General features: G+C 46.9%; 62 protein-coding genes (2 of these 62 cut by a window edge). 31 read left to right on the forward strand and 31 right to left on the reverse strand.

What is annotated here, in order from left to right; translation table 11 throughout:
- The 3 genes from P0M28_RS09925 to P0M28_RS09935 all read right to left on the reverse strand — a co-directional run.
- Positions 1-999 carry the 5' portion of an ISKra4 family transposase gene (locus P0M28_RS09925; RefSeq protein ID WP_302204760.1) on the reverse strand. It extends 462 nt beyond the left edge of the window, so 999 of the gene's 1461 nt are visible here — the first part of the coding sequence; it begins with the start codon at positions 997-999; its stop codon lies off the left edge, out of view.
- An 85-nt stretch (positions 1000-1084) separates the two neighbouring features.
- Positions 1085-1216 carry a hypothetical protein gene (locus P0M28_RS09930; protein ID WP_302209747.1) on the reverse strand — a complete coding sequence of 44 codons (132 nt, stop codon included), beginning with the start codon at positions 1214-1216 and terminating at the stop codon, positions 1085-1087.
- A 76-nt stretch (positions 1217-1292) separates the two neighbouring features.
- Positions 1293-2324 (reverse strand): acyl-CoA reductase, encoded by a 1032-nt coding sequence (locus P0M28_RS09935; protein WP_302209749.1) that lies wholly within the window; start codon positions 2322-2324, stop codon positions 1293-1295.
- Between the two features lie 176 nt (positions 2325-2500).
- Between P0M28_RS09935 and P0M28_RS09940 the strand changes: the two genes are divergently transcribed.
- A complete protein-coding gene (locus P0M28_RS09940; RefSeq protein ID WP_302209750.1) occupies positions 2501-2845 on the forward strand; it encodes a 4Fe-4S dicluster domain-containing protein in 345 nt (114 codons plus the stop codon).
- An 85-nt stretch (positions 2846-2930) separates the two neighbouring features.
- Here the strand turns inward: P0M28_RS09940 and P0M28_RS09945 are convergent, their stop codons facing one another.
- The gene (locus P0M28_RS09945) at positions 2931-4184 is read right to left on the reverse strand and encodes a PDZ domain-containing protein (protein ID WP_302209752.1); all 1254 of its coding nucleotides are present in this window, start codon (positions 4182-4184) and stop codon (positions 2931-2933) included.
- 276 nt (positions 4185-4460) lie between these two features.
- On the opposite strand from P0M28_RS09945, the gene P0M28_RS09950 reads away from it, so the two are divergent.
- From P0M28_RS09950 to P0M28_RS09960, 3 genes are all read left to right on the forward strand, one after another.
- Positions 4461-5045, forward strand: a complete 585-nt coding sequence (locus P0M28_RS09950) for a HupE/UreJ family protein (RefSeq protein WP_302209754.1) — start codon at positions 4461-4463, stop codon at positions 5043-5045.
- Between the two features lie 127 nt (positions 5046-5172).
- Positions 5173-5799 (forward strand): chloramphenicol acetyltransferase, encoded by a 627-nt coding sequence (locus tag P0M28_RS09955; protein ID WP_302209756.1) that lies wholly within the window; start codon positions 5173-5175, stop codon positions 5797-5799.
- Position 5800: 1 nt separating this feature from the next.
- A complete protein-coding gene (locus P0M28_RS09960) occupies positions 5801-6322 on the forward strand; it encodes an NUDIX domain-containing protein (RefSeq protein ID WP_302209758.1) in 522 nt (173 codons plus the stop codon).
- 2 nt (positions 6323-6324) lie between these two features.
- Here P0M28_RS09960 and P0M28_RS09965 read toward each other — a convergent pair whose 3' ends face one another.
- The 6 genes from P0M28_RS09965 to P0M28_RS09990 all read right to left on the reverse strand — a co-directional run bounded on the left by P0M28_RS09965 (position 6325) and on the right by P0M28_RS09990 (position 13013).
- A complete protein-coding gene (locus P0M28_RS09965; protein ID WP_302209759.1) occupies positions 6325-6798 on the reverse strand; it encodes a DUF2062 domain-containing protein in 474 nt (157 codons plus the stop codon).
- A gap of 56 nt (positions 6799-6854) precedes the next feature.
- Complete coding sequence (locus P0M28_RS09970; RefSeq protein ID WP_302209761.1) at positions 6855-8255, reverse strand: TrkH family potassium uptake protein; 1401 nt, start codon at positions 8253-8255, stop codon at positions 6855-6857.
- Entirely contained in the window at positions 8255-9241 is a 987-nt protein-coding gene (locus tag P0M28_RS09975) for a bifunctional heptose 7-phosphate kinase/heptose 1-phosphate adenyltransferase (protein WP_302209762.1), read from the reverse strand. The genes P0M28_RS09970 and P0M28_RS09975 overlap by 1 nt, the downstream gene beginning before the upstream one ends.
- 127 nt (positions 9242-9368) lie before the next feature.
- On the reverse strand, positions 9369-10580 hold the full coding sequence (locus P0M28_RS09980) for a pyridoxal phosphate-dependent aminotransferase (RefSeq protein WP_302209763.1): 1212 nt from the start codon (positions 10578-10580) through the stop codon (positions 9369-9371).
- A 610-nt stretch (positions 10581-11190) separates the two neighbouring features.
- Positions 11191-11688, reverse strand: a complete 498-nt coding sequence (locus P0M28_RS09985; RefSeq protein WP_302209765.1) for a T9SS type A sorting domain-containing protein — start codon at positions 11686-11688, stop codon at positions 11191-11193.
- A gap of 92 nt (positions 11689-11780) precedes the next feature.
- Entirely contained in the window at positions 11781-13013 is a 1233-nt protein-coding gene (locus tag P0M28_RS09990; RefSeq protein WP_302209766.1) for a hypothetical protein, read from the reverse strand.
- Between P0M28_RS09990 and P0M28_RS09995 the strand changes: the two genes are divergently transcribed.
- Entirely contained in the window at positions 13012-13134 is a 123-nt protein-coding gene (locus tag P0M28_RS09995) for a hypothetical protein (protein ID WP_302209767.1), read from the forward strand. The two genes, P0M28_RS09990 and P0M28_RS09995, sit on opposite strands and share 2 nt — an antisense overlap.
- A gap of 180 nt (positions 13135-13314) precedes the next feature.
- On the opposite strand, the gene P0M28_RS10000 is transcribed toward P0M28_RS09995, so the two are convergent.
- Both P0M28_RS10000 and P0M28_RS10005 read right to left on the reverse strand, forming a co-directional pair.
- Positions 13315-13620 carry a hypothetical protein gene (locus P0M28_RS10000; RefSeq protein ID WP_302209769.1) on the reverse strand — a complete coding sequence of 102 codons (306 nt, stop codon included), beginning with the start codon at positions 13618-13620 and terminating at the stop codon, positions 13315-13317.
- 330 nt (positions 13621-13950) lie between these two features.
- The gene (locus tag P0M28_RS10005; protein ID WP_302209771.1) at positions 13951-14343 is read right to left on the reverse strand and encodes a hypothetical protein; all 393 of its coding nucleotides are present in this window, start codon (positions 14341-14343) and stop codon (positions 13951-13953) included.
- An 11-nt stretch (positions 14344-14354) separates the two neighbouring features.
- Between P0M28_RS10005 and P0M28_RS10010 the strand changes: the two genes are divergently transcribed.
- Together P0M28_RS10010 and P0M28_RS10015 are read left to right on the forward strand one after the other, a co-directional pair.
- Positions 14355-14543: a hypothetical protein gene (locus P0M28_RS10010; RefSeq protein ID WP_302209772.1), complete on the forward strand. Its 189-nt coding sequence runs from the start codon at positions 14355-14357 to the stop codon at positions 14541-14543.
- 61 nt (positions 14544-14604) lie between these two features.
- Positions 14605-14730, forward strand: coding sequence for a hypothetical protein (locus P0M28_RS10015; protein ID WP_302209773.1), 126 nt, complete (start codon positions 14605-14607; stop codon positions 14728-14730).
- 296 nt (positions 14731-15026) lie between these two features.
- On the opposite strand, the gene P0M28_RS10020 is transcribed toward P0M28_RS10015, so the two are convergent.
- The 4 genes from P0M28_RS10020 to P0M28_RS10035 all read right to left on the reverse strand — a co-directional run bounded on the left by P0M28_RS10020 (position 15027) and on the right by P0M28_RS10035 (position 16966).
- Complete coding sequence (locus P0M28_RS10020; RefSeq protein ID WP_302209774.1) at positions 15027-15332, reverse strand: type II toxin-antitoxin system RelE/ParE family toxin; 306 nt, start codon at positions 15330-15332, stop codon at positions 15027-15029.
- Positions 15311-15547 carry a hypothetical protein gene (locus P0M28_RS10025; protein ID WP_302209776.1) on the reverse strand — a complete coding sequence of 79 codons (237 nt, stop codon included), beginning with the start codon at positions 15545-15547 and terminating at the stop codon, positions 15311-15313. The genes P0M28_RS10020 and P0M28_RS10025 overlap by 22 nt, the downstream gene beginning before the upstream one ends.
- 124 nt (positions 15548-15671) lie before the next feature.
- Positions 15672-15872 carry a hypothetical protein gene (locus tag P0M28_RS10030; protein WP_302209778.1) on the reverse strand — a complete coding sequence of 67 codons (201 nt, stop codon included), beginning with the start codon at positions 15870-15872 and terminating at the stop codon, positions 15672-15674.
- A gap of 407 nt (positions 15873-16279) precedes the next feature.
- Positions 16280-16966 carry an RHS repeat-associated core domain-containing protein gene (locus P0M28_RS10035; RefSeq protein WP_302209779.1) on the reverse strand — a complete coding sequence of 229 codons (687 nt, stop codon included), beginning with the start codon at positions 16964-16966 and terminating at the stop codon, positions 16280-16282.
- A gap of 381 nt (positions 16967-17347) precedes the next feature.
- Here P0M28_RS10035 and P0M28_RS10040 point away from each other — a divergent pair, with 381 nt between their 5' ends.
- Complete coding sequence (locus P0M28_RS10040) at positions 17348-17647, forward strand: hypothetical protein (protein WP_302209780.1); 300 nt, start codon at positions 17348-17350, stop codon at positions 17645-17647.
- A 190-nt stretch (positions 17648-17837) separates the two neighbouring features.
- On the opposite strand, the gene P0M28_RS10045 is transcribed toward P0M28_RS10040, so the two are convergent.
- The 4 genes from P0M28_RS10045 to P0M28_RS10060 form a co-directional block, all read right to left on the reverse strand.
- Positions 17838-18830 (reverse strand): tyrosine-type recombinase/integrase, encoded by a 993-nt coding sequence (locus P0M28_RS10045; RefSeq protein WP_302209782.1) that lies wholly within the window; start codon positions 18828-18830, stop codon positions 17838-17840.
- Positions 18811-19743: a tyrosine-type recombinase/integrase gene (locus tag P0M28_RS10050; RefSeq protein ID WP_302209783.1), complete on the reverse strand. Its 933-nt coding sequence runs from the start codon at positions 19741-19743 to the stop codon at positions 18811-18813. The genes P0M28_RS10045 and P0M28_RS10050 overlap by 20 nt, the downstream gene beginning before the upstream one ends.
- A 134-nt stretch (positions 19744-19877) precedes the next feature.
- Entirely contained in the window at positions 19878-22604 is a 2727-nt protein-coding gene (locus P0M28_RS10055) for an MTBMA_p00010-related P-loop-containing protein (protein ID WP_302209785.1), read from the reverse strand.
- A gap of 13 nt (positions 22605-22617) precedes the next feature.
- Entirely contained in the window at positions 22618-22857 is a 240-nt protein-coding gene (locus tag P0M28_RS10060; protein WP_302209787.1) for a hypothetical protein, read from the reverse strand.
- 167 nt (positions 22858-23024) lie between these two features.
- Between P0M28_RS10060 and P0M28_RS10065 the strand changes: the two genes are divergently transcribed.
- From P0M28_RS10065 to P0M28_RS10075, 3 genes are read left to right on the forward strand one after another with little or no spacing between them, the layout of a single operon-like run.
- Positions 23025-23366: a helix-turn-helix domain-containing protein gene (locus tag P0M28_RS10065; RefSeq protein WP_302209788.1), complete on the forward strand. Its 342-nt coding sequence runs from the start codon at positions 23025-23027 to the stop codon at positions 23364-23366.
- On the forward strand, positions 23366-23578 hold the full coding sequence (locus tag P0M28_RS10070; protein WP_302209789.1) for a hypothetical protein: 213 nt from the start codon (positions 23366-23368) through the stop codon (positions 23576-23578). The genes P0M28_RS10065 and P0M28_RS10070 overlap by 1 nt, the downstream gene beginning before the upstream one ends.
- Positions 23568-23900 (forward strand): type II toxin-antitoxin system RelE/ParE family toxin, encoded by a 333-nt coding sequence (locus P0M28_RS10075; protein WP_302209790.1) that lies wholly within the window; start codon positions 23568-23570, stop codon positions 23898-23900. The genes P0M28_RS10070 and P0M28_RS10075 overlap by 11 nt, the downstream gene beginning before the upstream one ends.
- Before the next feature lie 318 nt (positions 23901-24218).
- Here P0M28_RS10075 and P0M28_RS10080 read toward each other — a convergent pair whose 3' ends face one another.
- On the reverse strand, positions 24219-24935 hold the full coding sequence (locus P0M28_RS10080; RefSeq protein ID WP_302209792.1) for an RHS repeat-associated core domain-containing protein: 717 nt from the start codon (positions 24933-24935) through the stop codon (positions 24219-24221).
- A 381-nt stretch (positions 24936-25316) separates the two neighbouring features.
- On the opposite strand from P0M28_RS10080, the gene P0M28_RS10085 reads away from it, so the two are divergent.
- Positions 25317-25616, forward strand: coding sequence for a hypothetical protein (locus P0M28_RS10085; RefSeq protein WP_302209780.1), 300 nt, complete (start codon positions 25317-25319; stop codon positions 25614-25616).
- Between the two features lie 190 nt (positions 25617-25806).
- On the opposite strand, the gene P0M28_RS10090 is transcribed toward P0M28_RS10085, so the two are convergent.
- The 4 genes from P0M28_RS10090 to P0M28_RS10105 form a co-directional block, all read right to left on the reverse strand.
- On the reverse strand, positions 25807-26799 hold the full coding sequence (locus P0M28_RS10090) for a tyrosine-type recombinase/integrase (RefSeq protein WP_302209782.1): 993 nt from the start codon (positions 26797-26799) through the stop codon (positions 25807-25809).
- A complete protein-coding gene (locus P0M28_RS10095) occupies positions 26780-27712 on the reverse strand; it encodes a tyrosine-type recombinase/integrase (RefSeq protein WP_302209783.1) in 933 nt (310 codons plus the stop codon). The genes P0M28_RS10090 and P0M28_RS10095 overlap by 20 nt, the downstream gene beginning before the upstream one ends.
- A gap of 134 nt (positions 27713-27846) precedes the next feature.
- Positions 27847-30573, reverse strand: a complete 2727-nt coding sequence (locus P0M28_RS10100) for an MTBMA_p00010-related P-loop-containing protein (protein WP_302209785.1) — start codon at positions 30571-30573, stop codon at positions 27847-27849.
- A 13-nt stretch (positions 30574-30586) separates the two neighbouring features.
- Positions 30587-30826 carry a hypothetical protein gene (locus P0M28_RS10105; RefSeq protein WP_302209787.1) on the reverse strand — a complete coding sequence of 80 codons (240 nt, stop codon included), beginning with the start codon at positions 30824-30826 and terminating at the stop codon, positions 30587-30589.
- 167 nt (positions 30827-30993) lie between these two features.
- Here P0M28_RS10105 and P0M28_RS10110 point away from each other — a divergent pair, with 167 nt between their 5' ends.
- The 3 genes from P0M28_RS10110 to P0M28_RS10120 are packed head-to-tail and all read left to right on the forward strand — an operon-like array spanning position 30994 to position 31869.
- Positions 30994-31335, forward strand: coding sequence for a helix-turn-helix domain-containing protein (locus tag P0M28_RS10110; protein WP_302209788.1), 342 nt, complete (start codon positions 30994-30996; stop codon positions 31333-31335).
- A complete protein-coding gene (locus tag P0M28_RS10115; RefSeq protein WP_302209789.1) occupies positions 31335-31547 on the forward strand; it encodes a hypothetical protein in 213 nt (70 codons plus the stop codon). The genes P0M28_RS10110 and P0M28_RS10115 overlap by 1 nt, the downstream gene beginning before the upstream one ends.
- Positions 31537-31869: a type II toxin-antitoxin system RelE/ParE family toxin gene (locus P0M28_RS10120; RefSeq protein WP_302209790.1), complete on the forward strand. Its 333-nt coding sequence runs from the start codon at positions 31537-31539 to the stop codon at positions 31867-31869. Before P0M28_RS10115 ends, P0M28_RS10120 begins: the two co-directional genes overlap by 11 nt.
- A 318-nt stretch (positions 31870-32187) precedes the next feature.
- Here P0M28_RS10120 and P0M28_RS10125 read toward each other — a convergent pair whose 3' ends face one another.
- Complete coding sequence (locus P0M28_RS10125; protein ID WP_302209793.1) at positions 32188-36789, reverse strand: RHS repeat domain-containing protein; 4602 nt, start codon at positions 36787-36789, stop codon at positions 32188-32190.
- Positions 36790-37077: 288 nt separating this feature from the next.
- Complete coding sequence (locus tag P0M28_RS10130; RefSeq protein ID WP_302205892.1) at positions 37078-37932, reverse strand: helix-turn-helix domain-containing protein; 855 nt, start codon at positions 37930-37932, stop codon at positions 37078-37080.
- 86 nt (positions 37933-38018) lie between these two features.
- On the opposite strand from P0M28_RS10130, the gene P0M28_RS10135 reads away from it, so the two are divergent.
- From P0M28_RS10135 to P0M28_RS10210, 16 genes are all read left to right on the forward strand, one after another.
- Positions 38019-38234: a hypothetical protein gene (locus P0M28_RS10135; RefSeq protein WP_302205894.1), complete on the forward strand. Its 216-nt coding sequence runs from the start codon at positions 38019-38021 to the stop codon at positions 38232-38234.
- A gap of 3 nt (positions 38235-38237) precedes the next feature.
- Complete coding sequence (locus P0M28_RS10140; protein WP_302205896.1) at positions 38238-40316, forward strand: DDE-type integrase/transposase/recombinase; 2079 nt, start codon at positions 38238-38240, stop codon at positions 40314-40316.
- Between the two features lie 63 nt (positions 40317-40379).
- A complete protein-coding gene (locus P0M28_RS10145; protein WP_302205898.1) occupies positions 40380-41246 on the forward strand; it encodes an AAA family ATPase in 867 nt (288 codons plus the stop codon).
- Positions 41247-41256: 10 nt separating this feature from the next.
- Positions 41257-41649, forward strand: a complete 393-nt coding sequence (locus tag P0M28_RS10150) for a hypothetical protein (protein ID WP_302205899.1) — start codon at positions 41257-41259, stop codon at positions 41647-41649.
- Between the two features lie 3 nt (positions 41650-41652).
- Positions 41653-42042: a hypothetical protein gene (locus tag P0M28_RS10155; RefSeq protein WP_302205901.1), complete on the forward strand. Its 390-nt coding sequence runs from the start codon at positions 41653-41655 to the stop codon at positions 42040-42042.
- 53 nt (positions 42043-42095) lie between these two features.
- Positions 42096-42584 carry a hypothetical protein gene (locus tag P0M28_RS10160; protein WP_302205903.1) on the forward strand — a complete coding sequence of 163 codons (489 nt, stop codon included), beginning with the start codon at positions 42096-42098 and terminating at the stop codon, positions 42582-42584.
- Positions 42585-42663: 79 nt separating this feature from the next.
- Positions 42664-43029: a terminase gpP N-terminus-related DNA-binding protein gene (locus P0M28_RS10165; RefSeq protein ID WP_302205905.1), complete on the forward strand. Its 366-nt coding sequence runs from the start codon at positions 42664-42666 to the stop codon at positions 43027-43029.
- 166 nt (positions 43030-43195) lie between these two features.
- Positions 43196-43450, forward strand: coding sequence for a hypothetical protein (locus tag P0M28_RS10170; RefSeq protein WP_302205907.1), 255 nt, complete (start codon positions 43196-43198; stop codon positions 43448-43450).
- A 167-nt stretch (positions 43451-43617) separates the two neighbouring features.
- Positions 43618-44466 (forward strand): Clp protease ClpP, encoded by an 849-nt coding sequence (locus tag P0M28_RS10175; protein ID WP_302205909.1) that lies wholly within the window; start codon positions 43618-43620, stop codon positions 44464-44466.
- 133 nt (positions 44467-44599) lie between these two features.
- On the forward strand, positions 44600-44893 hold the full coding sequence (locus tag P0M28_RS10180; protein WP_302205911.1) for a hypothetical protein: 294 nt from the start codon (positions 44600-44602) through the stop codon (positions 44891-44893).
- A 33-nt stretch (positions 44894-44926) separates the two neighbouring features.
- A complete protein-coding gene (locus P0M28_RS10185) occupies positions 44927-45292 on the forward strand; it encodes a hypothetical protein (protein WP_302205912.1) in 366 nt (121 codons plus the stop codon).
- Positions 45276-45662, forward strand: coding sequence for a hypothetical protein (locus P0M28_RS10190; protein WP_302205914.1), 387 nt, complete (start codon positions 45276-45278; stop codon positions 45660-45662). Before P0M28_RS10185 ends, P0M28_RS10190 begins: the two co-directional genes overlap by 17 nt.
- A gap of 24 nt (positions 45663-45686) precedes the next feature.
- Positions 45687-46325, forward strand: a complete 639-nt coding sequence (locus P0M28_RS10195) for a hypothetical protein (RefSeq protein WP_302205915.1) — start codon at positions 45687-45689, stop codon at positions 46323-46325.
- Positions 46326-46345: 20 nt separating this feature from the next.
- Entirely contained in the window at positions 46346-46672 is a 327-nt protein-coding gene (locus P0M28_RS10200; RefSeq protein WP_302205916.1) for a hypothetical protein, read from the forward strand.
- 36 nt (positions 46673-46708) lie between these two features.
- Positions 46709-48751 carry a tape measure protein gene (locus tag P0M28_RS10205; protein WP_302205918.1) on the forward strand — a complete coding sequence of 681 codons (2043 nt, stop codon included), beginning with the start codon at positions 46709-46711 and terminating at the stop codon, positions 48749-48751.
- Positions 48752-48763: 12 nt separating this feature from the next.
- Complete coding sequence (locus P0M28_RS10210; RefSeq protein ID WP_302205920.1) at positions 48764-49294, forward strand: hypothetical protein; 531 nt, start codon at positions 48764-48766, stop codon at positions 49292-49294.
- A gap of 261 nt (positions 49295-49555) precedes the next feature.
- On the opposite strand, the gene P0M28_RS10215 is transcribed toward P0M28_RS10210, so the two are convergent.
- The 4 genes from P0M28_RS10215 to P0M28_RS10230 form a co-directional block, all read right to left on the reverse strand.
- Entirely contained in the window at positions 49556-50143 is a 588-nt protein-coding gene (locus P0M28_RS10215) for a P63C domain-containing protein (protein WP_302205922.1), read from the reverse strand.
- The gene (locus P0M28_RS10220) at positions 50130-51335 is read right to left on the reverse strand and encodes an ImmA/IrrE family metallo-endopeptidase (protein WP_302205924.1); all 1206 of its coding nucleotides are present in this window, start codon (positions 51333-51335) and stop codon (positions 50130-50132) included. Before P0M28_RS10220 ends, P0M28_RS10215 begins: the two co-directional genes overlap by 14 nt.
- Before the next feature lie 1033 nt (positions 51336-52368).
- Positions 52369-53436: a hypothetical protein gene (locus P0M28_RS10225; RefSeq protein WP_302209795.1), complete on the reverse strand. Its 1068-nt coding sequence runs from the start codon at positions 53434-53436 to the stop codon at positions 52369-52371.
- An 8-nt stretch (positions 53437-53444) separates the two neighbouring features.
- Positions 53445-56439: the 3' portion of a hypothetical protein gene (locus tag P0M28_RS10230; protein WP_302209797.1), read on the reverse strand. It continues 2567 nt past the right edge of the window; only the last 2995 of its 5562 coding nucleotides appear in the window; its start codon lies off the right edge, out of view — the gene reads right to left on this strand; its stop codon occupies positions 53445-53447.

Raw genomic sequence — 56439 nt, forward strand, 5'->3', positions numbered from 1 at the left:
ATCCAGTACGTAGGCCTCTACCCGATGGGTAACTTTCTTTTCTTCTACCACTTGCCGAACTGCTTTTTCTAAGGCTCGGTCACCGTCTATCAAAACGATGATCGGCTTTTTTGCACTAGCATCGCGCCGAAGTAGGTTTTCCACCCCGTAGCGGATGGCCCCTACCTTGTCTGAGAGAAAGGCTCGTAGATGCTTGTGCTCGTGCCAGGTATGCCCTCCATCGGGCTTCTGCGGCTCATGGGTAGGGCAAAACAAGCTCTCTAAGAGTTCTTGAGCCTGCCGGGGCCGCGGGGTAAACGAACTGCTCAGGCTTACTGTGGCTTCTTTTTTGACCCCCTTCTTCTGTCCTTTGCTCAGACGAACCGCCGTACTTTCCTCAGCTCGCTGAGTTTCGCTGCGACGAATGGGCACCCCCTTACCGTCAAAGCCTACGCTCAAATGAGTACCATCTTCTATGTTTTCCCAGGCTTGTTGCTCATAAAAGTCTTTTACTTGCTCGCAAAGCCTGTAACTACACCGTTGGCTTTGCATACCCCTTAGGGGATGACCTAAGATGCGCTCCAACTGCTCAGCACTTTGGGCAAAGTCCATCTCGGTGGCCCCATACCCTAACCAATCATCCAATACGTAAGAATAGTTGCTCTTGGGTAAGCCCAACGCTTCGTCCAGCCGGTAATAGCTCTTACCAGTGGTTGAGTAATACTTGGGGCGGGCAATGGATAACGGGCCAAAAATGCTTCGGTAAGGCCGACTACGCAGCCCGGTGTTCTTCATCTTTTCCCCTGCACGATCAACGGGAACCCCCTGAACAGCGACTACCTGTTGTATACTCAAAATGTAGTATTCTAACAGTTGAAAACCTAACTGCAATAAACTGGTAAACAAAGACCGCTCTACCTGATGAATTCTCATTCCTTCTTTACTTCGGGCATCCATTTGGGCTATTATCTGATCTAAGTGTTGTCTTATCTGGTTGATTTTTGCTTCCTTTACTTCCATAGCGAGTTTTTTTGATGGTGGTTGAAGACCTCAAAATTAAGGGAATCTCTGCATTCCCACTCGCTTTTCCTCTGCACCCAATTCGTTATACACTCAAATCAATTTTTCGTTCTTGATAGTAGAGTGAACCTAAACCGGTGGTTAGTTTACTGATAACTCGCTGGTGCTCTTTGGGTGCATTGATGCCCATGTCTATGAGTTGTTCGGGAAAAATCATAGTCTTCTTAATAGTGTATCGAATCTTACGATGCTAGAAGCCAGGGATTAGAGGTTGCTAAATTCTGACTTCCAATCTAACCTTCTGTCACGCTTTGCACAAACTTTAGCGTATTCACCCCGTCAGCGTAGTCCCAGAGTTTGGGTTGCTGGGCTTGGCCGAACGGAACATAATTCTTTTGGTTAGGGTAAATTGATTCCTGAGCTACTACGCACTGAGTTTTTTCTTCGTTTGCTAGCAGCTTTTGTGTTAGCTCATTCTGGTTTTGATAGGGTTCGTAGTACACTACCGAGATGGGCGAGACCAATTGGTCGCTCTGGCGAAATAGCGCAAATCCGGTATCAAGAAATGGTTCGCGGTTTACCAGATAGATGGACTTATTGTAGTCGTAGTTGTTGTTGTATTTGTGGTGATGAGCAACGGTTTGATAAGCTTCTAAAGTTCGGAAAAGTGATTCAAAATTATATTCTTCCGGCACAAAAATTTTGGAAACGTTACGGCAGCCTAGCCCAAAGTAGCGGAAAATATCTTCGCCCAACGCGTTTAATTCTTTCTCAGTTTCATGGCCACTTAATACGGCTACCCCCGTCCGGTTTTTCCGAATAATGTGCGGGTACTTAGCAAAGTAGTATTCAAAATAGCGGGAGGTATTATCGCCCCCAGTGGCAATAATGGCATCAGCCGTATTGAGTTTATCTACTACGGTGATAAGTGAGGCTAACTGAGGTTCTAACTCAGTAATAATATTGATGATGTAGCGCATCAAAAATGAGTCTTGCGAGCTGAGCTTAATCATCGCATGTTGACCGCTAATGAGTACCGTAAGCAAATCGTGAAACCCTACCCAAGGAATATTTCCTGCCATCACAAGACCGATTTTCTTTACTGAACTGGGTTGGGTTGGAAGGTCAGTTACCCACTGGCGTAACTTTTCCTCACTGAGATAGCGTTGCAACCCTTCTTTTGCTAAGAGAACATTTTCTTCGGTAAACCAAGCGTTGTCAGACCGTGCTCGTTGCACTAACTCATTTTGTTCATTTTTATCTAGGTTCTTTAGCACAGTTCCTACTGCGGCAAACACACGGATCCGGTCGTCTAAGTTTAGCATTACACTACTTTTTATGGATTCTTTTGGGGATAAAACCAAAGTTTTGTTTCTTCGTTACAAAAATACAATTAAGACTTATTGTTTAATAATCGTTAAAAAATTAGTCTGCTAAAAACGGAGAAATGTAGCGTTAGTAGGCTAGACCCTGAAGAAACCCTGTAAACGAGAAGTGAGCTATGGCAATCATAATAACCGACGAATGCATTAACTGCGGTGCCTGCGAGCCGGAATGCCCCAATACGGCTATCTACGAAGGCGGAGTAGAATGGAGCTGGGCCGATGGCACTGATTTGAAAGAAATTGAATTAGAAGACGGAACGGTTGTAGATGGTACTGAATCCCAGGAACCCGTCTCCGATGAGTTTTACTATATTGTAACCGGAAAATGTACCGAGTGTATGGGGTTTCATGAAGAACCTCAGTGTGCGGCGGTATGTCCGGTAGACTGTTGTGTAGAAGACCCCGACGCCCGCGAGAGCGAAGAAGAGCTGCTTGGCAAGCAAGCGTGGATGCACAATTAGGGAAACCGGAAGCAGGAGTCCAGAGACTGGATATTTATGGTTATCTACATCTTTCGGTCTCCAGACTCCGGTTTACGATTTCCATCTATAGGATTCTCTCCAACCGAAATTTCTTCTTGAATAGGATGCCATTGCGGTAGATTCTTATACGAATCCTTTTGCCCGGACGACGACTGACAATTGTGCTAAATAGCCCGAGGCTGAGTTCGGGGAATCGAAGTCCGTTTACCGAAAGAATCATATCACCTTCCTGAATACCAGCACGTTGAGCGGGTGAATCTTTTATCACTTTACTTACCAAGAATGTTTCTAGCAGGGGGCCTACAGTAATCAGCTCTATTCCACTCATGTTATAGTCAAAGGGACGACGGTAGTGGCGGTTCTTCTGAAGATACATCATCTCGTTAGCGTAATCAAAAATTACCCGAAACCGCTTCAGTGCCGAGCCACCTATGTTTCCGTTATGGTTGGTACGGTTACGAGTAGCCTGCATAAAAGCACCCTCTTCCGGAAAAGAAGAAATTACCCCTTCTAGTGCGTAATCGTCAATCCCCAACTCAGATACTCGGGCCATATGACCAAAAATATCCCCGCTTAATCCTCTGCCCAAGTAACCTGATAAATGCGGGTTAGGAACACTGATAGAATCATTACTTTCCATGTTAAGCATCAGCGCGTGGCTTGCCCCGGTATCAATCATCAGCTTAGCAGTGATTGTGGTAGAATCATTCACGGATAAGCGCACTCCGTCAACATACGGTTTAGTATCTTCTACAGTAATCGGTATTTTAGTAAGTCGGCGCGAGGGCTTAAATAATTCTGGCTTGTGGAGCACCACCACTTGCTTGGTATAATCGATCTCAACCACAAACCGGCTGAAAATCTCGTAGCCTAATATGCCGTGTACCCGGGTACCCAAATAGCTATCTAGGCGAAGGTAGTCTTCTTTAAGCACCAGCATGGCATTACCCTCAGCAGCTACTCCTTCCGGTAAGGTAAACGAAATACCATTGCTCACGTAAGCACTTACCTCGCCCTCATTGCCAGCACCCATTAAGCTAATCATTCGGTCGTTTACGGTGGGGATTCCTTCTACGTACATACCATCCGTTAAAATAGCAGTGCGAACCCCAGTATCTAAAATAAATTTTAGTTCTTCACCGTCGTTGATCTGTACCGGAATGATAATTAGATTGCTCTGAAGCTCAAAGGGGATAGACACCCGCTTAGCCCGGTTATTAGTCATCTTAAAACCACGATGAAATACTTGACTCGCCCCTGATGTAGCGAAGAATAAAACCCCAGTAGCGATACATGCAGCACGAACGAAACTACTCATACGTTCTCCTTTTACCTCGTATACGTTAATCCACCTAAACTACATTGGCAAGGAATGCTTGCATGGTAATAGTAAGTAAGAAATAGCGAGTTGGCAAGCCGATAGTTTAAAAATGACATAGAATATAAGACATTTTCTGCTTAGCTTCTAATAGACAGGGCGAAAAACTAGTTGTAATTTACACTTTTTCGATTTACACAGCCTATCTAACTCTTGTTGGGAATTAGTTAACAAAAAAAGAGTTTTTTTCATTTCTTTACAGATTAATTTTTCCTCATGTCTACTTTTTCGCTGTATTTCAATTTGGGGCTAACCCATATTCTGGATATTCTGGGCTACGATCATATTTTGTTTGTGGTGGTTTTATGTGCTTTGTACATGCTACGCGACTGGCGAAAAGTGCTAATTCTGATTACTGCTTTTACCATTGGGCACTCAATCACGTTAGCGCTGGCAACACTCAATATTATTCAGGTGAATGTGGCTCTTATTGAGTTTCTTATTCCGGTAACAATTTTCATCACTGCCGTCAGTAATATTCTTCGAGGCCAAAGAAGTTCCTCTCCACAAAAAGTTCAGCTCAACTATGCCTACGCCCTTTTTTTTGGGCTAATTCACGGAATGGGGTTCTCTAACTACCTCCGTAGCTTGCTCGGAAAAGAAGAAGATATAACGGTCCCGCTGCTAGCTTTTAATCTAGGCTTGGAATTAGGGCAGGTTATTATTGTTGCCATTGTATTAGTAACTGCTTCTGTTTTTGTTAGTATTTTAAGTGTAGCTCGTCGCGACTGGAAACTAGTAATTTCATCGGCAGTAGCCGGGATAGCCCTGACCTTGATGATGGGTGCCAAATTTTGGTAATGAGGTTAGGAGCAAGAAGTCGGAAGCGCGAAGTTAAAGGGCGCACCCAACTTCAGCTAAGTTAATGGTGATACACACAAAGTCGGTAGTCTCTGACATAATATTTTCAGAATAAGCTTTAATTGATATGCCTTATCAACTTAACCTAGCTACTTGGGAGCGCAAAGATCATTTTGACTTCTTCCGCACGTTTGACGAGCCTTTCTTCGGGGTTTGCGTAGAGGTAGACTGCACAATTGCTTACCGCCGGGCCAAAGAGTTAGGTGCTTCTTTTTTTCTATACTATTTACACCAATCCATTGTCGCTGTCAATCAAACTGAACCATTTCGCTATCGCATTGAAGGAGAGGATGTAATTATTCATGAGCAAGTAGGAGCTTCGGCTACCATTAACCGAGAAAATGGAACCTTTGGCTTCAGTTATATTCCCTATGCGGAAAATTTTCGAGAGTTTGAACAAGGGGCGCAAGCGGAAATTGACCGAGTGCGCAGCACCACAGGTTTGGTGCCTGCTACGGCAGCCGAAAGCGTTATTCACTATTCTTCCTTACCCTGGATCAAGTTTACCTCCCTATCGCACGCGCGCAGTTTTAGCCACGCCGATAGCATTCCGAAAATTTCGTTCGGCAAAATGACTGAAGCTAACGGGAAAAGAACAATGCCAGTTTCAGTACACGCCCACCACGCATTAATGGATGGGTTTCACGTAGGGCAGCATCTGGAACAGTTTCAAAAACTTCTTAATCAATTATAGTATGGAAGCATTACCAGAAGGAATTAAGAAAGCAGCCGTGCTTTGTGTACTGAAACATCAGGCGAAGGGTCGGCTCCCAGAACTGCTGCTGCTCAAAAGACTAAAAGAACCTAACCAACACCTTTATACTCCGGTAGGTGGCAAGCTTGATCCCTACGAAAGCCCCCTCTCCGCTGCTATTCGGGAAACAAAAGAAGAAGCTGGCGTTGAGGTTCCAACCATGAAGTACTGCGGAACTTTGGTGGAAAGCTCACCCACTAAGTACAACTGGATTAATTTCGTATACGTGGCTGATATTGAACGAGTATCCCCTTCAATCTGCAACGAAGGAGAACTGCGGTGGATTTCCCTTGAAGAGGTGACAAATATACCCACACCTAAAACGGATTGGTTCATATATCAGTTTATCTTTCAGAACCGTAAGTTCGCTTTCCACGCCGATTTTGACGATCAAATCAACCTAGTCAGAATGACTGATATGCTAACGGAAGAAGTGGTTTATCGATCAGCCGTGAATGACTGATCTTAAATGGCCTCTCCAGAGTTCGATAGAAAACGACGAGAGATGAGCAGGCTAATTTGGTACAATAAAGCTCCTAACGGAATTGCCACCAGCAACCAAACCGCAATGCCCGCTAAGTTGGTTACCCAAATTTGCTGAAAAAGTCCCCAACCTGTGGTTTCTAGCATACTCATAATCTCGGAAGGCGAGAATGGTAGCGGTGCTAGTTGAAATAGTAGCTCACCCATGCGAAGGAAAGGTACAAAAAGCAACAGTTGCAGCGGCAGAGCTAGGTAAAGCAGGGCTAACACCAGCGGTACATTCAACTTCCAATGCATAGCAATGACTGTTGCTAGCGGAGTAGTAAACCCAAACACAGGTACAATACCCATGGGAACAGATAGCGCAATAGCCAGCGAAAGCTCGCGAGGCGTGGCTCCCCGGCTAAGGACTTCCCGCACTTGGCGGATGGATTTAGTGGAAATATACTGGTTCAACAAGCTAAAAATTATACAATAGAATTAATTGCAAATCCTGTACCAGTATCAACGGCTTAGCCCACCATCAGTTCTTCTTCGGGTAACTTATAATTTTGGGGAATGGCTCGAGCACTTAGCGCAATGGCAAAAGTCAGTGTACCCACTCGGCCTAAGAACATGGTAGCGATAATAACAGCTTTGCCTACCTCAGAGAGAGAGGCAGTAATACCTCGGCTCAGTCCTACCGTTCCGAAGGCGGAAACCTGCTCAAAGGTAATATCGATTAGTGGCAGTTGCGGTTCACTAATACTCAGAATGAATACTCCAATTAAGTTAATCACTATGCCGTAGAAAAAAATAGAGAGCGCCTTAAAAACCACGCCGTTGGAGATGTGCCGATTGCCAATTGTAATTTGGGAACTGCCTCGGCTGGTAGAAATAACCGAAGCAATCAGTAAAAAAAACGTAGAGGTTTTAATGCCCCCGGCTGTAGAACCGGAAGAACCGCCAATAAACATTAAAAACATGAGCAGCACGGTAGTTGGAATGGTAATTTGACTAATATCTACCGTATTGAACCCCGCAGTGCGAGCCGTAGCCGACTGAAAAAAACTGCCAATTAAGGATTCAGTCAGATTCATACCTGATAGGGTGTTTGATTTTTCTAACCAATAAAAGCTTATGGTTCCCACTACTAGCAGTAGCAAAGTGGTATTAACCGCTACTTTAGTGCTGAGGTGCCAATCAATCCAGGGTTTTTCCAGGCGTTGCCGTAGTTGTTGAGGAGAGAAAATATTATTGAGGGTGGCAAAACCCAGCGAGCCCAGTACAATGGTTACCGAAACAACCGCGTGAAGCACGTACATATCGCGAATCACCGGCTCGTAAAAACCCTGACTAAACAAACTGAACCCAGCATTACAAAAAGCCGAAGCTGCGTGGAATAAAGAGAAGAATATTCGCTCACTCCAGCTAGAAAACGGGTAACTACCCCACGTGTACAGAAGTGCTACAAAGGTTCCGGTTTCGATAAGAACGGTAAAGAGAACAATGCGTTTGAGTAAAGCGCGGGCACTGCCTAACGTCTCTCCGTCTAGGTAGTCGGGAAGTATCTTCGCATGATGAATGCGTAGTTTACTGTTCAGCAAGAAAGTAAAAAAAGCTGCGAACACTAATATGCTTAGTCCACCAATCTGAAACAAACCCAGAATTACTAATTGCCCTTGAGTAGTTAAATCAGTAGCAGTATCTATTACGGATAACCCAGTTACACAACTAGCGCTAGTCGCCATAAAGAGGGCGTCAAGGAATGATAGCCCACTTGGCAGTGTAGACATAGCCGGAAGCATTAGCAGCCCGGTACCGATGACGATAAGTAGCAAGAAGGTTGCCACCAACCAGACGACTATGGTATTTACTCTCAATGCGTGCTTACCATTGAAAGCAGAAGATCTGGAAAAAGGGTTGAGCGACATTACAGGGCTAGGTGTTCGGTTGCTTCCTCAAGCAAGCGCACAGCATCAATAGGAACTACTCCAGTGTATTCGCAGACAATTCCTCCCCCCAAATTAGCCAGTGAAGCCATGAGTGGGCTGGGTAGCTGTAGAGCTAAACACAAAGCAGCAATGCTAATCACCGTATCACCAGCTCCTGATACATCCGAGATTTCGCGAATGTGGGCAGGAATAAAGATAGATTCCTGCGTATCGTCTACAAATACCCCTTTTTCCGACAGAGTAATGAGTGTAACCTTATGTTGCAATCGCTGGCGCAATACGGTAGACGCTTCCCGAATGGTCGGCTGTAATTCATACTCCTCCTGGTGTAGCGCAATAGTCTCTTGAAGTAACCCTTCTTTCAGTTCCTTCAGGTTTGGCTTGAACAAAGTTGCGTGACGGTAGTGTAGAAAGTTACGTCGTTTGGGGTCAACTGTGGTAGGAATATTATACTGATCAGCCTGCTGCTGTACCCACTGAATTAGCGATTCGTTTAGCACCCCTTTATCATAGTCCTGAAAGATAATCACATCGGTTTGGGGCAGTAGGGGCTGAATAGCCTTTTGTAGCATCTCCTGTTCGGGAGCCGATAGCACTTGGTTGTGCTCAGCATCAATCCGCAACATTTGTTGTCCGCCACCAATAATCCGCTCTTTTACCGTAGTTGGGCGAGATTGGCTACGCACAATACCTTCGGTGCCGATTTGGTGCTTTTCTAATAATTGGGTGAAAGCCTCTCCGGAGGCATCCTCACCAATAACAGCACATAGTACGGGGGTTGCTCCTAATGACTGTACGTTAAGCGCAACATTGGCTGCCCCACCCAAGCGACTTTCTCGTTTTTTTACATTGAGAATTGGCACGGGAGCTTCCGGGGAAATGCGATGAACACTACCCCAAACGTAAGCATCCAGCATTACATCACCGACAATGAGCACCTTCAGACGACGAAAATCCTCAAACAATTCAGAAAAGGATGAATAATTTGGTATCACTGGGGGGAGGACGGAAAACGGAAAAAGAAGAACGGGTAGGAACAAGTTTTCTGCCTGCCTCTTTTCGTCCTCCGTTTTCCCTTCTCCTTATTCCGTATTAATTAAGTTGAGATAATGCTTCTTTTATTCGTCCGATGGCTTCTTTCAGTTGCTCATCTGAGGCAGCAAATGACATACGAATACAGTTGGGGGCGCCGAAGGCTTCCCCAGTTACCAGCGATACGTGGGCTTTATTAAGAATATACATGCAGAGATCGCTAGCATTCTCGATAGTAGTTTCACCATCAGACTTGCCGAAGTACGCACTAATATCAGGGAAGAGATAAAAGGCTCCGGTAGGCACGTAGGTTTCTACTCCGGGAACATCTTGCAGCAATTCCAGTACCAAATCGCGCCGCCGTTGGTAAGCCGCTTTCATTTCTTGGGTTGAAGACATATCACCGGTTAAGGCGGCAATGGCAGCCCGTTGGGTAATGCTGTTGGGGCCGGAGGTAAACTGCCCTTGAATTTTCCCACAGGCTTTCGCGATCCACTCGGGAGCGGCAATGTAGCCCAGTCGCCAACCCGTCATGGCGTAGCCTTTAGAAAATCCGTTGATCGTAACCGTATTATCGTACATGCCCGGCAGAGCGGCAATACTCACGTGTTCATTCTGAAAATTGATAAACTCATAAATCTCATCGGCCACCACGTAAATGTTAGGGTGCTGACGAAGTACATCAGCCATAGCTTCCATCTCTTCCCGCGTGAACACCGATCCGGTAGGGTTGCTGGGCGAAGAGAAAATAACTGCTTTGGTTCGGGAGGTAATGGCTTCCTTCAACTGCTCGGTAGTAGCTTTAAAATTATTTTCTAGCGTTCCCACAATTGGTACGGGCACTCCTTCGGCTACTTTAATAATTTCGGCGTAGCTCACCCAATACGGGGCGTATACAATCACTTCATCGCCCGGGTTGAGCAAGCACATAAATACGTTGGCGATAGACTGTTTGGCTCCGGTAGAAACTACAATCTGATTAGGGCTGTACGTTAAGTTATTATCCCGCTGAAGCTTATCGGCTATGGCTTGTCGCAAATCCAGATAACCGGGTACTGGCGAGTAACCGAAGTATTTACCCTCATCAATGGCAGCCTTGGCCGCTTCTTGAATGTGCTGAGGAGTCTTAAAATCGGGTTCACCTAAGCTAAGACTGATTACATTAATGCCTTTGGCTTTATACTCTCGGGCTTTCTGAGCCATGGCAATGGTCGCCGATTCGGCTAACTTTTGAATACGTTCTGACAAGGGTTGTGCTACGGCCTGTTCCATAATAGATGATTACTTCATTAATAAACGGGGGCAAAAATACTGATTCTTAAAGTAAGTTACTAACTGCTTGCTATGAAGTCCAGAGCAAATGCATCTAAATTTATGCTATCTTCGGTTGGGGCCTACCCTGCACGGTGGTGCTTCCCATTGTACAACTGACATCGATACTTTACGAAGTTTGTATTTTCAGCAGGTTCTGCCCGATTTCTCTGATAGCCGCATAGTTTTGGGGCATGCTGTCCTAAAAATTTGGGAAAGTAAAAAGTGCCCAGAAACAAAAAAAAACCTCTAAAAAGGGTTTGAAAGAATGTAAAAAAACTTGTGGAACTAGTTGAGAATTAAATCTAACAAGGACTCGAGTCTTAATTCAGCATCTGTATGAACACCTGTTAGAGGATACCCTTTAGTTAGCCGTATAGCTAAAATCTATATATCACTACCTAGTACTCTGTCAAGTTTGAAATTGAAGGTAAACGATGTCCTCAGTGCCTTGGTCAGGGACGATGAGTTGCGAGCGAGCGGGTTGCGGGTTATCTGCGATGCGTAACTCGCAACCCGCTCACCCGCAACTCGCTATACCCTTAAAATCAAACTTGACAAAGCACTAGGCCTATCTGATCACAACTCGCTGACTGCGTCCATCATTAAATCTTAATAAGTAGTTACCAGATTTAATGTTTTTAGTATAGATTATATTTTGACCATATTGTAAGCTACGCTCGATTACCTTTTGCCCCATCATATCATAAAGTGTGACTTTATTTTTCTTAGCCTTTGAGGAAAGGTCGACATACAACTTACCATAATTTGGATTCGGATAGACTAATATTTTTTCCTCCTCCAGTGGCTGTACGGAAGTCACTCCATCTACAAAAAAGTTAGCTGCAGAAGTACAGCCAACTGCATCAGTCACAGTAATACTGAAATCTCCTGGTGCAGGATCACTAATAAATGCTGTAGTAGCATTGTTACTCCATTCATAATTGTAAGGTGCTATTCCACCGGTGACACTTAGGGAAATACTTCCATTTGGTGTATGATCGGTTGATGAACTAGTTTGAGCCGCTATTGCTAAAGGTTCAGGATTAAGTAAGCTGTCTTCTACCATAGCTGAACATCCGTCAGAATCTTTCACTGTAATGAAGTACTTACCAGCCTTTAAGTCTGCAAAATTAGCTGTTTCTTGAAAGTTGGTGTTATCTATACTGTACTGGTACGGAGGCTGCCCCCCTCGATTGACACAGTGAGACTTCCATTGGATGCCCCATTGCAAGTAATATCAACCCTTTCTACTATGTTTGCCGTAAGCCCAGAACAATTTACTTCAGCTTGTTGGTGTGCTGCCGTAACCGTTAGATATTGAGAGACATCGGTAGCAGACTGGTACGTGTCGTCTCCAGGCTGAATGGCAGTGATTGTAGTAGTACCTACCCCAACAATCGTTACTATATTGCTTGAGATAGTCGCTATTGTTTCATCTGAAGAAGTGTAGGCCACAGCTAAGCCAGAGCTGGCGGTGGCGGTGGCGGTTAGTTCAAATGTATTCGTATTATCAGCCAATGATCTATCAGGTAACGAATTAAAAGTGATTTGCTGAGCGGTTTTCATTGGGGCATCACTTGATAGTGCCCACTCGAAATCATCTGACGAATACACATCGTCCCATAGTATATAGATAGTATTACCCTCTGTCAGGCTCAATGTCAACTCTGATTGAAAATCCGAAAAATCATCATTGTAGTCAATGAGCGTTTCGTTACAATCTGAGTAAACGTACAGGTATGTATCAACAGTCGTAGTACCAACCGATGAAATAGTGTAATTGGCGGAAGCTGGCACTGTATACTCATACCAATAGGGGGCAGCTGGGGTAGTATTCATTCCTATTACGGCCGTTGAGGCCAATGCACAGTTGTCACCTGATGATAATGGAACTACTTTTACATTCCAGTTGAAATCGCCACTCTTTGCTGTATTCCATTGTATAAAAACGGTCTCTCCATTATTAAAGATAGTAGAAGAAGTACTATCGTAGCCATTTGCTACTTCAGATAATCCATCACAGGTACCTCTGTATATTCTTACATAGTAGGAAGTTTCAGAGCTAACTTCTAACTTTCCCTCACTTGGCAAGGTATACGCATACCAATAAGTAGGACTTGTTGTAGTAGGAAGCGCATTAGCTCCCGTGGTTGCCGTAGTGGCTAAGGAACGGTTATCACCCGCTTCAAGGGGAGTTATCAATATATCCCAGTCAAAACTACCTACTCCATTTGTTTCCCACTCAATAAATACTTCATCACCGCTGGCAAGAGTAGTAACAACTGCGCTTCCATCATCATTATCTTCAAAGTGGAGATCATTACAGGTATTACTGTACACGCTAACAGATGAAGTAGTAGAACTTATCTGTAGTTTACCTTCACTGGGCATGGTATATTTATACCAATACTTCGTATTAAGTGTTGCGGGTAAGGAATTAGTGCCAGAAACTGCCGTAGTGGCCAATGAGCAATCGTCGCCGGCGGTTAACGGGCTTTCTGATAAATCCTAATCAAAATTACCACCATCGTAAATAGCCATTTGATAAAGACTTTATCACCACTACTGAGGGTAGTTACTGTTGCATTACCGCTATTTCCAAACTCCTGATACTGTAAATTCTCACAGCTACCATTATAGACTTCTAAAGAGTTGGTTGAACTAGCGTTAATCAATAACCTCCCATCAGTAGTCATGGTGTACTCGTACCAGTAATAGCCAGCAGTAGTAGCGGAAGCGTATTAGTTCCAGAAATAACCGTGGCAGCTAACGGGCAATTGTCCCCCGTTGCTAATGAGCTTAATGACATGTTCCAATCAAAATCTCCCCCCTCAGAAATATGCCACTTAATGAACACCTCATCACCACCACTAAGTGAGATTACAGTAGAGTTACCGTAACCATAGTGTTCATACTGCAGATAAGTACAATCACCACTATATACTTCTAAAAACTCTGACGAAGAGGACGTAATCTCCAGCCTGCTATCGCTCGGCATCGTATAGCGATACCAGTAGTGATCATTGGTAGTAGTTGGGAGAGAGTTGTTGCCGACAGTAGCATTGACGGCTTCCGAACACGTGGACTATCCTAGCGAAACAAGCGAAAAGGATAAAAAGATAGCTACGAGTAGATATTTTTTCATTATCACTAATTTTTTAATATTCATTATTTTACAACTATCACAAACTTAAAAACAATTAAATTATTGAAAAAGTAGACGTAACTTTATCCTTTATTTTACATCTTGAATAAATGGGAAATAGCGGCTTGAACTGGCGGTAAAAGCTATACTAAGCACATACAAATTCTTGCTTAATTGGCCACCCTATAGGGTATTCGGCTCGTGAAAGCTGATGCTGAACTCCTCTTCGCGGGCATTCTGATAACTCACTTCAAAGCCTTCGGTCAAAGTCATGCTGGCTCCCTCTACTAACACATACGATTTAGTTTCGTAGCTGCTCTTCACCTGATCGTCATCGTAGTAAACTAAATGCTCGTTCAACGCGATGGGGTCAGGACGGAAAAAGCCCAACCGACTGCTGCCGTAGATCAGTACTTCTACGGGTTCGGGGGAGGTACCCGCTTGGCTCTCATCGTGTTCGTAGATACTCAATAGATTACCACTGGCATCGCGGATGTAGTAGGTGCTTTGGTTTTGCTGCATATCCTGTTTCTTCACCCGGTAGCCTCGGTCTACTTCAATATCCGCGCCGTTCACCAGCGTACTCTTTGAGACTTACACCGATTTCTTTTAACGAACTAGTGCAGAAACTAGGACTGGAAAAAGTGAAAGAGGAGTCCGTAGACACCGAACAGCAAGTGTTGGAGGGCATTGCTCAGGGCTTGCGCGAAGTGAAGCAGATAGAAGAGGGCAAGCGAAAAGGAACCCCGCTCAACGACTTCTTGGATGAGCTATAGCGTTGTTGCCACTGATCGCTTCTAGAAGGAAGCAAAGAAGCTGACTAGAAAGTACCGCTCATTGAGAGGGGAACTGGAAGCACTCGGTGAAGAACTGTCTGACAGCCCTACCACCGGCACTCCGTTCGGTCATGATCTGTACAAACTACGCCTGGCCATTGCTTCCATTGGAAGTCGCACCTTCTGAAAACCACACCTACTTTCGTACTAATTATCAATGACTTGCTGTCCACTTTTGTGCAGGTATTTATTCGCCAAAGCACCCTTTTCCAGAGAAAGAAACAAGCCGGATGTTCTCTGTGCGGTTGTGGTTTCCTGCGCTTTTATCGGTCAACGGTTTGATAAAACATTAGGGGGGGTAGTAGGCGGTCATCGCGCGATTATCCAAAGCGTGTCGATGGCTCGATTCAAAACCGTAAACTTGATCGCACTTTGGACGTTCTAGCTCTCGCTTCCTGTGGGCTGAAAGGCAGGTAGGGTTCGTTAATAGTACAGTGGTTTCTGTCGGACGTGCCGGATACGTAAGACCCTGATCTGCTTTTGATCGTAGCGATACGAAACGCGGTAGTCGTCGGTCTCGAAGGCGCGGTAGTGTCCCGGATTGTTTCGTTTATACTTATCTTTGGCGTACCGTTCCGGCATGGTAACGGCTTGTTGTAAGCGATTGAGTACGGCTGCTTCTACCTCCTCGGCTTTCGTATAAGAAGCTGCTGACAACCTCTCTAACTCGTCGGCAAAACGATCTAAGGCCGAGGTATTCCAAACAATCAACCTTCGTTCTTCTTCCATCGGCTTAGTCGTTCCATCGCTTGTTTATGGGTATAAAACTCACCCCGGTCAATCTCGGCTTCTGCTTCTTCTAGCTCTCGATTGTACTGCTCAATGTCGATAGAAGCTTCCTCAGTAAACTGGTTGATCGTGGCTTCTACCTCTGCTACTTCTTCTTCGCCAAGCCTCATGAGCTTTTCTATAATCGCATACTTTCTGGCAATAATCGTTTCCATAACCATGTGATTTACTTTACGATAAAGGTAACAATTTTTTACTACACACGGTTTCGTCCTCAGCGAATTCGCCTTGGAAGCCAAAAGCAGCCTCAAACATGAACTAGTGCATTAGACTGTGACTCTACTCACTTGACCACATCCTTGAGCCATAGGCAATCAGTAAGACAATGGCTGAGAAAGCAATGATGGCCACTACTGAGTTCCAAAAAGTATCTTCCTTGATCTGAGAAAAGCTTTTCTTACCCCCACTCATTATCCAACGTATAAACGCGCCAGGATAACTCAAAAGGTAGGTAACGAATATTTCAAATAGGACTTCCATATTCCAAAAGCCTACCAGATTTATGTCTGTTGATTAGACAATATAACTATCAAAATTACAACTGGTAATAGTACCAAAAGTCCTATCGTGGCATTCAAATACACTTCATCAGCTAGAACCTCTTTAAAAGGTTTCTTTCGTCCTGTAAACATCCAAACGAACAAATGCGCCCGGAAAAGTTAGTACAAAGTATATTACTGATTCAATGATTACTCCCAAAAACGAATATCATTAGAATTAGTATCAAAAGAAAAACAACTGCTAAAAATGCATTGAGTAAGGGCTTATCGTCCATCAATTCTTTAAGAGGTTTTCCCCAATTAAAAACCCATCTAATTGAAGCTCCAATAGAGTTTAAAACAATTAAGTAGATAATTTCAAAAAATAAAGTGACTAAAAACTCCATACTATTCGTGATAACCTATTGAGTAATCGATAGATTTCTTAATGACAGTTCCTGCCGTTTGTTTAACAGCAAATCCACCAACTACATTAGTTACGGTTGATGATGAGCCTATAACTGCTGAACCGGGTAAGCCTACAGAAATAACTGTTACAACAGTTCCCACTGTTCTATGAACTGTTTCTTTATAATCTAGATGATCTTTTTGACGCCAATTCCAAGCTTCATCGAACGTGTAAGGAAGTACTCCGTTCTCAAAACCTTCACCTCCCAGGATTTCTCTATCGAAGTTGTGCCAAATAGGTCTTCCAACTCCTTGACCTACATAAGCAATATTATTTACGAAATCTCTTCCCACTCCCGATGCTATATCAAAGGCCAAGTCTGTATACGATGGACTAACAGACACAGAACTTAGAAGTTGATCCGATAGACCAAAAAAGTCTAGTGCGCTATTAATCTCGGCCAGGGAAGCATTATCATCGGCAATCCAGGTATGACCATCTATTACTCCTGACTCTCCTTCAAAATAGTGAAGCTCACCAGTCTGATCATTCGTGTACCAATCAAACCCGCCATCCGGATCAATCCTGTTCATCGGACTATTGCCCATCCCCAAATAAGGCGACCAATGCTGTCCACATGGGTCGGTAGATAGCCACCGCCCGACAACCGCATCATATTGTCTCAACTCAAAACTTATACACTTACCGACCTGTTTTGGCTTGTCTACTCAACTTGTTGGCACTGCCTGTCAGCCACCTGCAAAGAACGTCTCCTGCGCTAAGATAAGATTTTTCTCATTGTCGTGGCACTTCCGATGTTTTCCGATGAAAGAAAGAAGTGGTTGGGATTTGATCGATAGCTAAACACAGAGCTTCCGCAGCACCCAGACACAAGTCCGCCCTCTGGACGCACGAGCTTACGCACGCAGGTCAAGCGGTATTCCGGCCTTGGTCGTCAGCAAAAAGTCACGCTAAGCCTGTGCCGCCCTTGTTCTGAGGTATTGATGATTAAGGAGAGAAACAAGCACGGCTCAGCCCTTCGGGTGCTGCGCAGCTTGTCATGCCTTTTGCTTTTCCTCGGTCGGCCTTCATGGCAGCTACTCCTGTCCGGTCGGCCACTTCGCGATGCTTCAGTCACCACCCGTCCAGCTGCTGCCGGTGTTTGTGCTCGCCTGCGGGCTCGTTCGGACCGCGGTCGCCGTTGCGCTGCGCTTCACTCTGCCGCTCACGGCCAGGACGCTACGCTGCCTCCTGTCCGGCCTCTCTCGCACTCGCAGTCGGCTTCGCGAGAGGCGGCTACCGCCTTGTTAACCTGCTTTACCGGCGCACTAGCAAAGAGAACTAACCAAGTGAATGCAAGGGTGTAACTTTTGGAACGTAAAGCCACCGCACGTAGAGGCCAAGTATTGACTTGGGGGATGCTTACCGCCCCCCAAGCCCCCAGGAGGCAGGGGCTAGAACATCCAAAGCGCCATCAAGTTTGTGGCTTCGTATCAAGCTACCGGCGCGCTTTGGATAACCTGCCCCCGCACTATTTGGGCAGGAATGAACTTACCCTTACTGGAGGGGATGATGCAGAGAGACTACTTCCTGTAACTCTTCCAGGTTGGCCGACTGGTAGCGTTGGGTGCTAGTGATGCTGTTGTGTCCGGCCAGGTACTGCACCCGTCGGATATCGTACTGTTTGACCCATTCGGTGATCACACTGGCCCGAAGCTGCTTGGCATGTTTGACCGAAGGGTTGAGCTTGCTCAGATCAACCATCAGGGGTTTTAGACTGGCTTTGATGGAAGCCGAACCGTTCAGGGAAAAGAACAACTGCTGTTGGATGGCTTCATAGTCTATTTTGGCCGGTTTGCGGGTAGGACGATAGAAGTACCTGTCCGAACTGATGTCGTCTAGTATCTGCGGACGGCCCACCGTCAGGTACTCTTGCAGAGGCAGTATCTGGGAAGCCTGTAGCTTCAAGACTCTTCCTTTCAGCCCTCCTTGCCCAGTGATGCGTTTGCTCTCCGGCACTTGCAGGGTAGCGGAGGCGAGGTTGACGTGTTCGGTGCGTAGCAAGCTGAGTTCTTGCGTGGTCACCGCCTGATACACTAGCAGGCCGACCATGATCTTATTGCGGGCACTGCGCAGGTTGACCACCGGGTAGCGTTCGTACAGCTGGTCCAGTTCGTCACGACTGAGCAGATCGCTGGGCACCGCTTGTACTACCCCTCGCAGGATCAGTCCGGAAGCGGGGTTCTTCTTGACCTGTTTCTTTCTAGCCAGCATCGTATAGTAGTGACGTATGGCGACGAGCATCATATTGATCTGCCGGGCACTGCGGCCACTGTCCTGTAGGTGGTGAATATAGCTTAGTAAGTCCGGATAACGTACTTCCCTAGCCGGTAGATTGTCCCGTTCAGCCCAGGCCAAAAAGTAGCCGGTGTAGTTGCCGTACATGCGGATGCTATCCGGGGCGTAGTGCTTCTTGCCCAGGTAGTCGGTGAGCTGCTCTAAGGCTTGCCGGATTGTGGCACTGTCGTACTCATAGACTCTTTTCCTCATCGCTAATGTTGGGTTGGATATGGGTGTAGATTTGGGTGGCTTCCAAGCTTCGGTGTCCTAGAAAACGGGCAATATGTTCCAGCTTCATACCGCTTTCAAACAGGTGGGTAGCGATGCTATGGCGCAACGCGTGTAATCCCATCGGGGGCAAACGAGCGACTTGGCACCAGTGGTGTAAGCGCCGTCCGGCCGAGACCGCGCACAAGGGTTTACCGCGCTGCCAACCCAGTAGTAAGCCGTGGTGGGACTGATGGCGTAGCAGCCGAGGACGCGATAGCTGCAAGTACTGCTGTAGGTCATGAACGACTCCGCTGGCCATCGGCACGTAGCGTTCGGTATAGTTCTTCCCGGCCCGTACGTGCAGCAGCCCTCGTTCCAGCAGAACATCGTTGATGTGCAGTTGTAGGGCTTCGTTGCGCCGAAGGCCGCAGCCGTAGCAGAGCGAGAGAATGGCCCGGTCCCGCAGGGCCAGCAACTGATGGCCCAATACGCCGGGGTCTTCTACCTGGTCGGCCGCATCGTAGAGACGTTGCACCTGGGCTTTGGACAAGATCAGCCGTTCGGGTTTACTACGGTAACCCCGGAAGGGAAAGGAGACTTCCAGGCTGCCTTGCCCGGTGTCGCGAAGATAGCGAGAGAGTTGCACCAAGGCGTTACGATACTTACGCAGGGTGTTCAAGCTCAGGCTCCCGCCGCGCGTTTTGTTGGGGCGCTGGGCGCAGTAGCGGAAGAACTGCCGAACGGTCTGACTATCGACCTGGGATAGCTGCGTGAGGTTGTTTTCTTGCAACCAGACCAAGAACTCTTGGGTATGGCGCAAGCTGGCCGCTTGGTTCACTTGCGCATAGTTCATGGCCTGCAACCATTCGGCAAAGCCTAACAAGCGTTGGTGATAGTGTTGGTTTAAAGGCATCGTTCAGAGGTTGATTACGAACAAAGATGAAAATGGGTCCCTAGGCATTTTTTGGTTTCGCTGACCCACTGGGGGTAAGCACTTGTTTTTCAAGTAGTTGAGTGGGTCAGTAACGCTACTGACCCACCCCTGACCTACTGACCCACTGACTCGTTGATCTTCAGCAGGATCGCGGCCAACTGTTCATCAATAGCACTTTTGAGCCCTTCGTATTCCTTTGGGGCTACGATCTGGTACTCAAAACCCTTGTGCCGACTGCCACCCACGATCTTGACCTGCCCGTAGCTGACTAGCTCCCGCAGGTACCGCTTGAGATTGTTAGGATTGAGTCGCAAGTGCTTCCGGACATGGCGGGCGTAGAACGTCTCGCGGTTCTGTTCTTTCGTGTAAGCGGTCAACTGTTCTAAAAAGCTACGGCTCGCCTGGGTGAGCTCGTCGCTCTTAGCGAACAACACTTCGCGTAGCAAGCGGAAGGCGGCGGCCACATCGTCCGGAGCGGTTTGGAGGTAGGGCGTACCGGTCGCATCCTGTTTGACTTCTCGTTGGTACTGGTGCAGGAAGGTGACCGTTTCAATGAAGCTCAAGAGCAAGAGCATCGTACGACGCGGTTTGAATACCTGCGGCGGTAGCTGAATCAACTCGGCGTAGGGGTTGACGATCTTGATCGGACGTAGCAAGCGTTGTACGTTCTGTAGCTGATGGATCAGGGTGTGTTGTTCCCCGGCGTTCACCAGTCCGGCACTGAGCTTTCGTTGGTAGGCCATGATCTGGCCGTCTTGGGTATCGCTTTGGTCTACGTAGAGTAGCAAACACCGATTGGCGTTGTCTTCGTAGAGCTTCTCGCGGGTAGTACAACCGCTCACCGACACCGGCCCCTCGACGCGTAGGCTCACGGTCTTGAGGTTGCCCTTGTTGTCTTTCAGGGTGACCGTCTTGCTGATGCGCTTTTTACTCTGGAGTTCGCGAAGTGGATAGAGCACTCCTTCCGCCCCGTCCAGGTCTTCTATCAGGATCAGTTTGCCCTTCAACTCTTCGCGCTGGAAGTAGTAGAAGGCGTTCTCGGACAGCGTGGTGATCTCCAGCCGTTCTTCTTCGGGCATCAGCGCACTCACTTTCTCTTGCAGGTAGGTTTTGCCCGTCCCGCTCTGGCCCAAACACATCAGGTGCAAGGGGCTTTCCCGCTTGCGGCTGGTGTAGACCAGGTAGGCAATCAAGGCGTTGGTCTCTTCCCCGATCAGCCCCGTGGCCCGAATGTCGGAGGACAGGCGCGTGAGCAGCTGCGGGGATTGTAGGTAGTCCAACGCTGCTTGCTTTTCGGCCCCGCTCAGGGTGGGCTTTTCTTCGGCCTTCGGTTGCAAGGCTTCCAGTCGCCGGTGACGATAGCGTTCCAGTGAGGCCGTCAGCTCGGAGAGGGTGTACATCGCTTCCCGGCTGCTGACTTCCAAACGTTCGGCTACCTGGATGACCAGTTGCTGCACCTGCCCCGAATGGTACAAGTCCAGCGAATGCCGTACCGGTAGATGTCTTTTGCCCGGAGTAGCTTGGGCGGGCTCTACCTTGACGGTCACCCGCAAGCGGTCCAGGCCCGCAATCTTAATGCCCCCCAGCACGGTAACCTGTAGCCAGGGGCTGGTAAAAAACAACAGCTCGGTATTCTCGGTGTGCAACCGGTACTCCGAAGACGGACTGGTTTCTTCCGAGGGCGGTTGGGTGGCTGCCGAGTCGTCTGTCAACGGTGGGGCAACCGGACTTGCTTCCGGTGTCTTTTCCGATGAAAGAAAAAGCGTAGGACTACCGATCGCTTGTCGTTCGTTCAATAGGTGTTCCAAGATCACCGGCGTATGTCCCTGGAGCAAGCTGTTCACGTCTTCGCCCTCGGGAGTAGCCACGGCGGTAAGTTTGACATCCGGACGAAGGGCTTGCAACTGGTCGGCGTACTTAGCCACGGCTTTGCGTCCGGCTTCGTCCCCATCCAGAAAGAAGATGATCTCTTGTAGATTGGCTAAGCCTTGGATCGCCTGTTCGTGTTCTTTCGTAAAACCGTTGGTGCCGTACAATGCTAGCATGCCGTATACCTGACTGAGGCTTTTGTCCTGCAGTAGCGTAGCGGCATCCAGTAGGCTTTCGGTCAGGACCAGCCGTTCGGTCTCGGGCTTGGGGTAGTGCGGGTACAAGCCCTGTTGCCCCTGGGGTAAGTAGAAGTGACGCGGGTAGCTGTCGTCCTGCAAACTACGGGCGTAGATGTCTACGACCTTGCCCGCCGCGTTCTTCATGGGAAGCATCAAACAACTGCGTAGCTTGGGGACGATCTTGCCTTTGCGCTCCTGCATCAGCCCGAGCTTCACGGCACTCTGTTTCAAGGGGTCGTTCCAGCTTCTACCGAAGTCAGCACTGATAAAGCCGATACCCAGGTACTCGTAGTTCAGCTGCCGGTCTTGGGCGTACTGTTGGGCTTTCAGGCTGCGGGTCATACCTTGCAAGCAGCTTTGGTAGAACTTGGTCAAGACCGCCGTGCGGGACAACGCTTTCCCTTCGTGGGGAATACCGGCGTTCTTTCTTTCATCGGAAGTATCGGAAGGTGGTTGAGTAGGTTCGATCATCTGTTGGGCTTTTAGAATCGCTCGGTGTTGGGTGAGTTGCTCGTGCTCTTGGATCAGATCAATCACATCGAGCTTCTTGCCGTGTAGTCTACAGGCCGTAGAAAAGCAGTAGGCCGTATTGGTTTTGGGGTAGATTTGCATACTGGGCGTTTTGTCCGCATGGAACGGACAGCACAGCATGTTGCTTTGGTTGACCTTCAGGCCGTAGTGCGAAAGCACCGTTTGGATCGATAGACGGGCTTTGATTTCAGCAATCTCCATCGTACTACTTTCCTTATCCTTTTTGCTTGAGTAAATCAGCCACGGGAAGCATCTGGCGGTTTACCTCTCCCAAGCGGTGTTGTAACTTACCTAGCTCGTCCATGATCTCGGCTTGGTGGAAAGATTGGTAGCCGCCATCGGCAATCTTCTCGCGCAGCAAATGGAGCATGGCGAGCGGTTGACTAAGATTTAAACTCTCGCTGAACAGGCGGCCCAGATGGCGTTCTAACTGGCGTTGGTCTTCGGGATGCATAGGCTTTTTGATTGGTGATAAAAAGTTATTTAGCTCGTATCCGGTTCAAAACTACTCTATTAAAGCTTACGAACAAACTTTTTCAACTTTTTTAGCTCACATTAGGTTCGTATATTTGGTCTTATACCGTAAAACAGGGTTCTTATAGCCCTTTTAAGTGTTATCTTATGAATACCTTTGGAAAGAAAATAGCTGCCCTACGAAAAGATAGAAAGATGAGCCAGGGTGACTTGGCTAAGTTGCTTCATACTTCCGTTTCGGTCATCGGTCGCTACGAACGCGATGAGATGAAGCCCAGTATTGAAGCGGCTCAGAAGATTGCGGGCTTTCTGGATACCACTGTAGGGTACTTGTTGGGGGAAACCGAAGATGCTGAACTGTTCAAGAACCCCTCTATGCTACAGCGATTGCAGGAACTCAACAACCTGCCTGAGAAAGACAAGGACTATATCCTCTACGCCCTGGACGGTCTTTTGCAGAACGTGAAAGCCAAACAAGCCTTTGCCTGATGAAACAGATTACGCTCAACATTCCGGACAGCCAGTACGCTTTCTTCACCGAACTGGTACAGAAACTAGGATTGGAAAAAGTGAAAGAAGAGTCGGTAGACACCGAACAGCAAGTGTTGCAGGGCATTGCCCAGGGCTTACGCGAAGTGAAGCAGATAGAAGAGGGCAAAAGAAAAGGAACCCCGCTCAACGACTTCTTGGATGAGCTATAACGTTATTGCCACGGATTACTTCCAGAAGGAAGCCAAGAAGCTTATCCGGAAGTACCGCTCATTGAGAGGAGAGCTGAAGGCACTCGGTGAAGAGCTGGCCGACAACCCCACTACCGGCACCTCACTGGGTCATGATCTCTACAAAGTACGGCTGGCTATTGCTTCCAAAGGCAAGGGTAAGTCCGGTGGGGCTAGGGTCATCACTTGCGTGAAGGTAGTACAGGAAAAGGTCTACCTGGTCTCCATCTACGACAAAAGCCAGCTAGAAAACCTTTCTAAACAACAGATCGAGCAACTGCTCCAGAAAGAGGGACTCGGGTGAGGGAGCCAATCTTAAAGAAGAAAACCAGTAAACTTAAACATGACTACCTCTATAAACATCTTCTCATGGGTACTTTAGCCAAAAAAAAGCTTAAGAACGAAGACGATAGCTATAGTAATAATCATTCCTAAAAGTATGTTAGAGATGCCGTACTCGAAGTTACTTCCAAAATCATCGCTGTTCCTCCCTTTCCAAACTCTGCTAAAACTTGCTACATCTTTACCTTTAATCTTTCTTTTGAAAGCAATGTACAACCATCTGAAAAAGACTCCTATAAATTCAAATACTACTGACCCGATAAATGCTCCGTCCATGATCTTATCTTTTTTCGTTCGATTCATCTGAACCAATCCATTCCTGCCCTTTATCAACTAGACTTTGAAACCCTTTAGTGATTTTCAATACCGTCCCATGCGTTTTCTCAAGCATTTGTTTGTTATATGTCTTGATTATCCAACCCCGAACTTTTGGTTGTAATCTAGCTACGAAAGTGCCTTTGAAATAGCTACTAAACTGAGATGCTGTAACTTTTGGAATTTTACTCAGTCTAGTGTACGGTAGAGCTGTTGAGGCTGCTCCAGCAAATGCTTCCGCCCCTTCTTCTCCGACAACTAGCTGACCATCAATATGTGTGGGTTTTCGCCACGGTGTGAAGAACTGTGCAGTGACCCAAGGTCCATCAATCGTATTGTATGACCAAGAAGCAATTATATTATCAGACATTCCCCATCTTTGGGATAGACCTGGTTCCCAAGCTGATAGATAGGAGCCACCTTCACCATAGGTACCGACGTTAAAGGTAGTTACGTCACCACTTTGAGTGTTGAAGCCCCACTCCCCGCCTGACTGATAGACATCGCTTACACTTACCCCAGCGGTGAAGAAGGCTCGCACCTTCGCCCCAAACTTGGTGTATCCCCCATCCGGGTCAATCCCACTAATTGGATTATTCCCCATCCCGACGTACGGAGAAGCAAACTGCCGGTAAGGATCCACGCTTAGCCACCGCCCGACAACCGCATCATATTGTCTCAACTCAAAACTTATACACTTACCGACCTGTTTTGGCTTGTCTACTCAACTTGTTGGCACTGCCTGTCAGCCACCTGCAAAGAACGTCTCCTGCGCTAAGATAAGATTTTTCTCATTGTCGTGGCACTTCCGATGTTTTCCGATGAAAGAAAGAAGTGGTTGGGATTTGATCGATAGCTAAACACAGAGCTTCCGCAGCACCCAGACACAAGTCCGCCCTCTGGACGCACGAGCTTACGCACGCAGGTCAAGCGGTATTCCGGCCTTGGTCGTCAGCAAAAAGTCACGCTAAGCCTGTGCCGCCCTTGTTCTGAGGTATTGATGATTAAGGAGAGAAACAAGCACGGCTCAGCCCTTCGGGTGCTGCGCAGCTTGTCATGCCTTTTGCTTTTCCTCGGTCGGCCTTCATGGCAGCTACTCCTGTCCGGTCGGCCACTTCGCGATGCTTCAGTCACCACCCGTCCAGCTGCTGCCGGTGTTTGTGCTCGCCTGCGGGCTCGTTCGGACCGCGGTCGCCGTTGCGCTGCGCTTCACTCTGCCGCTCACGGCCAGGACGCTACGCTGCCTCCTGTCCGGCCTCTCTCGCACTCGCAGTCGGCTTCGCGAGAGGCGGCTACCGCCTTGTTAACCTGCTTTACCGGCGCACTAGCAAAGAGAACTAACCAAGTGAATGCAAGGGTGTAACTTTTGGAACGTAAAGCCACCGCACGTAGAGGCCAAGTATTGACTTGGGGGATGCTTACCGCCCCCCAAGCCCCCAGGAGGCAGGGGCTAGAACATCCAAAGCGCCATCAAGTTTGTGGCTTCGTATCAAGCTACCGGCGCGCTTTGGATAACCTGCCCCCGCACTATTTGGGCAGGAATGAACTTACCCTTACTGGAGGGGATGATGCAGAGAGACTACTTCCTGTAACTCTTCCAGGTTGGCCGACTGGTAGCGTTGGGTGCTAGTGATGCTGTTGTGTCCGGCCAGGTACTGCACCCGTCGGATATCGTACTGTTTGACCCATTCGGTGATCACACTGGCCCGAAGCTGCTTGGCATGTTTGACCGAAGGGTTGAGCTTGCTCAGATCAACCATCAGGGGTTTTAGACTGGCTTTGATGGAAGCCGAACCGTTCAGGGAAAAGAACAACTGCTGTTGGATGGCTTCATAGTCTATTTTGGCCGGTTTGCGGGTAGGACGATAGAAGTACCTGTCCGAACTGATGTCGTCTAGTATCTGCGGACGGCCCACCGTCAGGTACTCTTGCAGAGGCAGTATCTGGGAAGCCTGTAGCTTCAAGACTCTTCCTTTCAGCCCTCCTTGCCCAGTGATGCGTTTGCTCTCCGGCACTTGCAGGGTAGCGGAGGCGAGGTTGACGTGTTCGGTGCGTAGCAAGCTGAGTTCTTGCGTGGTCACCGCCTGATACACTAGCAGGCCGACCATGATCTTATTGCGGGCACTGCGCAGGTTGACCACCGGGTAGCGTTCGTACAGCTGGTCCAGTTCGTCACGACTGAGCAGATCGCTGGGCACCGCTTGTACTACCCCTCGCAGGATCAGTCCGGAAGCGGGGTTCTTCTTGACCTGTTTCTTTCTAGCCAGCATCGTATAGTAGTGACGTATGGCGACGAGCATCATATTGATCTGCCGGGCACTGCGGCCACTGTCCTGTAGGTGGTGAATATAGCTTAGTAAGTCCGGATAACGTACTTCCCTAGCCGGTAGATTGTCCCGTTCAGCCCAGGCCAAAAAGTAGCCGGTGTAGTTGCCGTACATGCGGATGCTATCCGGGGCGTAGTGCTTCTTGCCCAGGTAGTCGGTGAGCTGCTCTAAGGCTTGCCGGATTGTGGCACTGTCGTACTCATAGACTCTTTTCCTCATCGCTAATGTTGGGTTGGATATGGGTGTAGATTTGGGTGGCTTCCAAGCTTCGGTGTCCTAGAAAACGGGCAATATGTTCCAGCTTCATACCGCTTTCAAACAGGTGGGTAGCGATGCTATGGCGCAACGCGTGTAATCCCATCGGGGGCAAACGAGCGACTTGGCACCAGTGGTGTAAGCGCCGTCCGGCCGAGACCGCGCACAAGGGTTTACCGCGCTGCCAACCCAGTAGTAAGCCGTGGTGGGACTGATGGCGTAGCAGCCGAGGACGCGATAGCTGCAAGTACTGCTGTAGGTCATGAACGACTCCGCTGGCCATCGGCACGTAGCGTTCGGTATAGTTCTTCCCGGCCCGTACGTGCAGCAGCCCTCGTTCCAGCAGAACATCGTTGATGTGCAGTTGTAGGGCTTCGTTGCGCCGAAGGCCGCAGCCGTAGCAGAGCGAGAGAATGGCCCGGTCCCGCAGGGCCAGCAACTGATGGCCCAATACGCCGGGGTCTTCTACCTGGTCGGCCGCATCGTAGAGACGTTGCACCTGGGCTTTGGACAAGATCAGCCGTTCGGGTTTACTACGGTAACCCCGGAAGGGAAAGGAGACTTCCAGGCTGCCTTGCCCGGTGTCGCGAAGATAGCGAGAGAGTTGCACCAAGGCGTTACGATACTTACGCAGGGTGTTCAAGCTCAGGCTCCCGCCGCGCGTTTTGTTGGGGCGCTGGGCGCAGTAGCGGAAGAACTGCCGAACGGTCTGACTATCGACCTGGGATAGCTGCGTGAGGTTGTTTTCTTGCAACCAGACCAAGAACTCTTGGGTATGGCGCAAGCTGGCCGCTTGGTTCACTTGCGCATAGTTCATGGCCTGCAACCATTCGGCAAAGCCTAACAAGCGTTGGTGATAGTGTTGGTTTAAAGGCATCGTTCAGAGGTTGATTACGAACAAAGATGAAAATGGGTCCCTAGGCATTTTTTGGTTTCGCTGACCCACTGGGGGTAAGCACTTGTTTTTCAAGTAGTTGAGTGGGTCAGTAACGCTACTGACCCACCCCTGACCTACTGACCCACTGACTCGTTGATCTTCAGCAGGATCGCGGCCAACTGTTCATCAATAGCACTTTTGAGCCCTTCGTATTCCTTTGGGGCTACGATCTGGTACTCAAAACCCTTGTGCCGACTGCCACCCACGATCTTGACCTGCCCGTAGCTGACTAGCTCCCGCAGGTACCGCTTGAGATTGTTAGGATTGAGTCGCAAGTGCTTCCGGACATGGCGGGCGTAGAACGTCTCGCGGTTCTGTTCTTTCGTGTAAGCGGTCAACTGTTCTAAAAAGCTACGGCTCGCCTGGGTGAGCTCGTCGCTCTTAGCGAACAACACTTCGCGTAGCAAGCGGAAGGCGGCGGCCACATCGTCCGGAGCGGTTTGGAGGTAGGGCGTACCGGTCGCATCCTGTTTGACTTCTCGTTGGTACTGGTGCAGGAAGGTGACCGTTTCAATGAAGCTCAAGAGCAAGAGCATCGTACGACGCGGTTTGAATACCTGCGGCGGTAGCTGAATCAACTCGGCGTAGGGGTTGACGATCTTGATCGGACGTAGCAAGCGTTGTACGTTCTGTAGCTGATGGATCAGGGTGTGTTGTTCCCCGGCGTTCACCAGTCCGGCACTGAGCTTTCGTTGGTAGGCCATGATCTGGCCGTCTTGGGTATCGCTTTGGTCTACGTAGAGTAGCAAACACCGATTGGCGTTGTCTTCGTAGAGCTTCTCGCGGGTAGTACAACCGCTCACCGACACCGGCCCCTCGACGCGTAGGCTCACGGTCTTGAGGTTGCCCTTGTTGTCTTTCAGGGTGACCGTCTTGCTGATGCGCTTTTTACTCTGGAGTTCGCGAAGTGGATAGAGCACTCCTTCCGCCCCGTCCAGGTCTTCTATCAGGATCAGTTTGCCCTTCAACTCTTCGCGCTGGAAGTAGTAGAAGGCGTTCTCGGACAGCGTGGTGATCTCCAGCCGTTCTTCTTCGGGCATCAGCGCACTCACTTTCTCTTGCAGGTAGGTTTTGCCCGTCCCGCTCTGGCCCAAACACATCAGGTGCAAGGGGCTTTCCCGCTTGCGGCTGGTGTAGACCAGGTAGGCAATCAAGGCGTTGGTCTCTTCCCCGATCAGCCCCGTGGCCCGAATGTCGGAGGACAGGCGCGTGAGCAGCTGCGGGGATTGTAGGTAGTCCAACGCTGCTTGCTTTTCGGCCCCGCTCAGGGTGGGCTTTTCTTCGGCCTTCGGTTGCAAGGCTTCCAGTCGCCGGTGACGATAGCGTTCCAGTGAGGCCGTCAGCTCGGAGAGGGTGTACATCGCTTCCCGGCTGCTGACTTCCAAACGTTCGGCTACCTGGATGACCAGTTGCTGCACCTGCCCCGAATGGTACAAGTCCAGCGAATGCCGTACCGGTAGATGTCTTTTGCCCGGAGTAGCTTGGGCGGGCTCTACCTTGACGGTCACCCGCAAGCGGTCCAGGCCCGCAATCTTAATGCCCCCCAGCACGGTAACCTGTAGCCAGGGGCTGGTAAAAAACAACAGCTCGGTATTCTCGGTGTGCAACCGGTACTCCGAAGACGGACTGGTTTCTTCCGAGGGCGGTTGGGTGGCTGCCGAGTCGTCTGTCAACGGTGGGGCAACCGGACTTGCTTCCGGTGTCTTTTCCGATGAAAGAAAAAGCGTAGGACTACCGATCGCTTGTCGTTCGTTCAATAGGTGTTCCAAGATCACCGGCGTATGTCCCTGGAGCAAGCTGTTCACGTCTTCGCCCTCGGGAGTAGCCACGGCGGTAAGTTTGACATCCGGACGAAGGGCTTGCAACTGGTCGGCGTACTTAGCCACGGCTTTGCGTCCGGCTTCGTCCCCATCCAGAAAGAAGATGATCTCTTGTAGATTGGCTAAGCCTTGGATCGCCTGTTCGTGTTCTTTCGTAAAACCGTTGGTGCCGTACAATGCTAGCATGCCGTATACCTGACTGAGGCTTTTGTCCTGCAGTAGCGTAGCGGCATCCAGTAGGCTTTCGGTCAGGACCAGCCGTTCGGTCTCGGGCTTGGGGTAGTGCGGGTACAAGCCCTGTTGCCCCTGGGGTAAGTAGAAGTGACGCGGGTAGCTGTCGTCCTGCAAACTACGGGCGTAGATGTCTACGACCTTGCCCGCCGCGTTCTTCATGGGAAGCATCAAACAACTGCGTAGCTTGGGGACGATCTTGCCTTTGCGCTCCTGCATCAGCCCGAGCTTCACGGCACTCTGTTTCAAGGGGTCGTTCCAGCTTCTACCGAAGTCAGCACTGATAAAGCCGATACCCAGGTACTCGTAGTTCAGCTGCCGGTCTTGGGCGTACTGTTGGGCTTTCAGGCTGCGGGTCATACCTTGCAAGCAGCTTTGGTAGAACTTGGTCAAGACCGCCGTGCGGGACAACGCTTTCCCTTCGTGGGGAATACCGGCGTTCTTTCTTTCATCGGAAGTATCGGAAGGTGGTTGAGTAGGTTCGATCATCTGTTGGGCTTTTAGAATCGCTCGGTGTTGGGTGAGTTGCTCGTGCTCTTGGATCAGATCAATCACATCGAGCTTCTTGCCGTGTAGTCTACAGGCCGTAGAAAAGCAGTAGGCCGTATTGGTTTTGGGGTAGATTTGCATACTGGGCGTTTTGTCCGCATGGAACGGACAGCACAGCATGTTGCTTTGGTTGACCTTCAGGCCGTAGTGCGAAAGCACCGTTTGGATCGATAGACGGGCTTTGATTTCAGCAATCTCCATCGTACTACTTTCCTTATCCTTTTTGCTTGAGTAAATCAGCCACGGGAAGCATCTGGCGGTTTACCTCTCCCAAGCGGTGTTGTAACTTACCTAGCTCGTCCATGATCTCGGCTTGGTGGAAAGATTGGTAGCCGCCATCGGCAATCTTCTCGCGCAGCAAATGGAGCATGGCGAGCGGTTGACTAAGATTTAAACTCTCGCTGAACAGGCGGCCCAGATGGCGTTCTAACTGGCGTTGGTCTTCGGGATGCATAGGCTTTTTGATTGGTGATAAAAAGTTATTTAGCTCGTATCCGGTTCAAAACTACTCTATTAAAGCTTACGAACAAACTTTTTCAACTTTTTTAGCTCACATTAGGTTCGTATATTTGGTCTTATACCGTAAAACAGGGTTCTTATAGCCCTTTTAAGTGTTATCTTATGAATACCTTTGGAAAGAAAATAGCTGCCCTACGAAAAGATAGAAAGATGAGCCAGGGTGACTTGGCTAAGTTGCTTCATACTTCCGTTTCGGTCATCGGTCGCTACGAACGCGATGAGATGAAGCCCAGTATTGAAGCGGCTCAGAAGATTGCGGGCTTTCTGGATACCACTGTAGGGTACTTGTTGGGGGAAACCGAAGATGCTGAACTGTTCAAGAACCCCTCTATGCTACAGCGATTGCAGGAACTCAACAACCTGCCTGAGAAAGACAAGGACTATATCCTCTACGCCCTGGACGGTCTTTTGCAGAACGTGAAAGCCAAACAAGCCTTTGCCTGATGAAACAGATTACGCTCAACATTCCGGACAGCCAGTACGCTTTCTTCACCGAACTGGTACAGAAACTAGGATTGGAAAAAGTGAAAGAAGAGTCGGTAGACACCGAACAGCAAGTGTTGCAGGGCATTGCCCAGGGCTTACGCGAAGTGAAGCAGATAGAAGAGGGCAAAAGAAAAGGAACCCCGCTCAACGACTTCTTGGATGAGCTATAACGTTATTGCCACGGATTACTTCCAGAAGGAAGCCAAGAAGCTTATCCGGAAGTACCGCTCATTGAGAGGAGAGCTGAAGGCACTCGGTGAAGAGCTGGCCGACAACCCCACTACCGGCACCTCACTGGGTCATGATCTCTACAAAGTACGGCTGGCTATTGCTTCCAAAGGCAAGGGTAAGTCCGGTGGGGCTAGGGTCATCACTTGCGTGAAGGTAGTACAGGAAAAGGTCTACCTGGTCTCCATCTACGACAAAAGCCAGCTAGAAAACCTTTCTAAACAACAGATCGAGCAACTGCTCCAGAAAGAGGGACTCGGGTGAGGGAGCCAATCTTAAAGAAGAAAACCAGTAAACTTAAACATGACTACCTCTATAAACATCTTCTCATGGGTACTTTAGCCAAAAAAAAGCTTAAGAACGAAGACGATAGCTATAGTAATAATCATTCCTAAAAGTATGTTAGAGATGCCGTACTCGAAGTTACTTCCAAAATCATCGCTGTTCCTCCCTTTCCAAACTCTGCTAAAACTTGCTACATCTTTACCTTTAATCTTTCTTTTGAAAGCAATGTACAACCATCTGAAAAAGACTCCTATAAATTCAAATACTACTGACCCGATAAATGCTCCGTCCATGATCTTATCTTTTTTCGTTCGATTCATCTGAACCAATCCATTCCTGCCCTTTATCAACTAGACTTTGAAACCCTTTAGTGATTTTCAATACCGTCCCATGCGTTTTCTCAAGCATTTGTTTGTTATATGTCTTGATTATCCAACCCCGAACTTTTGGTTGTAATCTAGCTACGAAAGTGCCTTTGAAATAGCTACTAAACTGAGATGCTGTAACTTTTGGAATTTTACTCAGTCTAGTGTACGGTAGAGCTGTTGAGGCTGCTCCAGCAAATGCTTCCGCCCCTTCTTCTCCGACAACTAGCTGACCATCAATATGTGTGGGTTTTCGCCACGGTGTGAAGAACTGTGCAGTGACCCAAGGTCCATCAATCGTATTGTATGACCAAGAAGCAATTATATTATCAGACATTCCCCATCTTTGGGATAGACCTGGTTCCCAAGCTGATAGATAGGAGCCACCTTCACCATAGGTACCGACGTTAAAGGTAGTTACGTCACCACTTTGAGTGTTGAAGCCCCACTCCCCGCCTGACTGATAGACATCGCTTACACTTACCCCAGCGGTGAAGAAGGCTCGCACCTTCGCCCCAAACTTGGTGTATCCCCCATCCGGGTCAATCCCACTAATTGGATTATTCCCCATCCCGACGTACGGAGAAGCAAACTGCCGGTAAGGATCCACGCTTAGCCACCGCCCGACAACCGCATCATATTGTCTCAACTCAAAACTATGGTAGCCCGTCTCATTTGTTTCATCTTCCGCAAACTCACCTTGGAAGCCAAAGCGTAGCCCTTCACCCCCCGTCATACTCAAGGTGCCGATCTTCATCCCAAACGGATAGAAGCTTTGGTAGTTGTTCAGGCTGATGCCGCCCTCATCCTGGGGTTGGATGGTCGCCCGTACTGTGCCCAGGTGGTCTTTCAGTTCGTAGGTCGTGGGGCCGGTTGGCTCGTGGAAGGCTACTGAGAACTCACCTTCGTGAGCGGTTTGGTAACTGACTTCAAAGCCTTCGGTCAGGGTCATAGTGGCTCCGGCGACTAGTAGGTAGGAGGTGTTCTCGTAGCGGCTCTTGGTTTGATCATCTTCGTAACCGACCAAGTGCTCGTTCAACGCGATGGGGTCAGGGCGGAAGAAACCCAGCCGACTGCTGCCGTAGATCGGTACTTCTACGGGTTCGGGGGAGGTACCCGCCTGGCTCTCATCGTGTTCGTAGATACTGAGTAGGTTGCCATTGGCATCGCGGATGTAGTAGGTGCTTTGGTTTTGCTGCTGGTCGTACTTTTTAACCCGATAGCCTTTATCGTCGTAGGTGTAGATAAACTTCGTTTGGTCGTTGCCGTCTTTGATCTCGGTGACCTTACCAGATACATCGTAAGCTAGCCGTTGGGTATAGCTGCCTTTCACTTCCTGGGTCATCTGGCCGAGGGCATTGTACTTGTAACTGGCGTAGCCCGTAATCCCAGTCAACTGGTTGGTGCCCGTTTGGTACTGGTACTTATTTTCAAAATCGTGCAATAGGTTTCCTGTCTGGTCTCGGCGTTGCAGACCTAACAGGTTGCCGTTCTTATCGTAGTCTAATCCACTGACGCTGTACATTTGGTTACTGGCGGGGGTGAAGGTGCCGCTACTGACTTGTCCAAATCTAGCTTCTTTAAGTTGGTAACGAGGGTCATAGTCATAGACATACGCCCCCGTCTGGTTCACCCCTTCGGCTTGCGTCCGCCAGCTTTGGCTACGGATCTGCCCGCTATACAACTGCGCTTCTTCGGGCTGATTGCTGGCTACATTTACGATGGGACTACCGGACTTTACATAGTCGCCACTAAAGTAGTCTAACTGCATACTGAATACATCGGGTTGCGTTCCGGGACTTGCCCCGGACTCTGTTCCGGGGTTGTTCACTGCTTTGAGCCAGCCTTGCACAGTATAGGTATAGTCCGTTTGTATCCCATCGGCTAACACCACCTGCTTCAAAGGGCCGTGCAGGTAGTACTCGTAGGTGGCTTGTAGTTTGTAGTCACTCGCCAGATTGGTCACGTTTAACTGCCGATCAAGCTGCGGACTGCGTACCGAGGTATACACTTGCTGGAGTCGTCCGTCCTGGTCGTAGGTGTAGTAGTGGAAGAAGGCATCTTTACGGCCTTCCTGGTAGCTGACCGTCATCACCTGCCCCTGGCTGTTGTAGCGGTAGGCTACTGTCTTCACCCCAATGCCTACAACGTCCTGCACCAGCCAGGTCACCCGACCCCGTTCATCGTAGCTGTACCAACTCTGGGCGGCCGGCGATCCGGTGGTGCCTATTTTCTCACTGTAGCTGACTTTGCCCCGCACAAACTGCTGCTTCAGACCCGTACCCACGGGTAGTGGCACCGCCCGGTCGTAGGTGGTACGTACCACATCCGTCCGAGTGCCGTCGGTCAGCCCGCCTTCGCGGCCGATCGTTTCCAGTATGGTCTGGTTGCTGCGCACAGTACTAAAGGTAGCACTTGTCCCGCTGGGATCAAACTCCCCGCTTTCTATGGGGCGGCCTAGCTGATCGTAGCTGGTGTAGGAGTAGGTATTCTGCGCTCGTTGCTTCGCATTTTGGGAAAAACGGATGCTGCCATCGCGGCGGTAGGCGTACTCGGTACGTCCGGCATCGGGCTCTTCCATACTGAGCATGCGCCCCCGAAAGTCGTAGGTGTAGGTCGTCTTCAGCCCTTCGGGGTCTACGCTCACCAGCAATCGCCCGGCATCATCGTAGAAGCTACTGCTTTGGGTAATCACCGCCGTACCATCGCCGTAGTAGAGGCTGGTGAGCAATTGACCGCTTTCGTTGAAGTAGCGCACACTGCGCCGTCCGTTGGCATCTTCACTCACCTGCTTGTAAAACCCATCCTGCACCCGAAAGGGATTGATGCCCGGGGTGCGGTCCTCGTAAGGGTTCATCAGCCCGGTCTGTTGCTTACGGGCTTGCAAGTAAGCCAGTATGATGTTGGTATCCTCCTCGCCTTCTTCGTCCAAAGCCAGCATTCGGCTACTAGCAATATGCTGCTGCTCAATAATAGGTTTGCCTTCGGCATTCACATCCGGGCGGTACTGAAAGTCGCCTGGCCCCACTTGCCCAATTACTTCGCCGCTGCCGTCTTCATTAAACAGGGTACGAACGAAGGGGTAGGCGGTGGTAGCCATACGGTCTTCGTGCAGGTCGTACAGCATGCGCTGATCGGTGTTTTCAGGCAAGGCATCAATGGCGGCTTGGCGGTTCTGATCGCTGTAGTACCATCCCACCGAAAAGGGCTCGGCACTCATGGGTTGGTTTTGCAGCAGGCCGAAGTGGTTAAAGGCAGCTCCCCCGTTGGTGCGGAGTAGCCTGGCCTGGTAGCCAAACTGTACGGGCACATAGTCGGTGGTAAAGTCGCTACACTCGGGGCTGATGGGCGTATTGCCCGTACCCGAACGGATGGGGGCAGGTAGGGAGGTAGCCGCTAGGCGTCCGTAGCGGTCAAAGATCGTCTGGCTGGCCATCAGTATACCCCGCGCCTGGTCTTTGGTTTGGGTTTGGTGCAAGCGCCCCATATCATCAAAAAACTGCTTACTTTCCCCAATTACATTGCCGTAGTCGTCAAATAATGTTTGTTGGGTAAAGTTCCAGAAAAAATCATCGTCATCGTAGCCACCGGGCGGGTCAATATCGCCCCGGTCTACTTCAATATCCGCCCCGTTTACCAGTGTCATCCCCGGTCCAATTACCACCTGGGCTTGGCTCTCTATCCGGTAGCGGAAGTTATCCAGAATACCGGTGTACCGCAGGTTCTCTAAGCTGAGGGCAATATTATCGGGTACCCCCAGCGGCAGACCGTTCATTTCGCTCACAATAGCGGGTAAATCGGTCGGTAAATTAATTGGGCAGCTTTGGGTGATGTTAAAATCATTTTGCGCGGGAAAATAGACAAATATCCGCACCGTAGGGGGCACTTGGTCGCAGCCCTCTTTACCCGCAATAGAAATATCGTAAAAGCCTGACTCAGCGAAGGTTAGCGTATACGCTTGGGTGCCGGGGGCCGTCTGCCCGGGGGCCGGAGCACTCGGACTAATACGCACATTCGCTCCCGGAAAGCTATTTTCATCCCAGCGATAGATCACGTCTAGCACATTTACTACCTTTTGCTCTAACCCACTCTGGTCTACCAGCACTCGCACCTTGGGTACAGCCGGGTTTACCTGGTAGCGGTGCTCACCCGCCGGAAGCACTTCGGAGCCATCGACCGACTGTACCAGCAAACGAGGTGGGCTAGGTGGGCAAGGCGGGCGTATTTTCAAGGAAACCTCATCTTCGGCATCGGTGAGTACCGAGCAGTTGCCCGTGGCGTATACCAGCACCTTCACAAAGTACTCTCCGTAGGCTAAGCCACTCAGATTAAAGGTTTTACGGTTACTAGTACCCGTACTGGTTTTAGCGACTACGGTTTGGTTGCTACCCCGTCTTACTACCCACCATTCATATTTTTCTACCGTAAGATCACCACCCAAGTCACTATGGCTCAGCGTAGCGGTGATAGATCGGGTTCGGGGACTACCCTGCTCTACTTCCGGGTGGTTAACCGTAAGCCTCGGGTTCTGCAACGTATACCCTCTTTCCTGGCAGGTTACCTCAAATTCCGGACTGTCGTACGATAGGGAATTGCGCGTGTATTAAGGGGCAAACGAAAGGTCAATAAGGGGGTAAAATTGATTTCTTTATTTTATAGGTGTAAGTGACTGATTGATAAAGCGTTATGAGGGGATAAGAAAGTTTTTGACGAAAAGCTGGAGTTCAAACGAAAAGTCAACTTCTTCCGGTTTCTGCTGTTTTTGACAACTTTTAATGCAAAAAATGAGGGGATAAATTCCATTTACGCTATTTGACTTCCATTATTCGGAAGGAGTATTTTTCGACCGACATTCTTCTTTGGATACACTCCACTTCTCATAAAACTTCTTTTCGTCCATTGTTGCACAGTCATATTCTTTTTCAATCTGTTGGCTATCGAGTGTACTTCCTTGTATCACCACTTGATATGCATGAGGGTATAAGGGAACAATTATATTTTTAAGTAGCGTGTTTATATCTTTACTTATTGTCTTGAGTAATTCATCCATCGATTTGGCTTCTCCAAGAATTTGATCAACTGCTGTAAAAGCCTCATTTTCAGTTCTTTTACCATTAACAACCCCCATAAAAATCGCAGCCATCTCTATTCTATATGTATCATAGATATGCTCCAGAACTCTATTGAAATCTCTATAATCAGGATAAAAGAAAGCCTTTAGTATTTCTAGTTTATTGGGTCTGCCTTTCCAGTATTCAATTTCCAAATGCATCACTTTCCTTATCTTAGAATTCTCCTCCTCATCGTCAGATAGATTATTAAATAACATGCTACTCGATGAGGCAGGCTGCTCTTTGCCTACTTTTTGACTTTTTTTTGTCCCGGACAGATTTGTGACACGATCCGTGACATTGGCAGTTTCAAATATGTCATTATTTTCATACTCTATAATTTCGTTAAGTATTTTTTCATCTAACTTTTTTGCAATTAGAGTATTTAGATCGATTTCAAAAAAATCGGCAATTTTAACAAGATCGTTTATATCAGGCATAGATTTTCCGTGCTCATAGCTACTAATGGCACTTTTCTTCTTATCTAACAGATTTGCTAGATCGGTTTGAGTAGCTTTGCGGGCTTTTCTCAACAGTTTGATATTATTGGAAAAATGATTATCCATTATCTTTTTATTGATCGATAATAATTGACTTAAAGTACAAAATTAACTAACTTTGTGTTAAAGGTAATAAATAAAACTTAAAAGTTATGATTAACCGAAAAGAGATAAAGCACGCATTGCCACACGGCAAGCTATCGGAAATAGCTAAAGAGGCTGGGGTCTCAAAACCTTCGGTCAGTATCTGGTTTGCCGGAAAGATCAACAGCGAACGAATCGAAAAGGCAGCTGTCAAAATCTATGTACAGCATAAAAAAGAGCGCAATAAGCTGAAGAAAGAATTGCAATCGGTAGAAAATTTGTAGCACATGCGGGACGGGAAAAACTTTTTGATAGGAGATATACCTCATATTTCTCGAGAATACATGCGACGGCATGGTATCGAGGATGGTGCAATAAGGCAAGATCAACGGCGGGATCGTGAGAAAGGTACCAACCGTTGGAGCCAGAACTACATCCAATATAAAGACATACCTGGTCCTACAAAAGAATCACTTCCTGACCGGGAAAGCATTGTTGCCGAAATTGAGCTTGAAGCAACTAAGAGCAAATTAGCTGGCCAAAATCAAAAGCTTAGAGAGCAAGTGTTTCGTTTAAACGAGGCAGTGTCAAAATGGCAAAAACACCGGAATCAGGTAATGAATGATATACGCTGTAAGGATTTGACCTCTCACGAAATAAAGCAGGTATGTAGAAAAGTAGCTTTGTACCGAGAGCTACTAGTAATGAAAAAAGAGGGGGTGCGAGGAAGATTTGAAGCATACCAACAGGTTTCAATTACTAATTATAAGAAGTTCAAAAACGATTCAAGTTTATCTAGAAAGTTAACTATAGCCGAACAGGACGTAGTAGGCGCAATACTCCATCAAGGTAGAGGAAACTCTAATTCTCGAAAAACAACTAAAGAACACGAAGAATGGATAATATTTTATTCTACCATAGGAAAGGCGTATTCACCCTCTCAGATTCTAGAGCGAGTGAATTGTTTGTGTGGCATTTACGAGCTTAACGAAATAAGCCTTTCCAGTGTAAAGCGAGTGCGGAATATTCCGAACAATCATGAGCTTATTGAGGTGTTTGATAGAGATCAGAGCACGCGCACCACACTGAAACTTGCATTACCGCTTCATGCAGGTGACCAGTATCAGGTAGATGAATATAAGTTAGAATTCTATTATGATGATGAAAGAACCAATGGTAGTCAGTGGAATACCATGTACCTATTTACGGTAATGGATGTTTACAGCCGGAAAATTGTGGCTTACAACTTTAACGAGGTAAGTGACCGTTGGCTATTTCTCAGTACACTTAAAATGGCAGTAAAACTCTATGGTTTTTTACCTCACGAAATTGTCTCAGATAATCATTCAGCAAACCAAACCTTTGAGGTTAAGGATTTTAAAGATGCACTGGATAAGCTAGAGGTTACATGGACAGTAGATAGCAACCCACGCAGGAAAGCAGTTCTGGAGCGATGGCACGACACTTTTCAGAATAGCATGAAACATTATTTTGGCTTTAAAGGAGGGTCGCCAAAAGACAAACGACAGGGTAGTAGACCTGCTGAACGCCTTCTTAAGCTATACACCAAACGAAGCAATGTCCGTGACCGAAATGGTCTTATCCTTTTGGCAATGGAGGGAATTGAGCGGTACAATAATACCCCTTTACCCAAGCGCAAGGGAAAAACGCCCAATGAGCTATTTAAAGAGTCAAAAAAGCCTAATGTAGTTCCGGTAGATGATGAAACACTAATTAACCTGTTTTGGCTCAAGGCGGAAGAAACAATTAGAGATTCAAAAGTAGTATTTACACGACAAAAGATAACGCATGAATACCCATTGGCTTTTGCTTCTCACGAAATCCGCCAGCAGTGGAATAATCAGAAAGTAATCGTGTGCTACGACGAGAAAGATTACTCGGAAATATTTATTCTCGATCCATCTAACAGACGACTGATTACAAGCTTAAAAGAAATGCCTAATCTACACGGGGATAAAGCCAATCAGACCAAAGAAGATTTGGACTACATGGCTAAGATAGCGGCGAAAGACAAAGCCTATAATAACCATCTAAAGCAGCAAATTGAAAGTTTGGGAAGTAGCATTGTGTCTAGAATTACCCCTGATGCTTCTCACTATATGACTCATGGAAAAGAGGTTGCCCGACAAGCTGAGGACATTTACATGAGAAATGAGCTTATGGAAATTCAAGGAATTGATCCTGACAACATTAAACCTATCAATGAGAAAAGTGATCTGGAACTGAGTCCGGCGACTAGACCCATCCTAGCCCGTCAGGAGAAGGAGGGGCGAGCTATCAAAAACGCCTTCAAAGGTGATAGAAACCTGTCTATTTACATTCCTGATGAAGAGGATGAAGAATAAAAAAAGCCGCTGGGACGGGATAGCGGCTCCTGTTAATGCTTGTAAAACCAAACAATAATAATAATGACGAATTTAGTTGAAAAACATGACATTCAAAAGAAACTTGTTGTATATCAGCAAGAAACTGGGCTAAGTTATGGGCACATTGCTCAACAAGTAGGATGTAGTACAGCCATTATTAGCAACGTCGCCAACGGGAAGTTTGATAACATCAGCCCTGCTATGTTGCAAAAGGTCAATCAGGTAGTTACCTCTCAAAAGGAGAGTTTTCATGTCCTGACTACCAACAATTTCAATGATATTTTTAAGACCTGTCAACAGGCAAAATCTCATCAATTTATGATTGGGCTGATTGGGGATACAGGACTAGGTAAAACCCTAGCCCTAAAAGAATTCTCCCGACGTAAGCAGGTCTACTATATTGAGTACTGTCCAACTATGACTCCCAAGAACTTTTTTGAGGAGCTCCTAAAAGCAATGGGTGTAGCTTTCATCGGGTCAAAGCATGAAATGCTGAACCGGATTGCTGAGGAACTTAATGCGGTGAGAAATACCCTGTTAATCATTGATGAGGTAGGTCAAATGAGCCAAGCAATGTTTCAGTATCTACATACGCTACGAAACAAAACTATGTTCAATGCCGGAATGGTGCTCTCTGGGATGCCTTACTTTGAAGAGTATCTCAAGAAGCTAGTCCGGCAGCAAAAGCAGGGGGCATCGGAGTTCTTTCGTAGAATTAATCTGTGGCAATACCTCAAGGTGCCCACTAAGAAGGAAAAGCGGAATATGTGTATGGCCTACGGTATTCATGATGAATCTGTCATTGGCGAAATGAATAAGTACCGCGACTTCGGAAGTCTGTACAATGGCATATTGTTTCATCAGCTATTAAACGCTCCACTCAAAGAAAAAGAGATCGCCACCCTTTAACGAACTACTCATGAAACCACGAAAGCTAGAAACCTACGCCCAAAAAGCGCAAGCCTTAGCCGAACTCACCGAGCGGTTGAAGGAAGTACCCAATCCCGATATTCAGGATGCACTCCGTTTGGCGAAGCTTTGCCATGAAAAGATGCTACAGCATAAGCGAGCGATTCAGCAGCGAGAAAAGACCAATCGTCGATTAGAGAAAGCGATCAAGAAGGAGAAAGAAAAAGTCCGTATGCTTGAATCCGGCATTTACCAACATAGCTGCTCCTCAGAAACTATGTCAGAAATTATTCAACTACAACGAAAACAAATTGCTGAACTGGAAGCCGAGCGAACCCGACTGAAAGCCAAGAAAAAAGCGCATTTACCTTTAAAATTCAATCCATTTATTCACCAAAACTAATTTATGATGATTCGATTTAATCAAGAAGAAAACCAGTACGAAGTAGTCATTCCACTTATAAACGGAGTACAGGAGGTAGCTACCTATCAAGAGGCTATCCAGGCGGTTGTAGAGGTCTGCAAGTATCACGACAGTGATGTATTTATCAACCCGCACTATGCTTACCAACTGATTAACCTGATGCACGTATTCAGCCTAGACATATGGCAAATGAGTGCGATAGAGAAAACGGGGGTGCTGGAACGAACAACTCATTTTGATACCCCTCCGAATATTACCAAGCTAGAAGAGGAGTTAGCAACCTTAAAACAACTGCTACAGAAAAAGGGGGTATACAATCCTACAGCAGATATGGCGCAGCCAGCTAGTACATGTGATGCACCCTTAAAGTAAGGTCATTGATTCAACATATCACTATTAATTTTTTTTACTTAATCACCGCAATCATGTCAGAAAGAAGAAGAACTTCAGAACAAAACCGTAAACTTCACCTGTTACTCCAGGATTTGGGATTGATGGACGAAAAGCCCTCCCTCGCCTTAGAATTTTCTAGGGGGCGAACTGAGCGAACCTCCCAACTAAGCCAGCAGGAATGTCGGTTACTGATTGACCACCTTGACCAATTTGCTTCTAAGACTGTTCGCTCGGCTGAAATCATGCGCCGTAAAGTCTTTGTGTATTGCTATGCGTTGGGCTGGATCAGTCCGGCCCGTAGCCCCCAGGATCACGCCTTTAACCGAACGGTAATCGATAACTTCCTATTAAAGCGGGGTTATCGGAAAAAGAGACTTCATGAGTACACTTATGAAGAGCTTCCGAAGCTACTGAATCAGTTTGAGCAAATTAGCAAGCACAATGAGGCTAGTCAGCATAACAAAAAAGTGGCCTCTATGCTACAGGAGCTTAATATTTCGGTGGCTGCCAAGGTTGCCTAAGCTATTTTTAAAGTAGGGTTTACGTGTTCATAAAGGATGCTTAAACCCTTTTTTATTCCCTACTAACCCCAATGAAAACATGGCCTATTCCAAAGAAACAAAACAACACGCCAAGCAGCTTTTTGAGCAAGGTAAACCAATCGCGGTTATTGCTTCACGGATAGGTTGTGACGAAAAAACGGTTCGTAATTGGATAAGTAAATACAATTGGCGGGGTGATGGGATACCAGCCGAGCACCCCACAATACCAAATCGGTCGGAAGCTACCGCCCTTGTGCGCAAGAAGCACCAATATATTTGGGAGCAATATGAGAAACTTATCTGGGACAGCGAACACCAAGTACGCCGTAACAAACGCGACGTTATTCAAAAACTGGCTAATGAATTTTTTGTACGCCCAGTTACTGTTCGTAAAATCATTGCTAAAAAACAGGCCCAGCGATAAGCCATTCCTTTCTCATTCGTTACGCCCTCTCTTCTCTAATTGCCGAATTGTCCTAAATCCCGCTCGCCTTTACCAGAAAATACACTATCTACGTAATCCGGTGATTTTTTCCTTGCTATTCTCTCACTACTTCTTTCTCTTTGCTTTAAGACCAAAAAAAATACGGATGAACCTAGCTACCCCAACCGACCCAGGGAGTTCAGAAGAGAAGTACCGACAGTCCCGGCGTAAAAACATGGAAGTGCGCTACCGAAAGATACAGCAGCGCGAGCGGGAACTTGCTTCCCAAACCATCGAGGGGTTGTCGCTAACCAGTCATCAAGTTAAGCAAAAACTGATGAGCGAATTTGGGATTAGCTACCAGACCGTTTGCACTGCGTTGGCTTATCAATTCAGGTCAAAACAAAACAGGCAATTTTAAAGCTCCCTACGGAGGGCTTGGTCAAATGAAAGGAACACTGCCTAAAAAATGCGATCGTCGATTCTGTGGGATTTTAAACACCTTTTAAACGCTCCTACGAAAGTGGGTAGCGGTTGGGCGGTAATCAATGTTTGACAACGAGGGCGATACCCTTAAATTTTAGAAAAATGAGCGTGAAAGGTTTGTGGGATTTTCAAGCGGCCAAAGGAGAGGCTGCGGAAGTACTGATGTACGGAAATATCGCCCAGTGGAGTGCGGTGAACGCCAAGTGGTTCGGTCAGCATATCCAAGAACTGGAAAAGAATTTTGATGCTGCTGTGCTACGGGTTCATTCCCCAGGCGGTTCTATCTTTGAAGGGATTGCGATGTACCACGTACTACAAACCACCTCGCTGACCGTCACCGTAGTCATTGAGGGACTTGCCGCCAGTATGATGTCCGCCGTCATTATGGGGGCGGATACACGCAAGATCGCTACCATCGGCCGCATCATGCTCCATCAAGGCCGGGGGGCTGCCAGTGGTACGGGAAACGAACTGATCCGACGAGGCCGACTCCTGAACGCCCTCAATGAAGATTTGGCGATGATGTACGCCGAGGTGACCGGGAAAGAGAAAGCGTGGATACTAGCCCACTGGTTGAAAGAAGGGGTAGATACGTGGTTTAATGCCCAAGAGGCCCTAAAGGCAAAGCTGGTTAATGGAGTGATCGCTTCTACTAAACAGCTATCCGCCCCGCAGAAAGCTGCTCAGGCAGCCCACTGGGCAGATTTGGCAGCCTGTTATGACCCAGTGTTTGCGCCACAAACCCGGTCGGTTGCACCGATCACAGCGAATACTGACACAGTAGCAGCTTTCATCGCCTTAGGTAAAGAGCGCGGGGTAATTACCGCCAGAAACCAAACGGCATGGATACAGCTAGCTACCAATGACTACGCTACTGCTGTCAAGATACTCAAGAGCAAGCCAGCGATGAAGAAAAGTCCGGCAGCGCGCATCAATGATGCTTTACGTTAATACGATATGATATTTTCGGTCATATTATCTAAAAAAGAATGGGGTCTTGCCCTATTCCTTTTTTTCTGAATTGTCGCGGAATAGAGGTAGTTAGCTTCTTTCCGCTTTATATATCACCAAACTCAATTATACAATGGCAAGAAACTCAAAAAAAATCTCTACAGTAGTGACCCTAACGGGGGATGCTGACTCGATTATAGCAGCTTTTGATACTTGGAAACAGGATGGGGTCACCGTGAAGAAACTCTCTGTGCCCGCAGATTTGCTGGCTAATGCGCTCACAGAAGAAAATGTGGAGGTAAAAGTATCCCTACACGGGGATATGGAAGCAGTCTACGGCAGAGCGTATGATGTTTTAGAAAAAGCCAGTGTGCGGCGGTATACTAGCGAATATGATGGTGTAGCCGTTGACCACACCAGCTATTAACGCAACCGCTAGTTAGCCTTTAAAGAGCGTGTTATGGCAGAAAAAACATACTTCAAACCAGCAAAACACACAGGTTGGATGGAGATGATCGGCCCGGAAAAGTGGGTGCTAGCCTTCGCTGCGGGGTTTAGCATGGAAAACCTAGCCGTAGATTCCATTTGGATGCGGGCTGTTTCGCAGACCGATGCCCTGAAGAAATTAGAAAAGATTGGCTATACCTCCTACTTTCTGATATTGAAGACTGCCCGCAGCCCGCAGGAGGAAGAGATACTCAGGCGGCTTCTTCAGGCTGCCCGGCATCATAAAATCCGGTTCTTCCCCTTATCCGAGGAGGAGCTACCTGACCACAAAAAACTCCGTTATTTAATGCAAAAGTGTACCCATGCCCTCATCGATTAAATACTTTAAGCGAACGGACATTTCCCGAAGATTTAGGCTTAGTGGGCCTGTTCAACTGTTACAAGCGTTGCTGACCCACTTAGCACAATCAGGCCTGTTGCAATCTACCGAGTTTAGTGGGCACTACTCTGTAGAACCAGTAAGCAACAATATGCTTACTAAAGCAGTAGCTCAGATCAACGTGCAAATGAAGCGCGCTTACCAGTCGCTTTACGCTTCTCACCAAGAAGACGACTGGGGTGAAAGGCCGCCTTCAAACCGTATTCCTTGCAGCCATTATCAAGTGCAACTAACGGGCGATCCCGATAGGATCAATAGTTACCTCAATCGTTTTGTACGCGATGGCGGCACCATTCAAGTTCAATCATAAATAGTTCTTATAAATACTATCATCATGAAAAAACAGCTTTATTTCGATAAACCAGCCTACGAACACGCGCTTCGTGGAGCGAAGTCCCTATTAGAAACTCTCCAGGAATCAGTGGATGAGATTAACCGCCTTCAACTCAAAGAGTCGCTTACATCGGAAGATTTACTCCAGCTACTCAAGAACCCGAAAACCTTCATAGTTGATGCTTTCTTGGAAAAGCAAGGGGCCGGTATTGCCGCCTTACCCCTGAAGAAGGAAAAAATGATCGACCTGCTAGACCTACCCGAAGGCTGTGAAGAATGCGTATTGTGTATTCAAAAAGCAAAACAGGTATTCCAGGAAAGCAATAACTTGCACCAAGTGCTACGGTCTATTGACAGTTACGAACTTCAAAATAGCCGGGTACAGGTAAAACAATCTGCTAAAGATCGGTTAGCTGAATTCTTTACCTTTTACATCACTAGCGAGCGGCAAGAAAAGGTTCACGCCCAGTTGAAAATAATTTCGGAGGCCATGAACAAATTAGCGGATATGGGGGTGATGGGTAACGAGGCGCGCGCCACCTTTATTAAAGAAGCTCTACTACCTCAATCAAGTAGCTTGGGCTATCATAATCCTGCTGAGACGATTCGGCCTAACCATCGCTTTATTATCAAAAAGTAATCCCTTCAACCCTAGCACTCATGCCTTCACTGAAAATGTCACAAGACCCTTCCGATCTAGAACTCATGCTGCGTGAGTTCGCTGAAAAGATCGGCCCTAACTTTGATTTGATAGATTTCTTTCGCCATCGTGTCTCTCAGGCCGGGACTGCTTACCTGGAGGTGTGTAAGAATATTGCTGTATTAGAAAGGCAAAAGCAAACCAGTAAAGCGGATAAAAAGAAACTCAAGGAGTTGCGCCAGCAGCGGCAAAAAATCCTGAATTCCTGCAAACGGATAGAGTGGTGTACGGAGGAAATGATCGCTTTTTCTAAAGATAGCCAACATGCTGAAAAAGAAGAAAAGTAACGATTACCCTTACGATACTTATTTACGCTAGTACCCATGCCAAAAGTCTATGAATATACGCTCAAGCTTCGCGATAACGTTAGCCCTACGCTACAGAAGCTCAACAAACTAGTAGGGAAGTCCAATACTACTTTTGGCAAGTTGAAGCGTATGGCGGGCCGAGCCGGAAACGCCTTATATGATGCGGGACGAAAAGGGGCGAAAGGTATGCGGGAGTACGTGAACCGACTCTCTGAAGCAGCCAAGAAAACCCGGGTATTCAATAAGCAAGTAAACGGGCTTCGGAATACTGTTATCGGATTTCTATCGGTGACTGCCGGGGCGCAATTGTTTGCAGGAGTCGTAAACGCTACTGCCCGAATGGAAAGCCTCAATAATGCCATCGCCTTTGCTTCAGGAAGCACCCAGGAAGCGCGTAAGAATTTAGAGTTTCTGGATAACACCGTAGATGCGCTTGGTTTGGATTTGATGGCCACCAAAGATGGTTTTCGGCTTTTTGCGGGAGCGATGCGCGGCAGTAAACTGGCGGGGGAGGCGACCCGTGAAATTTTTGAATCCGTTGGTATTGCCAGTGCCTCCATGAACCTGACGGCTGACCAGACAAAGGGAACGTTCAAAGCACTCTCTGATATGATGGGCAAAGGGAAAGTGGAGGCAGAGGAGTTGCGAGGACAATTGGGTGAGCGGATTCCAGGGGCCTTCAATATTGCCGCGCGGGCAATGGGAATGACCAGTGGGGAGTTAGACAAATTTATGAGTGATGGCAAGCTGCTAGCAGAAGATTTTCTACCCCGTTTTGCCCAACAACTACGCCGTGAGTTTGTCGGAGGGCTAGACGATGCTACCAACTCACTTCAGGCGAATCTTAATCGGGCTAGAAATGAGTGGACTCGGTTACAAGTATTCTTTGGGGGTATGTTAGCCCCTACCATTGTGAAAGTCGCCAAAGCACTGGGAACGATGCTGCTGTATGTTAAAGAGAACTGGGATACCATCAAACGATACAGCTCCTATCTGGCCGGGGCAATCGGTATTTTTGCCGCCTATAAAGTTACCTTTATAGGGGTTGCTAGTGCCCTTAAATTGGCGACTACTGCAACGGCTTTATTGCGGGGGCAAATGACCTTGCTGAACCTGGTAGCCGCAGCGAACCCAATTGGCATGGTCACCATTGGAATTATGGCAGTAGCCGGGGCGGCTGTCTGGGCATACAATAAATTTGAAACATTCCGAGGGGGAGTGTGGGGGCTATGGGAAGCCTTCAAAGAAGTGTTTGCTAATATTGGTACACTGGCGACAGAAACTTTTGGGGGATTGAAAGAAATGATAGCGGGAGCTCTGTCCTTTGATGCCAAACGTATGATGAAGGGTATTGCCCAAGCGAAACACGCTTCTAGCGTATTTGGCAACCAAGTTGCTTCTAAGTACAGAAAGGGGTACCACGAAGGCACACAAAAAGAACCCCTGAGCCTGGATATGCTACTCGGCAACCTTCCTTCTACCGATAAATACCGTGATAAGCTCAACGAGCTGTTAGCCGGACTAGGTAATGAATTTGATACATCTACTTTCACTTCCGTACCGAAAAAACAGCAAAAGGTAAAAAACAATCCGTTCCAACGCTACGAGGAATTATTGTCACTGGCTAGTAACCAGGGTTCACTGGGGGCTAACCAGCGCAAGGGCTTGCAAAGCTCGATCATTAGTGGGTACGAGCAACTGGAGGGAATGCTCGCTAAGTTTCGCGTAGCGGAGCGCACGGGGCAAAAATTCAAAAGCCTGGAAGGTATCAATCGGGGGCGGGTAGAATCTACCCTGGGGCAACTCAGTGGGTACTATGCCGATGCGGTTAATAGCCAGAATGCGGAGAAAGAAGCGGAAGAAGAGCGGCGAGGGTTGGAAGCCATTACAGGGGGAGGCAAGAAAGTTACGAACATCTATATCCAACAACCCAAGATGGCCGAAACGATTGAAATGCACGTACAAGATGCCACCGGGGGAGTCGAAGAAGTGAGTGAGAAATTTGAGGAGTACTTCTATAAAATGCTGAATGACTTTAACCGAAATGGAGGACAATAAACCGTCAACAATATGAGTATAGTATCACCTTCCCAACCGTATCACCATTTGCTAAAAGAATCATCCTCGTTTTTCTGGGCCAAAGTCCTGACGGTCGCCCCTGACCAAGTACATTGTTCGGTAGCACCTGTTAATGAAGCAGGTTCCTCACCGCGCCAAGTACGGCTCCGACCTGCTAGTGAACCAGCCGGGCAAGGGCTATTCTTACTTCCTGAAGTTGGCTCGTTTGTAGGAGTAGTTTGGCTTTCCGATACACCAGAAGAATCCTGTATCGGTCTGTACACGGAAGTGAAGGAGCTTCGGTTCGTGCCCACTCCAGGTTGCTCTTTCACTAGCAATAGTCAGAAGATCACGGCTACCGTAGATGATAAGCATCTTCAACTATCCAGTGAAAAGCTATCCATCCAGACCAAACAGGGGGAGTTGAAAGAATTGAGTGATAAAGTGTTTTCATTGGCTAAGAAAACCTGCCCTAGTGATCTAACCAAAGAGCAAAAGCAGTTACTAGGGATAGCGAAGAAGCTGGTGGCAGCCCTTTCATAATAGGTTAGCCCCACGCTCTATTACCAATGATTGTTTGTATGAGTGGGAAAAAAAAGACCAAAAGATGTCAACTAACAAGCGAAGCTCACTATCGATATTGCTACGGGTGAAGCTGAAGATACTCCAGATATAGATGAAAGTAAAAACCCCTCTGCTGTTGAATTAGGTAGGCTAGGAGGTAAGGCAAGAGCTAAGAAGCTTTCACCCGAAAGGCGAAAGGAAATCGCTAAAGAGGTTGCTTTGAAACATTGGGGGGAAGAGCTAGTCAAAGATGCTTAGTTGAAATGGCAATCCATATACTTTTGCATGTTCCTTTTCAAACTGACTCCAAGTTTTACAACGCTTCATTATCACTTCTGATTCTTTAATATAATCTTCCAACTTTGTTACTTTTTCAGGAGTCAGAAATTGGAAATGCTTAAATAATCTGATGCCTATTTTGTCATACTTATTTTGATGCTCTAGTACTGGTAATACTTCTTTTGGAAAACGACCATATATGATGTCAATGGTATATTTAGCCACGACCTGTGGTTTTTTAGATATTTTTCCGTTTTTGGGTATCTCCCAACCATTTAGACGAAATACCTCTTTATACCAACCTTGTGTAAATCTAGATTTATAAGTGTTGATCTTGTCATCAATGTATTCAGCTAGCTCTTTAAGGTCTATAGTTTCTCCACTGATTAGTTTAATCTTCTCAGCCCTTTGTTCAAGGGCTTTATCAGAACCTTTACGTTGAATTAGTAAGTCAGGGCTAATTGCCAATTGCTTCCGTAAGGCATTATCTTCCTGTTCTTTTCTTAACTGCTCTACGGTTTTCTTACTTGAATTTTTAATCTTTTTCATAGTTTAGATTGTATATTTTATCGTTATAAAATTTTGCAACCTCTGATGCTGACATTTTATGATTTATCTCCTTAACCGCCCACAAATACCTATTAATATCTGGCAAGAATTCTTGTAACCATCCCCAACTATCTCTTTCTAGAGCTATCATTGTATATACTATGCTTGGATGAACATGATTAAGCCTAGCATATTCCTCAATAAATATTCGGTTATTATAGTGAGGTAAAACCTCTTGAACCTTCTCGTCGGAGAACAAGTAATCTTTTGCGAATTGATTAGCGACATCTTCAACCTCCACTTCTGTATAAAAATCAGTTTTATCAGAAATGTGGTATGAGTTAATCAAAATATCATCCCAATCGAAAAGGACATGATGTAATTCATGTAAAAGAGCAAACCATATTGTAGCGTAATTACCCTTATAATCGGACAAAACAATGGACGGTTTTTTGTTGACTGAAAATGTAGCACCTCTGATGTGTAGTTTTTTAAATTTTGGAAGATATATAACGGTGATACCCATTCTGTATAAGACTTTAATAACTTCCCAGATTCCTTTCTCGACACTCATTGAATGCCATCGAATTGTTGGAAAATATTCGATCAAAGCTTGCCTATCATACGGGATAGGGTTCTGTATTTTTCGAAAAACTTTTCGGGCATACTCTATCCAGTAGTTAAGCACCTGAACATCACTAGCAAGCTTTGCTGAACTGTAAGCTGGATTCACTACATCCTTTCTATAGTCAAAAATAGAATCGTAATTAAATATCCTAACTAACTCCCTCTCCACGTGATCTAGATCAGTTGCATCATCAATGACACCTTCATTTTTCAACTCTTTAAGGTTAAAATTTTCTGCTATAAATTTTCTTCTCTCGAGAGTGTGGATTTGCTCCTCATGTGGTTTTTTTAATGATTCTAGGTAAAGATTAACAGCCTCACCTACTGGAATTTCTAAAAATCGTGACAACTTCTTTAATGATATTATATCTACTCTGCTACCTGTTCCTTTGAGGAGTCCGTGTAACGCTCGACTCTCCATTTGCATAATTTCAAGGGCTCGAGTCTGATTAATTTGTAATTTTCCTAACTGCATTTCCCACCTCTCTTTCAATCCTCTTTTATCGTCATCATTATAGGATTGCAAAAGATTGCTAAGATCAATACCGTCCAAATCGTCTGCCATAAGATTTGTAGTTTTACAAATCAAAAATAGCTATTTAAAGCTAATAAGCAATGCTTTTAGTGCAATATTTGTAGTTTTACAAATATAATCATTTACCTTCAAGTTGAGGACACTTCGCTATGGGTAAATTCACGTATTGCGGATATTTCCATCAATACCGTTACTAAACTTCTGGTTAACTTTGGTAGAACCTGCATAGAGTTTCATAATAATCATGTGGTAAACGTGAAGTCTAAAGGCATTCGGTGTTATGAAATCTGTCGTTCTGCTATGCAAAGCAAAAGAACGTACTAGAGGAAATGAAAGGTAGCGGATCGGGAGGTGTGTGGACGTGGACGGCTATTAATGCTAACACTAAGCTAACTGTACCGGCACGTGGGTAGTCGCGATACTGATTCGGCTAATCTATTTATTTATGAAGGATGTGGCAGGCTGTTTATCTAATAGAGTGCAATTAACTATCGATGGACACAAAACCTATTTGAACGCTGTTTATGATGCTTTTGAAGGCATCATTGACTATGCTCAACTTACTGAAATATTCTGAAAAGAAGTAGGCACCTGTTAAGTGTATTGGTATCAAAAAAAGGAATCTTTGGCAATCCAGATGAAAAACATGTATCTACGAGTTACGTAGAGTGGCAAAATCTAACGGTGCGAATACATATGAGGAGGTTTACCCGTTTGACTAATGGATTTAGCAAGAAGCTGGAGAATCATTGCTATCCAACTGCCCTGCAATTTCTCTACAACAGTTGGGTGAAGATTCACAAAACATGGAGAGTAAATCCAGCGATGGAAGCAGGACTAACCAAGCGACCGATGGAAATCGTAGATATAGTTAAATTGATTGAAAAAGATTCAAACTGAGACACTACCTATATTCCCGAAACACCTTGTCACCCTTCTAGGTTGAAAGATAGTTATTTCGTAATTTTACGAGTAAATTAGAAAAGTGCAATTTCAATACATATTTTTCTAAATGTTTAAAAATTGTACTTTATTAGAAGCCAACCCCCTTACTATATTTTTTTTATTGACTTTTCGTTTGAACCAAAGTTGACTTTTTGTTTGACCGAATACACGTGCCGCAGTTAGCATTAGTAAAAGTAACTACGACACTGTAAAAGTAATCACCGTACGCCAAACCCCTAAAGCTACGTTCGGCTGATAGTCTAGTGCCACTGCGGGTCACGGTATGGCCCGAGGCACTCACCGTTTGAGCCGTGCCGTTAGATAACCTTCGCTTAAGTGTCCAGCTTGAGCCTTGAATACTGTAGCCCGAGGGAGTACTACCGCCAATATCCAGGCTGACCAACCCACGTTCGTTGCTGGAGCCTAGTTTGATCGGTGCCGTAGGGGCACTCCAGCTTTGGCTACCTAAGGCTACTGCTCCGGTGGGGCAGACTGTGACGGTACGTTTGAAAAGCGTCGTATTTAGGGTCTTGCAAGGATTATTGTATGAAACTGTAACTTCAATAGTGTGTGTGCCAATTTCGGAGCCACTAAAAGTAACGTTATGACTTCTCTTATTAGACCCACTCCCTAGTGTAGTAGCTCTTCCGTTGTATCGCTTTCTCCACGTGTAGTTGGTAATTCTTACCCCATTCAACCCACTCATACTGAAAGTGAATGCCTTAGTACTATTAGGTTGTACTGTTGTTGGAGAACTTCCCCAACTAGCTGTTGGTGATACCTGCTCTATTGTATTGACTCGTACGACCTCAGAGAAATTGTTTACCGAAAAATCCCTAAATTTCGGTTCAATATTGTACGTACCCACTTTTTTCCATCTAATAAATACCTGTCCTAAAAGCCAGCCTCCAAAAGCATCGCTCCCATTATCACGATTCAAGAAAAAACTAGCTGATAAAATCTTTAGATCATTATTTTCATCCCCCACTTTCATAGATCTACCATTTACTACGATGTTAGACACAGTAACTGGTCCCGTATCTCTAAAAATAGGCTCATCGTACTCAAATGGGATATATATTTGTTGGCCTACACATACGTCGGTTTGACCCCACGAGGAATTAGTAATAAACACTACCTGAAGTAGTACCAACCAATAGAAAATTGTTTTTCCTGCTGTTATCATACCGATTACTAGTAGTTTTCTTTATAGTGGTAGATTTGCTTACTGACCTGCCTTTCTACCACGTATTGTATCTCCTGGTAGGTAGCAATTAGTCGTCCCATACCGTCGTACTCAAAGCGGGTGTAAAAATTATCGGCGTCTAGTATGTAGGTCAGCTCATCGGTAATGGGGTCGTATACGTAAGAGGTCATGCTGGCATCCAGCGGATGAAAGCGGAAGTCATCAAAGTATACGGTACCTGCTTTAGCGGTCTCGTTTTTGCATCCTACTTCGGTAATAGTACCAGGAGGAACATCCAGGGTAATCAGATGCCAGGCTCCGGCTTGCACTCCGGTTTGCTGGGCACTCTGGGTAATGGTATTGCCATCTACTTGGGCGTATAGTTGGGCATCGGCTAGTTTATCATCATCCTGCACGTACACCCAGGCACTTACCCGATGAGCCCGGGCGGCATTAGTTCGCTGAGGGATAAACGTAAAGCAGCGTTGCCCCTGAGGAATACCGATGCTGTATTGCCCCGTATGACTAAAGGCGGTGGTAGCCGGCCAGTTGCCTCCCGTTACTCCCCCTTCGGTATTCCAGTCGGCCAAAGCTTCGGCTCCGGAGTAGGCAAACTCATCATAATTGGCATTGGCTACCGTGGCTAGTACCCGCTGCTGCTGGTTATCCATGCGGGTAGCCGCATAATTATTATTGATATCCATCGCTTCCAACGCGTGAGAGTAGGGATCGTATAGCGTAATCTCAGTCTGTCTTTCCCAGTTAGGATCATCGCTCTCCTCATTATAGTTCCAGGCCATAAATGGCACCAAGCTATTGGCGGGAGCTGTACCATCCGCCTGTAAGGCTACTCCATCGCCAATCCAGCTAAAGCTGCGGTGCTTACGCCATATTCCCGGTTGTTTACCTGCTGGTAAATCATCGGGGCGAGCATCCAGGTTCCAAGATGGTAGTATCTCCACTTGGTCACTCCAGGTCTGTGCCCCCGCCGAAACAATCCCCTCAGGCAAGTAATCTACCTGCGGAAACTGATCGGGATTGAAGTTGGGGTTGATTTTATACGTCATACTTTCGGCCGACTGGATGAGCATATGCTTGTTAGCCGAATTCTTTACTTTTAGTCCCATTGCCTCGTAGGCCGGAATACGGTAAGCGGGAGTGGATAGGGTAACGAACTGATTGCCGTAGCTATCTTCCGTCCAGGTTTCGGTCGGCTCACCGGAATAAAAGTCAAACGCCAGGTTCCGTTGCTCAGAGGCGATCCCCGTTTTATAGTTAATGGTTGTAGTACCTAGTACTACCGAGGGGTACTCTTCTTTTATCGTTTGGATGGTCTGCCGTACGTCTCTAATCGGCGTAGAGCCATCGGCTTGAGGCACCTCTTTTTTAACGATACGGTTCTCCTGAAACAACTGGGTAATCAATCCCTGCCCGCCAAAGCGGTCGATCAAATCCTGGCGGTAGCCTTCGTCGTTGAGGGTAGTGTTAATCTCGTGGTCGTCGTACAGATAGTGGGTACGTGTTTCGGATAGCAAAACTCCCCCTTTACCGTACTGCTCTACTTTTTTCAGCGCACCTACTGCCGTAGAAAAGTCGCGCATGGTTACTACTCTTCCTTCCAGCTCCTCGCTAGCACAGTCTTCACAATCGCGGGTACGCCGCGAGATCATATCCTCCTCAAAGGTCTGAAAGGTGTAAGCTACCGCCCCTGGCACCTGAAAGGGAGGCTCCTCATCGTACTGCACCTCCTCAGTCACCGTTACTCGCCCATATACTACCCCCGGTGGTGGTACTTCCCGGGCGTTGGCGAGGAGGTTGGAGAAACCTTGGTACAAATTTGTTAGATATTCCTCTGTTGCTTCTATCTGACGCTGTAGCTCTCCATTAAGTCTTGAAAGATTTGGAGGGCTCCAATCACCAAAATCTAATATATTTTGATCAAGTCCAGTTGGTTCGTAGCTAGTAGTACCGTTTTCGTAAGTATATCTAGTGTTAAATAATTTTGCTTGATCTGCAAGGGATACACTCTCTACTCTTAAACCACCTCCTTTTTGCCCAAACTCACTCTCAAATGATAAATTTCCTCCGATCCATATCGGAGGAAATTTATAATCAACATCTATGTTTACCTTTTTTCCTTCAAGATCGATACAGTCTCCCTGAAATAGTACTCTCCCTTTGATTTCGGTAAGCTTACTAAAAAATATTGGAGATTCAACATCAATACTATTTTCACTAATACTGACTATTGCTAAGTCATCTTCAGAATAAGAAATATTTTCATATATATTGCCCCCATCTATTCTATCACCATCACAAATAATTGCTGAACTCTTATTGAAAAAAAATCTGATTAACCCTTGCAAACTAATCCTTGAGTTTTCAGAAAATACATTTTGGTAGTCACCTATCTGATCATAAAATTCAATTCTAACAATTTCGCCTTCTACAGGGCTGGCCGATGCGATCCTTAAAACTTTACTTTTATGTAACTTTGGTTTAATATACTCATCACTATCATAGTCAATACTTATCACTGACCCTAAGCTAGTTCTTAAATTTTTTAGCGACCAAGAATCAGTGTGCTCCGAAGATTTTTTGCTTATGAGGCGACTCAAGTTCTCGTTACTTAAATCTTCGTAGTCCGATTTATAGTAGCCCCACATATCGTAGGCTTCGGCATCGTAAGGATAGTTTTCAGATTTTACTACTTGTACCGGAGCATTATCTAATGATGTTAAAAGCAAGCTTCTGTTTACTACGTTTGCTCTTACACTGTTGCTTCCGGTAATCTCGGTGATACGGCATAGGTATGCTCTTCCTTCGTGCTCAAACTTTATCATTTCTCCCACTGAAAAAACGCCCTCCTGTAAATTCTCAACCTTAATACTATTGAATAAGATGGTGTTTACTCGGGATACTTCCGCTGTATAACTTTCGGATTCATCATCGTAACCGAAGGTCATGGGAGGTATTATACTAGCTCCGCCTTTACCAAGAAAG

This window comes from Tunicatimonas pelagia, assembly GCF_030506325.1.
GTDB classification, from domain to species: domain Bacteria; phylum Bacteroidota; class Bacteroidia; order Cytophagales; family Cyclobacteriaceae; genus Tunicatimonas; species Tunicatimonas pelagia.

Coding starts and splice junctions, on each gene's coding strand:
- P0M28_RS09930 (WP_302209747.1), bottom strand. CDS start 1,216: ATGATTTTTCCCGAACAACTCATAGACATGGGCATCAATGCACCCAAA.
- P0M28_RS09935 (WP_302209749.1), bottom strand. CDS start 2,324: ATGCTAAACTTAGACGACCGGATCCGTGTGTTTGCCGCAGTAGGAACT.
- P0M28_RS09940 (WP_302209750.1), top strand. CDS start 2,501: ATGGCAATCATAATAACCGACGAATGCATTAACTGCGGTGCCTGCGAG.
- P0M28_RS09945 (WP_302209752.1), bottom strand. CDS start 4,184: ATGAGTAGTTTCGTTCGTGCTGCATGTATCGCTACTGGGGTTTTATTC.
- P0M28_RS09950 (WP_302209754.1), top strand. CDS start 4,461: ATGTCTACTTTTTCGCTGTATTTCAATTTGGGGCTAACCCATATTCTG.
- P0M28_RS09955 (WP_302209756.1), top strand. CDS start 5,173: ATGCCTTATCAACTTAACCTAGCTACTTGGGAGCGCAAAGATCATTTT.
- P0M28_RS09960 (WP_302209758.1), top strand. CDS start 5,801: ATGGAAGCATTACCAGAAGGAATTAAGAAAGCAGCCGTGCTTTGTGTA.
- P0M28_RS09970 (WP_302209761.1), bottom strand. CDS start 8,255: ATGTCGCTCAACCCTTTTTCCAGATCTTCTGCTTTCAATGGTAAGCAC.
- P0M28_RS09980 (WP_302209763.1), bottom strand. CDS start 10,580: ATGGAACAGGCCGTAGCACAACCCTTGTCAGAACGTATTCAAAAGTTA.
- P0M28_RS09985 (WP_302209765.1), bottom strand. CDS start 11,688: ATGGTAGAAGACAGCTTACTTAATCCTGAACCTTTAGCAATAGCGGCT.
- P0M28_RS09995 (WP_302209767.1), top strand. CDS start 13,012: ATGGTATATTTATACCAATACTTCGTATTAAGTGTTGCGGGTAAGGAA.
- P0M28_RS09990 (WP_302209766.1), bottom strand. CDS start 13,013: ATGCCCAGTGAAGGTAAACTACAGATAAGTTCTACTACTTCATCTGTT.
- P0M28_RS10000 (WP_302209769.1), bottom strand. CDS start 13,620: ATGCCGAGCGATAGCAGGCTGGAGATTACGTCCTCTTCGTCAGAGTTT.
- P0M28_RS10020 (WP_302209774.1), bottom strand. CDS start 15,332: ATGGAAGAAGAACGAAGGTTGATTGTTTGGAATACCTCGGCCTTAGAT.
- P0M28_RS10025 (WP_302209776.1), bottom strand. CDS start 15,547: ATGGAAACGATTATTGCCAGAAAGTATGCGATTATAGAAAAGCTCATG.
- P0M28_RS10030 (WP_302209778.1), bottom strand. CDS start 15,872: ATGGAAGTCCTATTTGAAATATTCGTTACCTACCTTTTGAGTTATCCT.
- P0M28_RS10045 (WP_302209782.1), bottom strand. CDS start 18,830: ATGAGGAAAAGAGTCTATGAGTACGACAGTGCCACAATCCGGCAAGCC.
- P0M28_RS10050 (WP_302209783.1), bottom strand. CDS start 19,743: ATGCCTTTAAACCAACACTATCACCAACGCTTGTTAGGCTTTGCCGAA.
- P0M28_RS10055 (WP_302209785.1), bottom strand. CDS start 22,604: ATGGAGATTGCTGAAATCAAAGCCCGTCTATCGATCCAAACGGTGCTT.
- P0M28_RS10060 (WP_302209787.1), bottom strand. CDS start 22,857: ATGCATCCCGAAGACCAACGCCAGTTAGAACGCCATCTGGGCCGCCTG.
- P0M28_RS10065 (WP_302209788.1), top strand. CDS start 23,025: ATGAATACCTTTGGAAAGAAAATAGCTGCCCTACGAAAAGATAGAAAG.
- P0M28_RS10070 (WP_302209789.1), top strand. CDS start 23,366: ATGAAACAGATTACGCTCAACATTCCGGACAGCCAGTACGCTTTCTTC.
- P0M28_RS10075 (WP_302209790.1), top strand. CDS start 23,568: ATGAGCTATAACGTTATTGCCACGGATTACTTCCAGAAGGAAGCCAAG.
- P0M28_RS10090 (WP_302209782.1), bottom strand. CDS start 26,799: ATGAGGAAAAGAGTCTATGAGTACGACAGTGCCACAATCCGGCAAGCC.
- P0M28_RS10095 (WP_302209783.1), bottom strand. CDS start 27,712: ATGCCTTTAAACCAACACTATCACCAACGCTTGTTAGGCTTTGCCGAA.
- P0M28_RS10100 (WP_302209785.1), bottom strand. CDS start 30,573: ATGGAGATTGCTGAAATCAAAGCCCGTCTATCGATCCAAACGGTGCTT.
- P0M28_RS10105 (WP_302209787.1), bottom strand. CDS start 30,826: ATGCATCCCGAAGACCAACGCCAGTTAGAACGCCATCTGGGCCGCCTG.
- P0M28_RS10110 (WP_302209788.1), top strand. CDS start 30,994: ATGAATACCTTTGGAAAGAAAATAGCTGCCCTACGAAAAGATAGAAAG.
- P0M28_RS10115 (WP_302209789.1), top strand. CDS start 31,335: ATGAAACAGATTACGCTCAACATTCCGGACAGCCAGTACGCTTTCTTC.
- P0M28_RS10120 (WP_302209790.1), top strand. CDS start 31,537: ATGAGCTATAACGTTATTGCCACGGATTACTTCCAGAAGGAAGCCAAG.
- P0M28_RS10130 (WP_302205892.1), bottom strand. CDS start 37,932: ATGGATAATCATTTTTCCAATAATATCAAACTGTTGAGAAAAGCCCGC.
- P0M28_RS10135 (WP_302205894.1), top strand. CDS start 38,019: ATGATTAACCGAAAAGAGATAAAGCACGCATTGCCACACGGCAAGCTA.
- P0M28_RS10140 (WP_302205896.1), top strand. CDS start 38,238: ATGCGGGACGGGAAAAACTTTTTGATAGGAGATATACCTCATATTTCT.
- P0M28_RS10145 (WP_302205898.1), top strand. CDS start 40,380: ATGACGAATTTAGTTGAAAAACATGACATTCAAAAGAAACTTGTTGTA.
- P0M28_RS10150 (WP_302205899.1), top strand. CDS start 41,257: ATGAAACCACGAAAGCTAGAAACCTACGCCCAAAAAGCGCAAGCCTTA.
- P0M28_RS10155 (WP_302205901.1), top strand. CDS start 41,653: ATGATGATTCGATTTAATCAAGAAGAAAACCAGTACGAAGTAGTCATT.
- P0M28_RS10160 (WP_302205903.1), top strand. CDS start 42,096: ATGTCAGAAAGAAGAAGAACTTCAGAACAAAACCGTAAACTTCACCTG.
- P0M28_RS10165 (WP_302205905.1), top strand. CDS start 42,664: ATGGCCTATTCCAAAGAAACAAAACAACACGCCAAGCAGCTTTTTGAG.
- P0M28_RS10170 (WP_302205907.1), top strand. CDS start 43,196: ATGAACCTAGCTACCCCAACCGACCCAGGGAGTTCAGAAGAGAAGTAC.
- P0M28_RS10175 (WP_302205909.1), top strand. CDS start 43,618: ATGAGCGTGAAAGGTTTGTGGGATTTTCAAGCGGCCAAAGGAGAGGCT.
- P0M28_RS10180 (WP_302205911.1), top strand. CDS start 44,600: ATGGCAAGAAACTCAAAAAAAATCTCTACAGTAGTGACCCTAACGGGG.
- P0M28_RS10185 (WP_302205912.1), top strand. CDS start 44,927: ATGGCAGAAAAAACATACTTCAAACCAGCAAAACACACAGGTTGGATG.
- P0M28_RS10190 (WP_302205914.1), top strand. CDS start 45,276: ATGCCCTCATCGATTAAATACTTTAAGCGAACGGACATTTCCCGAAGA.
- P0M28_RS10195 (WP_302205915.1), top strand. CDS start 45,687: ATGAAAAAACAGCTTTATTTCGATAAACCAGCCTACGAACACGCGCTT.
- P0M28_RS10200 (WP_302205916.1), top strand. CDS start 46,346: ATGCCTTCACTGAAAATGTCACAAGACCCTTCCGATCTAGAACTCATG.
- P0M28_RS10205 (WP_302205918.1), top strand. CDS start 46,709: ATGCCAAAAGTCTATGAATATACGCTCAAGCTTCGCGATAACGTTAGC.
- P0M28_RS10210 (WP_302205920.1), top strand. CDS start 48,764: ATGAGTATAGTATCACCTTCCCAACCGTATCACCATTTGCTAAAAGAA.
- P0M28_RS10215 (WP_302205922.1), bottom strand. CDS start 50,143: ATGAAAAAGATTAAAAATTCAAGTAAGAAAACCGTAGAGCAGTTAAGA.
- P0M28_RS10220 (WP_302205924.1), bottom strand. CDS start 51,335: ATGGCAGACGATTTGGACGGTATTGATCTTAGCAATCTTTTGCAATCC.
- P0M28_RS10225 (WP_302209795.1), bottom strand. CDS start 53,436: ATGATAACAGCAGGAAAAACAATTTTCTATTGGTTGGTACTACTTCAG.